Origin of the sequence: Geobacillus sp. LEMMY01, assembly GCF_002042905.1 — a bacterium.
Classification (GTDB): Bacteria; Bacillota; Bacilli; order Bacillales; family Anoxybacillaceae; genus Geobacillus; species Geobacillus proteiniphilus.
In genome coordinates, this window is record NZ_MVKA01000005.1 from 1 (window position 1) to 57,671 (window position 57,671).

43 protein-coding genes and 1 pseudogene are annotated in these 57,671 nt (G+C 53.5%); 23 read left to right on the forward strand and 21 right to left on the reverse strand.

Going from position 1 to position 57,671, the window contains the following annotated elements; all coding sequences use genetic code 11:
- On the forward strand, positions 1-222 hold a 222-nt coding region (locus B1A75_RS20105), incomplete at its 5' end, for a hypothetical protein (protein ID WP_217700888.1).
- An 11-nt stretch (positions 223-233) separates the two neighbouring features.
- On the opposite strand, the gene B1A75_RS03745 is transcribed toward B1A75_RS20105, so the two are convergent.
- From B1A75_RS03745 to B1A75_RS03785, 9 genes are all read right to left on the reverse strand, one after another.
- Entirely contained in the window at positions 234-1,298 is a 1,065-nt protein-coding gene (locus tag B1A75_RS03745) for a CRISPR-associated endonuclease Cas3'' (RefSeq protein ID WP_176202381.1), read from the reverse strand.
- A 94-nt stretch (positions 1,299-1,392) separates the two neighbouring features.
- On the reverse strand, positions 1,393-2,157 hold the full coding sequence (gene cas5, locus B1A75_RS03750; protein ID WP_074043283.1) for a CRISPR-associated protein Cas5: 765 nt from the start codon (positions 2,155-2,157) through the stop codon (positions 1,393-1,395).
- 2 nt (positions 2,158-2,159) lie between these two features.
- Positions 2,160-3,224: a CRISPR-associated protein gene (locus tag B1A75_RS03755; protein ID WP_074043284.1), complete on the reverse strand. Its 1,065-nt coding sequence runs from the start codon at positions 3,222-3,224 to the stop codon at positions 2,160-2,162.
- A gap of 22 nt (positions 3,225-3,246) precedes the next feature.
- Complete coding sequence (locus B1A75_RS03760) at positions 3,247-5,313, reverse strand: TM1802 family CRISPR-associated protein (protein ID WP_074043285.1); 2,067 nt, start codon at positions 5,311-5,313, stop codon at positions 3,247-3,249.
- Positions 5,314-5,330: 17 nt separating this feature from the next.
- Positions 5,331-6,065 carry a CRISPR-associated endoribonuclease Cas6 gene (cas6, locus tag B1A75_RS03765; protein WP_074043286.1) on the reverse strand — a complete coding sequence of 245 codons (735 nt, stop codon included), beginning with the start codon at positions 6,063-6,065 and terminating at the stop codon, positions 5,331-5,333.
- 528 nt (positions 6,066-6,593) lie between these two features.
- Positions 6,594-7,841: a TIGR02679 family protein gene (locus tag B1A75_RS03770; protein WP_074043287.1), complete on the reverse strand. Its 1,248-nt coding sequence runs from the start codon at positions 7,839-7,841 to the stop codon at positions 6,594-6,596.
- On the reverse strand, positions 7,838-11,959 hold the full coding sequence (locus tag B1A75_RS03775) for a TIGR02680 family protein (RefSeq protein ID WP_079935772.1): 4,122 nt from the start codon (positions 11,957-11,959) through the stop codon (positions 7,838-7,840). The genes B1A75_RS03770 and B1A75_RS03775 overlap by 4 nt, the downstream gene beginning before the upstream one ends.
- A 1-nt stretch (position 11,960) precedes the next feature.
- Positions 11,961-13,115: a TIGR02678 family protein gene (locus B1A75_RS03780; protein WP_074043289.1), complete on the reverse strand. Its 1,155-nt coding sequence runs from the start codon at positions 13,113-13,115 to the stop codon at positions 11,961-11,963.
- 2 nt (positions 13,116-13,117) lie between these two features.
- Positions 13,118-14,608: a TIGR02677 family protein gene (locus B1A75_RS03785; protein ID WP_079935774.1), complete on the reverse strand. Its 1,491-nt coding sequence runs from the start codon at positions 14,606-14,608 to the stop codon at positions 13,118-13,120.
- A 144-nt stretch (positions 14,609-14,752) separates the two neighbouring features.
- Between B1A75_RS03785 and B1A75_RS03790 the strand changes: the two genes are divergently transcribed.
- The 4 genes and pseudogenes from B1A75_RS03790 to B1A75_RS03805 all read left to right on the forward strand — a co-directional run bounded on the left by B1A75_RS03790 (position 14,753) and on the right by B1A75_RS03805 (position 18,799).
- Positions 14,753-15,400, forward strand: a complete 648-nt coding sequence (locus B1A75_RS03790; RefSeq protein ID WP_079935776.1) for a hypothetical protein — start codon at positions 14,753-14,755, stop codon at positions 15,398-15,400.
- Between the two features lie 470 nt (positions 15,401-15,870).
- On the forward strand, positions 15,871-16,773 hold the full coding sequence (locus tag B1A75_RS03795; RefSeq protein ID WP_079935778.1) for a glycine betaine ABC transporter substrate-binding protein: 903 nt from the start codon (positions 15,871-15,873) through the stop codon (positions 16,771-16,773).
- Positions 16,774-16,789: 16 nt separating this feature from the next.
- Positions 16,790-17,917: a betaine/proline/choline family ABC transporter ATP-binding protein gene (locus B1A75_RS03800; protein ID WP_074043293.1), complete on the forward strand. Its 1,128-nt coding sequence runs from the start codon at positions 16,790-16,792 to the stop codon at positions 17,915-17,917.
- 254 nt (positions 17,918-18,171) lie between these two features.
- Positions 18,172-18,799: pseudogene (locus tag B1A75_RS03805) on the forward strand (ABC transporter permease).
- 442 nt (positions 18,800-19,241) lie between these two features.
- Here the strand turns inward: B1A75_RS03805 and B1A75_RS03810 are convergent.
- A complete protein-coding gene (locus B1A75_RS03810; protein ID WP_079935780.1) occupies positions 19,242-20,678 on the reverse strand; it encodes a DDE-type integrase/transposase/recombinase in 1,437 nt (478 codons plus the stop codon).
- A 162-nt stretch (positions 20,679-20,840) separates the two neighbouring features.
- Between B1A75_RS03810 and lepB the strand changes: the two genes are divergently transcribed.
- The 5 genes from lepB to B1A75_RS03835 all read left to right on the forward strand — a co-directional run bounded on the left by lepB (position 20,841) and on the right by B1A75_RS03835 (position 33,415).
- Positions 20,841-21,389 carry a signal peptidase I gene (gene lepB / locus B1A75_RS03815; RefSeq protein ID WP_074043061.1) on the forward strand — a complete coding sequence of 183 codons (549 nt, stop codon included), beginning with the start codon at positions 20,841-20,843 and terminating at the stop codon, positions 21,387-21,389.
- A 254-nt stretch (positions 21,390-21,643) separates the two neighbouring features.
- Entirely contained in the window at positions 21,644-25,147 is a 3,504-nt protein-coding gene (gene addB / locus B1A75_RS03820) for a helicase-exonuclease AddAB subunit AddB (RefSeq protein WP_303048384.1), read from the forward strand.
- Positions 25,147-28,875: a helicase-exonuclease AddAB subunit AddA gene (addA, locus tag B1A75_RS03825; RefSeq protein ID WP_079935805.1), complete on the forward strand. Its 3,729-nt coding sequence runs from the start codon at positions 25,147-25,149 to the stop codon at positions 28,873-28,875. The genes addB and addA overlap by 1 nt, the downstream gene beginning before the upstream one ends.
- Before the next feature lie 20 nt (positions 28,876-28,895).
- A complete protein-coding gene (locus tag B1A75_RS03830) occupies positions 28,896-30,074 on the forward strand; it encodes an exonuclease SbcCD subunit D (protein ID WP_079935782.1) in 1,179 nt (392 codons plus the stop codon).
- A complete protein-coding gene (locus B1A75_RS03835; protein WP_079935783.1) occupies positions 30,071-33,415 on the forward strand; it encodes an SbcC/MukB-like Walker B domain-containing protein in 3,345 nt (1,114 codons plus the stop codon). The genes B1A75_RS03830 and B1A75_RS03835 overlap by 4 nt, the downstream gene beginning before the upstream one ends.
- Before the next feature lie 128 nt (positions 33,416-33,543).
- Here the strand turns inward: B1A75_RS03835 and B1A75_RS03840 are convergent, their stop codons facing one another.
- From B1A75_RS03840 to B1A75_RS03870, 7 genes are all read right to left on the reverse strand, one after another.
- Positions 33,544-33,765, reverse strand: a complete 222-nt coding sequence (locus tag B1A75_RS03840; RefSeq protein ID WP_066230380.1) for a spore germination protein — start codon at positions 33,763-33,765, stop codon at positions 33,544-33,546.
- The gene (locus tag B1A75_RS03845) at positions 33,765-34,163 is read right to left on the reverse strand and encodes a spore germination protein GerPE (RefSeq protein ID WP_079935784.1); all 399 of its coding nucleotides are present in this window, start codon (positions 34,161-34,163) and stop codon (positions 33,765-33,767) included. The genes B1A75_RS03840 and B1A75_RS03845 overlap by 1 nt, the downstream gene beginning before the upstream one ends.
- Entirely contained in the window at positions 34,160-34,351 is a 192-nt protein-coding gene (locus B1A75_RS03850; RefSeq protein WP_079935785.1) for a spore gernimation protein GerPD, read from the reverse strand. Before B1A75_RS03850 ends, B1A75_RS03845 begins: the two co-directional genes overlap by 4 nt.
- 2 nt (positions 34,352-34,353) lie before the next feature.
- A complete protein-coding gene (gene gerPC / locus B1A75_RS03855) occupies positions 34,354-34,950 on the reverse strand; it encodes a spore germination protein GerPC (protein WP_079935786.1) in 597 nt (198 codons plus the stop codon).
- 84 nt (positions 34,951-35,034) lie between these two features.
- A complete protein-coding gene (locus tag B1A75_RS03860) occupies positions 35,035-35,247 on the reverse strand; it encodes a spore germination protein GerPB (protein WP_013146201.1) in 213 nt (70 codons plus the stop codon).
- Between the two features lie 15 nt (positions 35,248-35,262).
- A complete protein-coding gene (locus B1A75_RS03865) occupies positions 35,263-35,484 on the reverse strand; it encodes a spore germination protein (protein WP_011230193.1) in 222 nt (73 codons plus the stop codon).
- A 70-nt stretch (positions 35,485-35,554) separates the two neighbouring features.
- Entirely contained in the window at positions 35,555-35,779 is a 225-nt protein-coding gene (locus B1A75_RS03870; protein ID WP_011230194.1) for a spore germination protein, read from the reverse strand.
- A 150-nt stretch (positions 35,780-35,929) separates the two neighbouring features.
- Here B1A75_RS03870 and B1A75_RS03875 point away from each other — a divergent pair, with 150 nt between their 5' ends.
- The 3 genes from B1A75_RS03875 to B1A75_RS03885 all read left to right on the forward strand — a co-directional run bounded on the left by B1A75_RS03875 (position 35,930) and on the right by B1A75_RS03885 (position 39,251).
- Positions 35,930-36,154 carry a spore germination protein gene (locus tag B1A75_RS03875; RefSeq protein ID WP_074043058.1) on the forward strand — a complete coding sequence of 75 codons (225 nt, stop codon included), beginning with the start codon at positions 35,930-35,932 and terminating at the stop codon, positions 36,152-36,154.
- A 217-nt stretch (positions 36,155-36,371) separates the two neighbouring features.
- On the forward strand, positions 36,372-37,967 hold the full coding sequence (locus B1A75_RS03880) for a fatty acid--CoA ligase (protein ID WP_079935787.1): 1,596 nt from the start codon (positions 36,372-36,374) through the stop codon (positions 37,965-37,967).
- Positions 37,968-38,084: 117 nt separating this feature from the next.
- On the forward strand, positions 38,085-39,251 hold the full coding sequence (locus B1A75_RS03885; protein ID WP_079935788.1) for a DUF418 domain-containing protein: 1,167 nt from the start codon (positions 38,085-38,087) through the stop codon (positions 39,249-39,251).
- 11 nt (positions 39,252-39,262) lie between these two features.
- On the opposite strand, the gene B1A75_RS03890 is transcribed toward B1A75_RS03885, so the two are convergent.
- Complete coding sequence (locus B1A75_RS03890) at positions 39,263-39,433, reverse strand: aspartyl-phosphate phosphatase Spo0E family protein (protein WP_254866596.1); 171 nt, start codon at positions 39,431-39,433, stop codon at positions 39,263-39,265.
- A gap of 313 nt (positions 39,434-39,746) precedes the next feature.
- On the opposite strand from B1A75_RS03890, the gene B1A75_RS03900 reads away from it, so the two are divergent.
- The 3 genes from B1A75_RS03900 to B1A75_RS03910 all read left to right on the forward strand — a co-directional run bounded on the left by B1A75_RS03900 (position 39,747) and on the right by B1A75_RS03910 (position 44,116).
- Positions 39,747-40,649 carry a fumarylacetoacetate hydrolase family protein gene (locus B1A75_RS03900; RefSeq protein WP_079935791.1) on the forward strand — a complete coding sequence of 301 codons (903 nt, stop codon included), beginning with the start codon at positions 39,747-39,749 and terminating at the stop codon, positions 40,647-40,649.
- A 144-nt stretch (positions 40,650-40,793) separates the two neighbouring features.
- A complete protein-coding gene (locus B1A75_RS03905) occupies positions 40,794-41,147 on the forward strand; it encodes a YisL family protein (RefSeq protein WP_079935806.1) in 354 nt (117 codons plus the stop codon).
- Between the two features lie 125 nt (positions 41,148-41,272).
- Positions 41,273-44,116, forward strand: coding sequence for an EAL domain-containing protein (locus B1A75_RS03910; protein WP_074043072.1), 2,844 nt, complete (start codon positions 41,273-41,275; stop codon positions 44,114-44,116).
- A gap of 154 nt (positions 44,117-44,270) precedes the next feature.
- On the opposite strand, the gene B1A75_RS03915 is transcribed toward B1A75_RS03910, so the two are convergent.
- Entirely contained in the window at positions 44,271-44,819 is a 549-nt protein-coding gene (locus B1A75_RS03915; RefSeq protein ID WP_011230202.1) for a DUF2777 domain-containing protein, read from the reverse strand.
- Between the two features lie 243 nt (positions 44,820-45,062).
- On the opposite strand from B1A75_RS03915, the gene asnB reads away from it, so the two are divergent.
- A complete protein-coding gene (gene asnB / locus B1A75_RS03925; protein ID WP_079935792.1) occupies positions 45,063-46,910 on the forward strand; it encodes an asparagine synthase (glutamine-hydrolyzing) in 1,848 nt (615 codons plus the stop codon).
- A gap of 40 nt (positions 46,911-46,950) precedes the next feature.
- Here the strand turns inward: asnB and B1A75_RS03930 are convergent, their stop codons facing one another.
- A complete protein-coding gene (locus tag B1A75_RS03930) occupies positions 46,951-48,303 on the reverse strand; it encodes an MATE family efflux transporter (protein WP_079935793.1) in 1,353 nt (450 codons plus the stop codon).
- A gap of 125 nt (positions 48,304-48,428) precedes the next feature.
- On the opposite strand from B1A75_RS03930, the gene B1A75_RS03935 reads away from it, so the two are divergent.
- Positions 48,429-49,289, forward strand: coding sequence for a helix-turn-helix transcriptional regulator (locus B1A75_RS03935; RefSeq protein WP_079935794.1), 861 nt, complete (start codon positions 48,429-48,431; stop codon positions 49,287-49,289).
- A gap of 75 nt (positions 49,290-49,364) precedes the next feature.
- Here B1A75_RS03935 and B1A75_RS03940 read toward each other — a convergent pair whose 3' ends face one another.
- A complete protein-coding gene (locus tag B1A75_RS03940) occupies positions 49,365-51,131 on the reverse strand; it encodes an alpha-glycosidase (protein ID WP_079935795.1) in 1,767 nt (588 codons plus the stop codon).
- Between the two features lie 245 nt (positions 51,132-51,376).
- On the opposite strand from B1A75_RS03940, the gene B1A75_RS03945 reads away from it, so the two are divergent.
- The 5 genes from B1A75_RS03945 to B1A75_RS03965 all read left to right on the forward strand — a co-directional run bounded on the left by B1A75_RS03945 (position 51,377) and on the right by B1A75_RS03965 (position 57,490).
- Positions 51,377-52,651: a sugar ABC transporter substrate-binding protein gene (locus B1A75_RS03945; protein ID WP_079935796.1), complete on the forward strand. Its 1,275-nt coding sequence runs from the start codon at positions 51,377-51,379 to the stop codon at positions 52,649-52,651.
- Between the two features lie 70 nt (positions 52,652-52,721).
- Positions 52,722-54,002 (forward strand): carbohydrate ABC transporter permease, encoded by a 1,281-nt coding sequence (locus B1A75_RS03950; protein ID WP_074043050.1) that lies wholly within the window; start codon positions 52,722-52,724, stop codon positions 54,000-54,002.
- Positions 54,002-54,844, forward strand: a complete 843-nt coding sequence (locus B1A75_RS03955; protein WP_074043049.1) for a sugar ABC transporter permease — start codon at positions 54,002-54,004, stop codon at positions 54,842-54,844. Before B1A75_RS03950 ends, B1A75_RS03955 begins: the two co-directional genes overlap by 1 nt.
- A 72-nt stretch (positions 54,845-54,916) precedes the next feature.
- Complete coding sequence (locus tag B1A75_RS03960; protein WP_074043048.1) at positions 54,917-56,452, forward strand: alpha-amylase family glycosyl hydrolase; 1,536 nt, start codon at positions 54,917-54,919, stop codon at positions 56,450-56,452.
- 18 nt (positions 56,453-56,470) lie between these two features.
- A complete protein-coding gene (locus B1A75_RS03965; RefSeq protein ID WP_074043047.1) occupies positions 56,471-57,490 on the forward strand; it encodes a LacI family DNA-binding transcriptional regulator in 1,020 nt (339 codons plus the stop codon).
- The last annotated feature ends 181 nt before the right edge of the window (positions 57,491-57,671 follow it).

The window sequence follows — 57,671 nt, forward strand, 5'->3', positions numbered from 1 at the left end:
CAGAACTCCTGCCGGATTCGGCGAAGCGAACCCTTGACCAACCGAACACCGCCAAAGGTAAAATTCGGTCATGGCAAGGGCGGCTTTCTTATTGCCTTCTTTTTTGTCCCCGTCGCCCTTGATGACTCTTCCGCACCTTTGGCGGGTGTTGGTCAAGGGCGAATCCGGCCCTCCGCATGCCCCACGATGCTCAATGGGATGATCTGTGTGGAGTTTTCATAGAACTTTTGACGCTACCCAGTAGAGAAGCTCAAGTCTGCGAGGCGATGGTGTGCAAGTACTTGTGCGTTCTTGCCGAACACCGCCTCATAATCTCGTCGGCTCTGCTCAATAATATTGATGAAAGGAATTGCGGTGATAATCCGTGGAACGTATCCTTCCAATTCAGCAATCCGTTGCTGCAGGTAAAGGGCGCATTCCAATGACGCAAGGGTTTTGCCGATCCCCGTAGGAGCAGTAATGGTAAAAAATTTCTCCTTTCGGATTTGCTCATCTTCTAGTCCCTTTAAGACCGACATCATCTGTTGGCTTGCTCTCTTCCTTCGCTCTGTCATGGGAGAAGCCGTCTCTCCCGCATGCTTGACACGGATATAATCCGTCACCCTTGTTGCGGAAACCGTCTTAACAGCAGAGGGCAACACACCTCCAGAATCTAATTTATCCGAATCAATGAGCAAGGAAAAGAAGTAATTCAAGGCAAAGAACCAATAATCTCTCCGTAATCTTCCTTTCATATGCTGCGGCATATGCAGGAAATGGCGGGTATCAGAACGCCATCGACCGAAATCGACGTGTTGAGGCAGCTGGAGGAAGTCGACATTCTCCTGCAGTCCAAGGTCTTTTAAAATGCAATGCCATTTTTGCTTGATGTTTACGTACTGTTGTTCCAATACCGTCCAGAGCTCATCTGAAAACAATCCCTTTAAGGTAAGGCTTCCATGGTGGAAACGAACGCAAAGGTAGGCGATAAACGCCCAAACGTGCTTCTCAAGAGATGGAATATGATCCAAACACTGTTCCGCAAGGGCTCTTGCGAAACAAGCGGAAATGTGAGCGTGACTGCTCAGCTGTGACGTTTTCCCTTCCATGAGATGGGACTGAAAATAGTCCGTGTACTTGCCAATGTCATGCAAAAACATGATAATTTTCGCTAAAACTCTCACATCCCTATTTTCCAGACTTGGGAACATTACCGTCGGCGGAATAAATTGTTGTCCATTTTGAGCAACAGTATGAAGATGTTCAGCCAATAGATGTCGCATTTCACTCGTGCGATCATAGTGAGCATAATACTTCATCCAAATTTCCTCCCTCCCAATCCCCCGACGATGTTTCATCTAATTCTTCGATAAGCAAGACCGGAACGCAGTAAGGCGTCTCCGGTCCTTAAAGTCACTGCATCCAGACAATATTGCACCCGTTGCTCAAAGCAACATAAGTGTCGACGTCCGCGTACACAGGAGAATCGGTCATGTTAATAATCACACTCGCTTTGCCCCGGGGCGTTAAGCGACGATCTTTGTCGAATTCCAGCGGCAAGTCCTCTTTCACCAATCGGTAAGAACCTTCCGACGCAGGCGGCAAGTCCACCATCTTCACGGAACGTACAGGCAATACAGATGATATCGCCACCGAGTTCCCTTCGCTTCTTTCCTCTCCCTCCCAAACGCCCCCATACTGCATCCACCCTAAGTTGTAGGCAGTGCCCAGCCCTAAGGAGATTCCTAAACTACCATAGCCTCCTAATGAAGAAACAAACATAAGCTCTTCCAATCGTTTCATAACCTTCGGGTTGCGGTGGGAGATGTACACTCGATAGTCTAGGTGCCCGTTACGAATGTCTTGAGGCAAAACCAACTCCGTCGCCGTCTGACTATGGTTTTCTTGGGACCCGTTGCAGTCATCCCATTTTTTCACCATCAACAAATTCAGTTTCTGAATAATTTTCTTGATCGGCGCATGGTTGGACACAGCAATCCGACACTCGTCCAAAGAAAAGTCTTCATAATAAGAGTCTCTCTCATATCCTAACAGCCCTGCCAAAATTCCGATGATCGTCGTGCGTGGCGGGACTGAATAAGACAATGCCGAGGAGTTGGAATAGTAACGTCGAAAATGAGCCATTTTGCCGCAGAGTCGAAGTTCCAACACTTGCACACTCACAAACCTCCAGATACAGTCAATCGCTCCCACAAATCGACCGATTCGAAATCAGGCATCCCAGTCAGCGATTCTCCATCCACGAAAGGATGAACCCACCCAATGACACGTTCTACATATTCTTTTTGCTTCATCTCTCTTAGAACTGATGCGAGGGTCGCAAAATCAACACGTATATCGGAAAGACGGCGAATTGGCCTGTCTTCATCCAACTCGACTCGCAAGAAACGACGCAAGTCACCTAAATATCCATCAAATGTTGGGGAGTACACGACTTCCAAGTAGCAAAGGGGGGTTTGCCCTTGCTTACTGTCTGTCTGGTTTGCCATCATTCCTTGCACCAGTGCTTTGCGGAAAATCTCACGATCCTGTTCACTCATTCCGGTTCGTTGGGCGTTAAACTTGTTGATCGTGCCGTAATGGGCGACACAAGCATAGTGCACCTTATACTTTTTCCCGAAAGTAGAACTGTCATCGTTCATGATCGTCGTAATCGTATTGGATTTCACCAGCTCAACCGGGTGGAGTGAATATCCCCAAGTAATCTGCACTGGTCCCGTATAAGTGCGAGACACGTTTTCCACCGCCATAGCACTTCCAAACATCCGAATATCAATAAGCGAGCGTTTGATGATTTCGGTGAGAAAGAGATTATGGAAATCGGTTAATACCTGTTTTTTCTTCTTATCCCCCTTCACTTTGTTATACAAGGCAAGGATATCATCGCCATCCGATTCTACTAGTTCATTCCAAGCCTTAGCGATCAATGGCTGTTCGGCAAGCAAATTACGAAATCGCTCCGTGTCCCGCATCCACTGCTCTCGGATATGCTCAAACATTTGTGAAACCGGCACTTTCCGATCAGCCAACGTGTCCACAAAAATGGGAAACCCCTTTTGTTTGAGGAAATCGCGACAATCCCGTTTACGGCGCGCATCGCTGACCAGGAGTGTAGATGTCTCATAATCCATGCGCGGCTTATTCTCTTGATCCGGATCTCCGTTTGGATTTGTCATGACTGCTTCAAAGAGAAACAGAAAATCGCTATTTTGCCGAATAACCATCAAACTACAACCCCTTTCCTTATCATGGTAATTGTGCAATAGCAGGGTCAGCACCAGATTCCGTTGGATCACCGTCCTGCTTCCGCCCTTTATTATGACTAGCTAAAGCTCCCACCTGATAAGCGTATCCAGACATGATATAAAAGACATTGGCATGATCGCTCAATGGCCATTCTCTTTCCTTCAATATCCCGCAATGCCGATGAAACCCTTCAATGAGCGTTTCACTGTATCGGTCAAACGCATCGTACTGGCGCAACTTATCCAACACATCATAGTACAAGCGATATACTTCCGATGCGGACATCCCTTGAAAATGAATCTTTTTGAGCACGGGTTTCGTTTTGTGACCTTTTTTATACTGTTCAACCCCCACACGGTGAATCATGCACCCAAGGTAAAATAAAGCTTTCGCTTCTGAACTGAACCCTTGGCGGTCAAGAAACTGTTCAACCGCCTCCACGGAGTCATATAATTGCATGTCCTGCTCCTCCGTTCCGAATGATGGCGTAAAAACAGGTCTGTCCAATATAGCTAACTGCTGAAAAACTTGAATCAAAGCCAAGTACTGCATAGCCATGCGTTGGATAAAAAAATCCACCTTGTCTGGATGATACTCGTCCAACCCCATGTTGCGATAGTTATCAATCTTTTCTTTGGATAATTGCAATATCCCTTTATCCAAGGCTTCAGAGGCGTAGTCAAACAAAGTTTCCGAACGGATGCGATAACCGGAGAACAAGGCTTTGTAAAGCGACAAAACACGACCTACATTCACCTGCTCCCCCTTTTTCGTTTCACGAATCGGCACCATACGGTATATGTTTCCAAGCGACATCCCTTGCAGAAATGGCTTTAGCTGTCCACTTGCTTGTCTGATCGTCTTCATAATCTGCATGAATCTCAAAGCAGGAACATCTTCGATTGTTTCCAACACAGTGAAAGAAGTGCCATCTGTCCGATAAACAATAATGTGAATAGTAAAGTAGGGATGTTGCATCCACTCTGCATCCGCCTCAACCATTTCCAGCCATTCTCCCGCCTCTTTACATTGAAATGCAAAATCCAACCGATCCTTGATTCGCCCGATGCTGTCGTAATCAAACGGCTCAAACAGCCCCTCTGGGAGAAAAAAAGCGCTTTCTCTAGCAATTGAACCTTTAAACCTCTTCTCGATCAGCGCCTCACCATTCACCAAATGTCGATAGCACTCAAGGCATATTGCATAGGCATCGTCATAACTGTAACCATCTGTCTTATACCGCGCCGAGTTGATTGTAGTGGTAGTAAATACTTTATTGATGCCAGTTCGGCTAAATTTTGTCGTATACTCACTCTTCACTGAAGGCTTCAACTGTTGACAAACATAACACACTCGCTGTTCACTCGAGTGCGAATCTTCCTCCCGCTCTTCTGGCAACTCCAAATTGTTAATTTTTCTCACCAATTTCCGATAGTCTTCATGCTGAGACAGGACAATCCGCACTCCCTGCTCAAACACAGCTGGGATCACCAACACAAACCGGTCTTTCTTATTTTCGTGCTCCAGCATTGCGTGAACAAAAGCTTCATACTTAAACTTTTGGGAGCCAATGCAAATCACTCGATTCTCTTTCTGCAAGGTGACGGATTTTCCCTCAAGAGAACCCGGGAGTTGAAAGCGGTCCAAGCACACCTTCCCTCTCCCTTTTTTGTTGCCTGTGACAAGCAATTCAGAGGCTTCCATTTCCTCAATCCATTTTGACAATCGAGAGTCTCCCATATTGTGTTTCTGGAGAGCTAGTCGCAAGTCATTCCATACACTTGTCAAAAGATAATGCAATGACTCCACTTCTCTCACAAGATAACTTTGCAATTGGGCTGCATCGTTATTCCCGAAATACCCGTATTCATATAATATGTCTTTGGAAAACGGAATCGGGTCTTCAATCCGAATGCTTTGCCTCTCCAAGTCAAACGTCAAAAAAACCGCATACGGTCTCTCTTCTGATTTAATCTTCGTCTTAAGCGATTTTACTTTCGCCTCAAGAGGGTCATGATCCGCGGGCACTAATGACCCGAGATACGCTGTCAGCTGCGGCAGATTCACGAACAGACACCTCCTGATCAACGGCTGATCGGGCGGATACAGCCGAATCCACACGAATTTTTGCCGCCAAGGCCTGCATCAACAGCGGCTTGCAACAGACGCGAATCCCCCTCAAGGATAAATCTCCCGTTATACGCTTCAATAATGGTATTTTTGTAAAGTACGATTTGTTTACGAAAATCCCCAATTGAATTGATAGAGACCGGCGCAAACGCCAGATTCGCTCCGTATATCAACTTAGCCTTCCTCACTAGGTTGTCGGAAATGATTCGTTGAAAATCTTTTTCACCTGGATAAAAGTATTTCGTGTATTTTCGTCCATCTGGCCGCAATAACGTGGAATAGGCGACCACTGGCGAAAGCGTCTCTATTTCAATGACAGATCTATCAACCTTAAAAATCTCGGTTTGAATGGATGTGACACGCAAACAATGGCTTCCGATGCGTATTCCTTCCATGAGCAACACTTGGGTGATTTCCCTTATAAACCGCTCAATCGGCGAGGACAAAATAAGTTGGACCTTATTTTGAAAAACTAACATTTTGGATGCAGGGATATAATCATGAGGTCCCATCAAACGTGAGAATGAGAAGAGGGTGAACCGCCGGCGATCTACAATATACCCTTGATTGTGGAGAAAATCAGCAAATTCCGGACTAAGATGGCGATAAATTGCAGCTTGCAAGAGATGGTTGTAATTGACCGGAATCTCCCAGGGAACGTCACTTTGCAAGGTAATTGTAATGTACATGTCTCTTCCTCCGTTTTCATCCCTCATAGGTACGATAAAAAACGATGCGCGGATCAAGGTACGTCTTGTAAATCTCACATTTCAATCCCTCATAGGTACGATAAAAACCCCAAAAAGCTGGATATATCAAGCCTTACGTCCCAAGGCTGTCTTTAGAATACCATAACCTGAAAATTCCGTCAATTCCCTTTCCTCTCGATGTCTGTAAAGTTCAAGTGCATCAAATTATTGTCGTCGATCCCCCTGCGTTTTTGCACGATTGAGGGTCGACGACAATTCGGAAGCTGTGTTGAAGAAGCGGGTTTATTCCCTCATCTGTTCGATCTTTTCCATCGACAGCCCGGTCAGTTCGTGGATCGTTTGGAAGGGAGACCCGGTCGCTTCCTCCCCTTCCTTATCTTCCCTCTAGAGGACTGGTGATTCAGTACAAAAGGTTGCCGATCCCATATGCTTTTCAATTAGAGAAACTTTGTGAGATCGTCTTTCTTTTTGGCGAAATACCGCTGATTTGCACGTGACAGCCATTTTTCACCGGCCTTCTAGCCTATGGATAAGATCGCCTTCGATGTCCTTTGCCAACCTCCCAATGATCGCCTCTTGATACCCGGCTTTTTTCTTTCGCCCGATGGCTTCTTTCACCGGCCGCAATGGTTCCGATGTGACGGATGCGAGTTTGGCGAGGCGCTCGGGTGTGAGTTCAACGACTGGGTTGGCGGCCGCATAATCGTCCAAGGAAAAGCGCCAAAGTGTGACGGCCTGTCCATACCGTTCGAGCAGCCGTTCGGCCATGGCCAATCCTTCCGGGTCGAAATCTCCGGAATAAAGCAAGCGTGCGCCAGAGGCAGCGAGCAAATCAAGCAGCTTCATCGTCGCTACATTCATTTGTCCATTCGTGCTGACAAGCGGGGCGCGGGTGTCAAGCAACGTCGAAAAAACACCGGCGTTTTCAACGATATACACCGTCTTGCCGCGGGCGGGATGGGCGCGCACAAGCGGCCACACTTCCCGAAGCGGGATGTTCAACGCCGCATTCGTTTCCGCGGCAGCGGAAAAGACAGGATGCGGGCCGCCCTCGGTTTCGGCGAGAATGTTGGCGCATGTGACAAAGTTCAAAATATCTTCGCGGAGCAGGCCGACGGACTGCAACAGTTCATTGACACTCTCTACGGACGTCACATCCCACTGGCCTGGTGTCGTCGCTTGCAAGGCGGACAACAACAATCTCCCTGGAAGAGTGGACAAATCGAACGCGTGCGGATCGCTGGCCACTTGCTGGGCAAAGAGCGGGAGGCGCATATATGAAGAGAGCGGGAGGCGGCAGAGGGCGGCGCCGACAAGGCGGACGGCGGCCTCAAGACCGTCGCGGTCGGCTTCGTACGCCGTTTGGACGAAGCGTTGGCCGCGGACGGCCGCGAACCAATGATGTTCCTCTGCAAGGCGCGCGAAAAAACGCTCCCGCTCTTCCGCCTCTGCCTGGCGCCGTTCTTTGTTCGACATAAGCGGGACGCCGAAATAATGTTCGAGCAGTTCGACGAGTCCAACACCCGCAAACTTTGTCTGTCCGAGCTGTTTCTCAAAGTCGGAGAGAAAGACGCGGGAGACGTCTTTGCCGAAAAAGGCGGCGATCGACTCCCGCTCCTCCTTGGAGAACGACTGCAACGAAACCGCGCCGCCGACGCGGCCGAGCGACTCGTACTTGCGCTTCATCTCAATAAACAGGCGATGAAACCCCGGTTCGGAGCGGAAAAAGGCGGCCGCTTCCTTGACCGCGCTCATGTTTCCATCAACTCCCATTCCTTGTCATCGATGACAAGCTGTTTGATGCGCCCGTTCCAACGATAATGAATGACGGTGACAAACGACGCATTGCGCGGGCGGACGAGTTCGCAAATGGACAGGGCGGACACCGTATCGTAGTCGCCCCAAAGCGCTTGCGAGTTCATAATGTAGTTAAAGCCGAGTTGTTCGACAAGACCGAACATGTTGCGGATGTTGTTTTCGTCGACGCCGGCGAACGCTTCATCGAGCGAGATGATGTACGGCGCGTCATCTCCCGCTTCTTGGTAGCGCGAGTACGCCGCGGCAAAGAGCGGGATGTACATCGCCATGGCCTTTTCCCCGCCGCTGAATTGGTAAAAACGGTGGTTCGTCAGCTCGCGCTTTGGCTCGTTCGCTTTTTCGTAGTAAAGAGTGAACGCAAACCATTTCCGATAGTCGAGCACTTCTTTAATGATTTGATGGAGCGTGTTGCCTTGGCCGCGCTCCTCAAGCAGTTCGCGAGCGCGGGCGATTTTCGAGCGGAAATGGTTCGTCACCCGCTGCAAATCTTCCTCTTTCAACAGCCGCGAATCGATCCGCAACAGACGGACCAACTCTTTCGTGTCAAGCTCCGCTTCAGTTTCTGCTGTTTTTGGTTTCCATTGAATGGACAGCACCAGACCCGATGACGTGTCGAGGCCTCCCATCAGTTTGTTCATATCATTCACCCACCGCTCGGCGCGCTGGATGCGGCTGCGCAAAATGCGGCCGACCGATTTTAAAATGACGTCCTCATACAGCTCGCGGTCTTGCTCCTTCATATACTCGTGCTGCAAGACGATGTCGCGTTCCACCTCGGCGAGCACGGCAAACGGCGTGGCGCGCTGGCCTTTGTAGTCGAGGAAAATGACGTGCCGCTCTTGTTTTTCCCGCCAATCGGCCGCTTTCATCGCCATTTCATCATCCGGTGCGGATGTGATCCATTCGTGATCCCCATCATCCGGCAACCGCTCGAACGTCGCCCGGTATTCGGTCAAATTGGACGACTCTTGGAAAAAGACGGTGTTCAACCGAGCGAGAAGCGAGGAGCGCGTCTCCTTGAGCGCCGCCCCGTACCGTTGTTTCGCTTCTTTCGCCTGCTCCGGAAGGGGGCGGGAGCGGTCAAGCTCCACAAGCCCGAGCGCCGCTTCGCGGACAAACGACTGCTCCCACATAGCGGCCAGCTTGCGGGCGAACGCTTCCCGTTTCTCCCCTTTTTCCCGCTCCTCGGCTAGGCGAATAAGACGTTGTTCTGTCCGCGCCCGTTCGTCAACCCGCTGCGGAATTTCGTCGCGCAGCGCGGCGAGCCGCTCCCGAACGCGGGCAATTTCCGCTCGAATGTCATCCGCTCCCATTTGTTCGAGCGTCCGTTCCATTTCCGAAATTCGCAGGGCAAGCCGTTCTTCTTCATCGAGCAGCCGATTCCGCTCGCCTTTGGCCTCATCGATCTCTTCAGAAAGCGCTTGAAGCCGTTCACGCTGCTGGGCAATCATGGCCGCGGTATGGCGCGCCTCGCGATAGTGGACTTCCAGTTCATGCAGGTGGCGGATGTACGATTTCATCGCGATTCGCGCCTGTTCGCAGCCGTGTAAGGAAAATTCTAAGTCAAGCCCCGCCGACTGTTCGCGCAGCGTCTGTTTCAATTGTTGCCACTCGCGGGCCAGGAGGGACACTTTTTCTTGTTGGCGCCGCCAGTCGCGTTCTTTGCTTTCGGCTTGGCGGCGGGCTTCTTGCCGCTCCTCAAACGCTGTGCGCACATCGCGGTCCGATGGGAAGGACGCAAACCAGTCAGCGAGCGCGGACAAGGCGGCTTCGACTGCTTCATGTTCCGTCCGCAAACGGTCGCGTTGGCGCCGCAACGCGGCGATTTCTTCTTCAAGCGACGCGATTTTCTCCATCCGCCAACGCGTTCTGGCCGTTCGGCCGATAAATATCGGGCGCTCTCTCACCGGCGCATGGCCGCGCAACAGGCCGATCGAATAGCGTCCTGTTTCATCGATCGTCATGCCGCCTTCTTGTTCCGCATCGGTGATCACGATGCTGCGGAGCACTTCGTCAATCCGCTCCGCCGACACGGGGGCATCCGCATCTGGACACAAATAATCGGCAAGCGTGTGCGCCATATGGACGGGGTTCGGGACGAGCACACGATCGCAAGCCGCATCCACATCGCGGTCCGTGATGAGCGCATCAAGCAGCCCAGCATGCGAAAGCGCCGATTCGATCCGTTCACGCACCGTTCCGGGCACATGGTCGAAAAATTCGACGGCCGCATAGAGCGGGACAAAGGACACTCCTTGCCGCTCCAGCTCCGCGCGGGAAGCGGCGGTTTGTTCATCGCGCTCCGGCTCAGGATCTCGTTCGTCTTGCCAATGGCGAAGTTCAGCTTCACGGTCGCCTAGCTCGCCATCCAACAGGCGGATCTCATGTTCGAGCCGCCATTTCTCGTCGTTTTTCTTGCCGACCGCGGCGTAATACGCTTCGGTGAACGGGCGCTTGATGTCATCGATCGAATACCGTTCGTATATGGCGCTCATTTGTTGCAAAAACGATTGAATGTCCGCTTCCGAAACATCGACTCCCCCTTGCTCCAGCCAGGCGAGCACCTCTTGTTCAAAGCGCTCTTTTTCTTGCTCGAGCAGTTCCTCCCATTTTTGGTGCTGGTGACGCCATTCGTCCACTTCCCGCTGCAATTCTCCCGCTTCTTTGCTTGCCTCTTCATAGCGCGCTTGGAGCTCGTCATGGCGGCGCCAAAGGCGGGCAAGCTCCTCGAGCCGCTCTGTATGACGATCCGCTTCCTGCTTCCAAACGGTAAACAGAAACTCGTGCTGATGGCGGCGATGGCGTAGAAAATCGCCTTCGTTCACCTCATGGCCAGAAAACGCTCCTTCTTCGGCATCGGCGCGCAGCTGTTCGAGTTCATCCTCAAGGTTCTGTTCGATCTTATCGAAAAGCGCTTCCGCCTCATCAAGCCGACGGCGGTGCTGCCGCTCAAGCCGTTCTTTTTCCTCCATCGCCCGTTCGTGCCGCTCCCGCCGTTCTTGCAGGCGCTGCCGCTCTGCTTTCAGCTGCTCATATTGATCTGCTTGCTGGAACACCTCATGACCAGCCAAGTCGACTTCGCGCGCCCGCAGCACGTCTTCTTCGCGGCGGAGGCGGGCGATGGTCTCGTCAAGCTCACCGAGCGTCTTCCGCGCCTGTTCCTCTTCGCCGCGGCGGCGCTGCTGCTCGGCGGTGAGCTCTTCGGCTTGTTTGACCGCTTTCTCGTATTCCATCGCTTTTTCCGCGATCATATATTCATTGTAATGGCGGTATTGATCGCATAAACGTTTCAACGCCCGTTCGTCGCGTTCCAGCTGTTCGAGCTGCTGTTTCGCTTGATCCATGTTTTCGATCGTCTCGGACAAATGGCGAAGTTCTTCGTCGGTCAACGCCGGAAGCGAGCTTTCCAAAATTTCATAGATCACCGTTGGCTTAAAATCTTTTGACAGCTTCGGGCTGCGCAGTTGAATGAGCAGCTCGATCAATTCTTGAAACGCCTCAAGCGATTCAAAGCGAAACACATGCTTATTGACGAGCTCCATATAGTCTTTTTGCGTCTCGACGACCGTCCCGCCCGCGCCGAGCGCTGTGGCCAGCTCCCGCTTGGTCAGCGGAATTTTTTCACCCGTTTTTTCTTGTTTATACAACTGAAGGTCATAGCCGATGCGACGGTTGTCAAAGATGACAAACCCCCAGAAGTCGAGGCTTTTTTGCCGCTTCGCGCGCAGGCCGATGCCGGTCGTCACGTATTGGTCGGACTCTTTCCGTTTATATTCCAAAAACAAATACCCGGTCCGCTCATCGCGGTCCACGACATCTTTTTCCCCAAGCAAGTAGTCTTCCATGCGCCGCGCCCGTGAGCCGAACGGATCGAGCCGATCAGGCGTCTTTTTACCGTCAAGCAGCACCGGGATCAAGCTTTGCATCGTCACCGACTTGCCCGCCCCGTTGCTTCCCCGCAATAACAGCTTCCCATTGGCAAAATGAAAATATTGCTCGTCATAATACCAAAAATTAATCAATCCGGCGCGATGAAGCACCCATGGATTCGCCATCCTATCTCCCCTCTTTCGCTTCAAAATCATCCGGATACCGCCCGCAAAGCCGCCCGAGGAGCGGGTAAAGGACGATCATTCCGGTGTCGTGCTCCGTATCGGCCATGCGCCATTCTTTGAGCGCCGAAAGCACTTCGCGGACAAGCTCAGCAGCCGACATGTCGCGGTACGTTTTCCCCCACCCAGCCCCATAGCGGAGCCGGCAATCGGCAAGCCAAGCGGAAAACTGTTCCGTCGTCAACCGAATGCGGCCGTACTCATCAGGCGGAAGCGACTCCAACCGTTCGCGGACCAAGGCGGCAAAATGAAGGATGATCTCCGACGTTCCTTTCTGATCAGGAAATACGGTGTACGGCGCCTGCCGCTCCGGCAGCGTCAACATCGCCGCATTTTTGTACAGCTCGTAGCGAAACGGCGTATGCGCTTCGATATCATCGCGCAGCCGATGGCGGAAGTTGCGCAAGTAGTAAAAATCTTGCTCGTCGCCTTCTGTCCGGTGCACCGCCGGAGATAAAAACAGCTTTCGATACAGGCGATGGCGCCGATAATCTTGCGGCGCCGCTTTCCACTCCTCGGCGAGCAATTCGTCGATCGATTCATATTGCAACAAATCTTTCGGATACGTGCGCATAAAATAACGGGCCAACACCGGCACTTCGTACAACGCCTCTTCCTCCACATGCTGGGCGAACGCCTCAATCTCCCCGTCCATCCGGCGGATGAGCCCGATTTGTTCGGCTGTTTTCAACACGCGAATGAGCGCGCGCCGGTGCGAGTAGTTCGTCCAATCAATCGGCGCATCTCCTGGATACATGGCGCGGATTTCTTCACATACGTCAGAAAGCAAAAACTTTTCTTCCACCGCTTTTCCTTCCAAATACGCCATCAAGCAACAAAACAGCGCATAGTCAAGCGGCTCTTGAAACGACTCGATGCCCATCCACGGTTCCGGTTCGGCCGGGATTTTTTCCAGTTTGGCGAAATAGCGGTGAACGATGAGCCGATAACCGAATTTCTCCTCAACGTACCTCTTTAACACATGTTCGCGCTCACGGACGAGCTGATACAGCTCCGGCTCTTTTTCGCGGACGATCCAAAACTGCTCGAACAGCGCGGCGAGCGCTTCTTTCGCTTTGTCGTCAAACGCCGTTTCCATCCTCACTCACCTCCCGAAAGCACATGAATTTCGTAGTTCGGCATCACGAGTTCCCCGTCTTCCGAACGAAGGCAAATCGTCCCTTCACGTTGAACGACTTTCAATTTCCAACCGTTTTCCGTTTTCGCCGTTTGCCCCTCGCGCCCCATCGCCTTGGCGATCCAGCCAAGCAATGTTTTCCGTACATATGGGGTCACTTCCGGCAAATGGGCGAGCACGATTTTCCCATCGGTCACAAGCTGCTTCAGCTCGTCTTCCTCGCGCGCTTTTTCTTCCAAATAGCGAAGGAGCGCTTCTTCTTTCTCTCGTTCTTTGTCTTCAATCGCCTGCGGCTTTTTCTTTTCCCCATAATGGCGGACGCGCGGTTTCGTCACCCATTCCGCTGGCGGCTCATCCCATACGTCGCGGTATATATTGTCGGTCGCCCCCGCATCGGCGACGAGATGTTTCGTATGGAAGCAGCCAAACACGACCGCCGACAGGCAGTGCGCCTCTTCGATCGATGGAAGCTGCGAGAACCAGCGCGCCAAATGCAAGTAGTCGCCCTTGCGGCTGCGAAAATGGTGATGCCGCTCGCCAAGCCGCTGCACAACGCGCGTCAAACGACGAATCGCCTCGTTCGTCTGGTATTGCAAAAACGAAAGCTCGCTCTCGCGCCCATCACGGCCTAAAAACCATTCGCATAGACTGCGCCACATCTCCCGCTTCTCCTCAATGAGCTCCGCGCGCGGCGGCAGTGCATCGGCAAAGCGCGGGATGGACCTCTCATAGTCGACGACATGCTCGATGAACCGGCCGACCCCGTCTTCCGGCAAGTCTTCAAGCAATTGCTCAATCTGCATCGACGTTTTTTGCAAGGCGACGATAAAATCGCGCAAATAAGCAGTAAACTGCTCTTTATAAACGAGAAACGACTCGGCCGTCATCCGCTCTTCTAAATTCTCACCGTGCAAATAGGCGATATAGTCGGCGGAGTTTTGGATAATTTTCTTGAAATAATCGAACGTCTCTTCCCATACTTGATGCATTTCATCCGGCTGCTCTTGAAAATCAGAAGCGATGATCGTTTCCATGCGAGAAAGAGAGGCATACAAGCGGTCAAACCGCGTTTTCTCGAGCGACCCCCCAAATGAATCCCCAAGCTGCTCGAGCGTGCGGATCATCCGTTCGATTTCGACCGTGTACGGGCTGCATTGATAGCGGAACCGCTTTTTCTTAAACTCTTCAATCGTCCGCACGTGAGAAGTCTCTTGACGGGCGATCAAGTTGTTCCATTTGACGAGCTGGTCGAGGTCTTGCTGCAGCTCTTCCTCGGTGTAATCGGCAAACTCCTCGTGCTGCTTTAAAAAGGCGTACACTTCTTCCGGAAACAAATATTGCCGCATCCGCTCGTGCTGAATGTAGAAATAGCGCAAAATCGCCCGGTAGCGGTGCGCGTTTTCCGTCGATAAATATTTTGTTTCGACAATGGGCTTCAACCACGTGGCGTCCATCTCCGTCCACCTTTGCTTCGGTTTTTTCCTATGTTTATTGTAACGATTTTCTCCGCTCTTTTTCTAGCAAAAACCGTTTTCCTATTTTTTCTCGCCATCGGCGCGCGTTTTTTGTAAAATAGAGGGGAAAAGGAGGTGAAACGAATGGAAGCGTTGCTGCGGGAAATTTTGCATGAAGTGAAAGCGACGCGCACGGCGGTCGAGTCGCTCGAGCAGCGGGTTGGCGCCTTGGAGGGACAAGTGGCCAATCTCAATGAAAGAACGGGTGCCCTTGAAGTGCTGGCGGCCAACCTTAATGAACGAACGGGCGCTCTCGAAGCGCAAATGGCCCAGCTCAATGAGCGGACGAGCGCCCTTGAGCAACAATTCACTCAACTGAACGAGCGGACAAGCAACCTCGAGCACCAAGTCGTCCAACTGAACGAACGCATGGGCACTGTCGAACACCAAGTCGCCCAACTGAACGAACGCATGGGCACCGTCGAACACCAAGTCGCCCAACTGAACGAACAGACGAACACGCTTGCACAGCGAATCGACCTGCTTGATGAGCGCACGAACGAAACGAAGGCGATCGCCGAAGCGCTCCGCCACGGGCAAGAAGTGCTGGCCGCCAAATATGAGGCGATGGCGCACGACCTCCATCATATGAAAGGCGACCTCACCCGTATCACATCCATCCTTGAAGACAAAGTGCTGCCTGCCCTCGCCGAACATGAAGCGGGACTGCACGTCTTGAACGCCCGCGTCTTCAAAACGGAAAGCGCCCTTCATCGCCTTGTTCATGCGTAACACGTTCCCCATAGAGAAACGTTCCACACTGATTCTCTTTTCACTAGGCAGCCGTGAGCTGCCTTTTTTGTTCGAGTGTTTATCGATTAGCCTTCACCTTGACCATTTGCCAAGGCACCGGCCTTCTCGCGGCAAGCGGGAGCATCACCCCGCACTCTCGATGAACGGCGCGGGTCATGCCTGGCTGGCGCATCGATGGATGAACACGAGGCTTATGCAAACATCTCGAATTCGGAGCATCTAGGAGGATTCGCAAGCATTCCCGAGCATTTTTCAGGATCAAGGAGGAGAGAACGCTCATCGCCGCGAGAGCAAGCGAGAGGCAAACATATCGACCGATACCAAATTTGCCAGCTGCACCCAAATTACGGTATCCTTTGTTTGTGACGCTTTTTCATCCCCTCCGCGTCTTGTTGCCGCCTTTTTTTCTTTCCCTCATTTGTGTGATAGTAGCCAAAAAAGGAGGAATTGTGTTGCGAAAATGGATGATGTCTTTGCTCGCTGTCGGGCTTGTGTTCGGATTGGCGGCCTGCAGCGGAACGAGTGATGCGAAAGGAAAAATCGTCATTAGCGGAAAGAAGTTTACCGAACAAGTCATTTTGACGCATTTGTTGGCGGAGTATGTGAAGGCCAACGCGGATTTGGATGTTGAAGTGAAAGACAGTTTAGGCGGCGCGTTTATGCTCCAGCAAGCCATCGAAAACGGGGATGTCGACATGTATGTCGAGTACACCGGAACCGGGTATTTGAACATTTTAAAACAGCCGTACGATCCTGCAAAGACGCCCGAACAAATTTACAACGAAACGAAGAAGTTGTATAAGGAAAAATACAACATCGCTTGGCTCAAACCACTCGGGTTTAACAACACCTACGCCTTGGCCATGCGGAGAGACCTCGCGGAAAAGCTCGGGGTGAAAACGTACTCCGATTTGGCGAAACATTCGTCTTCCCTCACATTTGGGTCAGACGCCGAGTTTTTTGAGCGAAGCGACGGCTATGACGGGCTTGTCGATACGTACGGGTTTCAGTTCAAGAAAAAAGTGACGATCGATCCGGACTTGCAGTATGAAGCGGCGAAAAACAGCGAAATTGACGTCATCACCGCCTACACGACCGATGCCCGGATAAAAAAATATGATTTGGTCGTATTGAAAGATGACAAACAGTACTTCCCGCCGTACCACGCTGTGCCGATCATCCGCCAGGAAGTGTTGGATGCCAACCCGGGTCTTGAAGAAAAACTGAACAAGTTGGCCAACATTTTGACCGATGAAAAAATGATGGAACTAAACGGCCAAGTGAACTTGGAAGGAAAACAGCCGCGTGAGGTGGCGCTTGATTTCTTAAAAGCGGAAGGACTGATCGACTAGAAAGCGAGGAATGTGGATGATTCGGTTTGAAAACGTCACGAAACAGTATGAGGACGGCTTTGTCGCCTTAAAAAATATCAATCTCGACATTCGCAAAGGAGAGCTTGTCGCCTTAATTGGGCCGAGCGGATGCGGGAAAACGACGACAATGCGGATGATCAACCGCTTGATCGAGCCGACATCAGGCAAAGTGTACATCGATGGGCAAGACATTTCCCAACTTGACCCGGTTGAGCTGCGGCGCAACATCGGCTACGTCATCCAGCAAATCGGCCTGTTTCCGCACATGACGATCGCGGAAAACATCGCGCTCGTGCCAAAGTTGAAAAAATGGGAAAAACACGCCTATGAAAAACGGGTTGACGAATTGCTCGAGCTCGTCGGATTGGATCCGGCGACGTTCAAACACCGCTACCCGTCAGAGCTCAGCGGCGGGCAGCAGCAGCGCGTCGGCGTCGTCCGCGCCTTGGCCGCCGAACCAGACATTATCTTAATGGATGAGCCGTTCAGCGCTCTCGACCCGATCAGCCGCGAGCAGCTGCAAGATGACATCGTCCGCTTGCAAGAGGAGATTCACAAAACGATTGTCTTTGTCACCCATGATATGGATGAAGCCATTAAAATCGCCGATCGGATTGCGCTCATGAAAGACGGGGAAATCGTCCAGTTTGCGACGCCGGACCAAATGCTTCGGCGGCCGGCGAACTCGTTCGTCCGTGAGTTTATCGGCGAAGACCGGCTGCGGACCCGCCAGACGGCCGTGCCGACGGCGGAGGATTTAATGTCGGCTGACGTCGCGACGATCTCGCCGCGCCGCGGCTTGGCGGAAGCGTTCCGATTGATGAAAGCGAAAAAGGTCGACAGTTTGATCGTCGTCGATAAAAAGCAGGCCTTTCTCGGCATCGTCACCTTAAAACAAATCGAACAGCGCTACCAAGAAGAACATTTATTAGTCGCCGACATCGCCGACTACGATGTGACGACGTTGGCGAAAGAAGCGGACGTCACCAACGTCGCCGCTCTGTTCCAAGACCCGGATGTGCGCATCATTCCGGTGTTGGACGGCGACCGGCTCGTCGGCGGGATCACGCGCTCGAGCATGATGCGCGCGCTCGCGGAGTGGACGTTCCAGCAACATGCCTAATGCCAACGAAGACGGGCGAATGGGGGCTTGAAAAAACGATGCCGCCCCGTTTCTTGTCATCTGGCCAGAAACTTTGCCGCGGCCGTCGGCCCGCCTGAATCACACGTCTCATTTCGAAAAGACAAGGCCGCTCCAAGCGGGCTTGCCGATGGGATTCGTTCCGCTAGTGAACCAAAACCTTGTCAAGTTTTCGGTCTCAGCCCATGACCAAGCGGCAGCCACCCGCTGCCGCTTTTCCGCCAAGGAGGGATACGATGGAATTATTGCAGACGTTTATCGAACGAAAGAACGATATTTGGATCGCCTTTCAAGAACATGTGCTCTTATCCGCCATTGCTATGGGCATCGCCATCGCGGTGGCTGTGCCGCTCGGTGTCGTGTTGACGCGATATCGCAAACTCGCCGAGCCGATCATTGGCGTGGCCGCCATCATTCAGACGATTCCAAGCTTAGCCTTGCTTGGGTTTATGCTTCCGCTTTTCGGCATCGGCAAGCTGCCTGCCATCATCGCCTTGACGCTGTATGCCTTGCTCCCGATTTTGCGCAATACGTACACTGGCATTCTTGGTGTCGACCCGGCGCTCGTTGACGCTGGCCGGGGGATGGGGATGACATCGAGGCAAATTTTATGGATGGTCGAGCTTCCCCTCTCTCCCCGTCATTATGGCTGGCGTACGCACGGCGACGGTGCTGACGATCGGCGTCGCCGCCTTAGCGACCTTCATCGGTGCTGGCGGACTTGGCGACTTGATCGACCGCGGCTTGCGCATCGCCGACAAAAACTTGATTTTAGCCGGCGCCATCCCAGCCGCCATTTTGGCGATTGTGTTTGACTGGCTGCTGCGCAAAGTGGAAAAGAAAGTGACGCCGAAAGGGCTGTGACAGGCCACCAGATGTTGACTTCTTCAATACGCTTCAGGCAACCAACAAACACAGTGGCGCTGACGCAAAACTTCCTAATGATGAAATGCGTCTTGAAGAAGGTGTCCTCCAACAAAAAATGGATACAATCCCCTTATAGTAGACAGAAAAAAGAAAGTCCACTTATTCTGTTTACTAGGTAGCGTCAAAAGTTCTATGAAAACTCCACACAGATCATCCCATTGAGCATCGTGGGGCATGCGGAGGGCCGGATTCGCCCTTGACCAACACCCGCCAAAGGTGCGGAAGAGTCATCAAGGGCGACGGGGACAAAAAAGAAGGCAATAAGAAAGCCGCCCTTGCCATGACCGAATTTTACCTTTGGCGGTGTTCGGTTGGTCAAGGGTTCGCTTCGCCGAATCCGGCAGGAGTTCTGTTCAACGGGCTCCGGAGGACAAAAAAGTCAGGCCGCCTCTTGTTGGAGAAACGCTTGTGCCATGGCGATCAGCTTCGTCCACCGGGCCGGCATATGCGGAAGATCCGCCAGTTCCGGGATGACGACCGGCACCCGGCCTTCGAGCGCGCTGTGTGGGCGCAGAAAGTTGAAATACGCCACAAACAGCGTCACAAAGGACACCGAGCCTTCTTCCGCACCAAACCCATGGGTCGGGCGGTAGTTGCCTTTAAAGGTCCGGTTGAATCGCTCGATGATCTGCTTGAGAGGGCGAAACGCTTCCGAGACCGGATCCTCATTGGTCAGCCCGATCACTTGGCGGACGTCAAATGAAATCCCGTGTTGGGCGAAGAAGTGTTGCGCCAGCAGGTAAATCGGGTTGCCATCCACGACAAACGACAAGTCGTCTGGGAGGGACGGCAGCTTCCGCAGGACATCATCGATGGCCTGAATGGCCGAGAGCGTGTCTCGATGGGGCGAGACGCGATACGACAGCACGATCTTTTTGACGGCATCAAACATAAAGAACAGGTAATGCCAGCGCCCTTTGACGCGAATATACGTCTCGTCCCCGCAAAACGAACCGGACAGCTCATACGGGAACCGGTCGACAAAGGGCTTGATCCAAAGCGCGACGCTGTTGGCGTAGTTGAGCACCGTCTGATGGGAGATCGAGACGCCATGGATGTCCTTCATGGCGGCGGCGGTCTCCCTCGAGGACATCCCAAAGTTGACGTAGTACGTCAACACGAGCCCCAACACGTGCGGCGACGCAGCCAGCCGGGACAAATCGACCTTCGGCTTGATGGGCGACGAGGAAGCCAACGGGAGAAAGTCAAACAAGAACTCTCGAAACAAATACCGCACCTTGAAGGCTTGAGGATCCTGTTGAAACTGTTGGCGCTCCTTCTTSGTCATCCGGCGAAGGTTGGCCTGGTAAAACGGGCAATCGTTGTTCTTGCACTTATAGATGTKGTATTCTTTGCGTTCCTTGATTTTTTCCAGCGTCTTTTTGCAGTGCGGGCAGCGAAAGACCGCTTGCTTGGTGAACCGRTTYCGGTGGTTGAACCGGCACTGGCACACTTTGCATTGGTATTGCCCGTTTCCGCCGTTATTGGCGTACAGGTAAGAAGAGGGAGCCTGGCAGCGAGGGCAGGTCAASGAATCYGGAACACGGKGTKTCGCCTTCGCGCGGCGCTGGATGGGCCGTAAAGGACGTCCGTGCTGGGCTTCGTAGTCCGCCAACAGCTTCCGGTAATCAAGGGTTTCCGGCACATCGATGATCGGAAGGTCATCGACCTGAAGTTTCCGGTACGGCTTTTGGATGGGTTCGTCCAAGTCCTCGAGATTCAAGGATTTTCCCAATATCACACCCATCAAATACACAATGATTTGATATTGGGTCTTGATTATTTCGAGCAAATAGGCTAATAATTGAGGTAACAAAGCTTGTCACTCCTTTGTTTTGGCTGTTGAGTGTGTGGTTACCTCAATGATGGCCGAAAACAACGGGGGTGGCAAGCTTTTTTTCTTCCAACCGTTGAAACTCAAGAGAAAACCGTGAGTGTGGAGGATAAACTTTTGACAATACCGCGAGGAGGGCGGGGAGTGACCAAGCAAAAAGAAAAACGAGGCCGCCGATGGCCATGGTTTGTTGCCGTTTGCGTTGTCGCCACGCTTCGGTTGTTCGTGTTCAGCAATTACGTGGTGGAAGGAAAATCGATGATGCCGACGCTAGAGAGCGGCAATTTGTTGATCGTCAATAAGCTTTCCTACGACATCGGGCCTATTCGCCGGTTCGACATTATCGTTTTTCACGCCAACAAAAAGGAAGATTACGTGAAGCGGGTTATCGGCCTGCCTGGCGATCAGATCGCGTACAAAAACGACATCTTGTATGTCAACGGAAAAAAAGTTGACGAACCGTATTTGCGCCCGTATAAACAAAAGCTGCTTGACGGCAGGCTGACCGGGGATTTTACGCTTGAGGAGGCGACCGGGAAAACACGGGTGCCTCCCGGCTGCATTTTCGTTCTTGGCGACAACCGGCTTAGCAGCTGGGACAGCCGCCATTTTGGGTTTGTGAAAATCAACCAAATTGTCGGCAAGGTGGACTTTCGCTACTGGCCGTTTAAACAGTTCGCCTTTCAGTTTTAACCTTAATCCTGAAAGAAGTCACTCGCTTTTAAACGAAGTGAAGATTCACAGACCAATAAATGGGTTTGGAAGCGAGGTTGTTCAGTCGTCCGACAGTCGCTGACATGTCGGCTGGCTCCACAAAAAAGAAACAAACGTTAACGTTTCAGATTGCCTCCATATAGCCCGCAGCCGGAAGGGCGTTTTTTTCTTCCCAAAAGCGAACATACGTGCTAAAATAAAACAAATAAAGGAAACGAATGGTGGTGGATACAATGTCGCTGCGGTTTTTGCTCGGGCGGTCAGGAAGTGGGAAAACGGCTGTCTGCCTCGAAGAAATTCGCCGCCAGTTGCAAGAGGATCCAAAAGGAAGGGCGATCGTCTATCTCGTTCCGGAGCAAATGACGTTTCAATGCGAATACGCGTTGATACATACCGAGGGAGTGGGCGGGATGATTCGCGCCCAAGTGTTCAGCTTCACCCGTCTCGCTTGGCGCGTGCTGCAGGAAACAGGCGGCATGACCCGGTATCACATTCATGATGTTGGCGTGCAGATGATGATCCGCAAAATTATTGAGCAACGCAAACAAGAACTGAAACTGTTTGGCCGCGCGGCGGACAAACAAGGTTTTATTGAGCAGCTGAACGAAATGATCACCGAATGCAAACGGTATTGCCTGACGCCGGGCGAACTCCGCCGACATGCCGAGGCGCTCGAGGATGGGCCAAGCCAGCCGGGCCGCCGCTTGCTCGCTGACAAGTTGAGCGATGTCGCGCTTGTGTATGAGGAACTTGAGCGGAGTCTTATCGGCCACTATCTTGATTCGGAAGATTATTTGCGCTTGCTCGCTGAGCATATTCCGCGCTCAAGTTATTTGCGGGATGCCGATATTTACATCGACGGCTTTCATCATTTCGCGCCGCAAGAATATATGATCATCGAACAGCTTCTTCGCCATTGCCGGCGCGTCACCGTTTGTTTGACGATCGACCGCCCGTATGACGACGGAATGCCGGACGAACTTCATCTCTTTTATTTGCCGGCGCAAACATACCGTCAGTTGCGCGAGTTGGCGCTAAGCAATGAGATTGCGATCGAAGAGCCGATCGTGCTTTCGGCCAACCGCCGCCATGAAGACAGGGCGCTCGTTCATCTTGAGGCGCAATTTCACCGCCGCCCGTTGCTTCCATATGGTGCAAAGACCGATGCCATCCATCTTTATGAGGCGTCCAATCGCCGAGCGGAAATCGAAGCGGTCGCACGCGAAATCATCCGCCTTGTCCGCGATGAAGGGGCGCGCTATCGCGACATTGCGCTGATCATCCGCCAGACGGAGGCGTACCGCGATCTGGTGAAAACGGTGTTTTTTGATTTTGGGATCCCGTATTTTATGGATGAAAAAGAACCGATGCACCACCACCCGCTCATTGAACTCGTGCGCGCTGCCTTAGAGACGGTCGTGACGCGTTGGCGATATGAAGCGGTGTTTCGGGCGGTGAAAACGGATTTGCTTTTTCCTGCGGATGGCGATCTGCACATGTGGCGCGAGGCGGCCGACAAGCTCGAAAACTATGTGCTTGCTTACGGAATCAAAGGGGATAAGTGGACAAACAATGAGCGCTGGACGTATCGGCGCTATCAGGCGCTTGACGGTTTGAACGTACCACAGACGGACGAAGAGCGGCAGTTTGAGGACAAGCTCAATGAATGGCGTGAGGCGTTGGCCGCTCCGCTTCGCCGGTTGGAGCGCCGTCTGCGCCGGGCGGAGGACGGACGCGGGTTTTGTATGGCATTATATCTGTTTTTGGAAGAATTGCAGATTCCAAAAAAACTAGAGAAAATGAGCGCGCAAGCGGAAGCGGACGGCCGCCTCGTTGAGGCGCGCCAGCATGAACAGGCGTGGAACGCCGTCGTCGATTTGCTTGATCAATATGTAGAAATGCTCGGAACAGAATCGCTGCCGCTCGTTGAGTTTGTCAAGATTATCGAGGCTGGGCTCGATCGGTTGGAGTTCTCCCTTGTACCGCCGGCGATGGACCAGGTGATCGTCGCTCAGCTTGACCGCTCGCGTTTAGTTGGGGTGCAATATGCGTTTGTGATCGGCGCCAACGATGGCGTTATTCCAGCGAAAGTGAAGGAAGACGGGCTGATGGCCGAAATGGAGCGCGAGCAGCTGCGCGAACTTGGGGCAGCGCTCGCTCCGGGGGGGCGGGAGCAGCTGTTTTATGATCCGTTTTTTGTTTACTTGGCGCTCGTTTGTCCAAGCCGGCGGCTGTACGTCACGTATCCGCTTGCTGATGGCGAAGGGAAGGCGCTGATGCCGTCGCCGCTCATCAAGCAGCTGGCTGAACTGTTTCCGCATGCGCCGGTGCATCTGTGCGGCAACGACCCGTTCGACGCCCCGGCAGAAAAAGCGGAGGCGTTCGTGACCGCGCCGCGGGCGACGCAAACGTATTTGATCAGCCAGCTCCGAGCGTGGAAGCGCAACTACGGCATCGCTCCGCTTTGGTGGGATGTGTATAACACGTTTATCGGCCATCCGGACTGGAAGGAGCAGGTGCGTCATGCCATCTCCGCGCTCTTTTATACAAACGGAGCGGCGCCGCTCAAAAAACAGTGGAGCCGGCGGCTGTACGGCAAAAAAATTCAGGCGAGCGTCTCACGCATGGAGCAGTTTCAAAAATGCCCGTACGCCCATTTCGCTTCGCATGGGCTGCGGCTAAAAGAGCGAAACGTCTTCCGACTTGAGGCGCCGGATGTCGGACAGTTGTTTCATGCGGCCATCAAGCAAATCGCCGACCGGCTGCGCGAACAGCATCTTGACTGGCGCGAACTGTCAAGGCCGGACTGTGAACGGCTGTCGGCCGAAGCGGTCGAACGGATCGCCCCGCTCATCCAGCAGCAAGTGCTCTCAAGCTCTCATCGCTATGAATATATGAAACGAAAATTAAAACACGTCGTTGCCCGTACAACCCATGTGTTAAGCGAGCATGCGCGGGCGAGCGGATTCGTTCCGATCGGACTTGAGCTGTCATTCGGCCCCAATGGCGACCTGCCGCCGCTTCGGTTTCGGCTTCCCGACGGAACAGTGATGGAGCTTGTTGGGCGGATCGACCGCGTCGATAAGGCGGAAAGCAGCCAAGGGGTGCTTCTTCGCATTATCGATTACAAATCGAGTGCGAAAACGCTCGATTTGACGGAAGTGTATTACGGCCTGGCGCTGCAAATGTTCACCTACTTGGACATCGTGCTGACGTATGCCGAACAGCTCGTCGGACAGCCGGCCTTGCCAGCCGGGGTGCTTTATTTTCACATCCACAATCCGATCGTTCAAGCGAAGCAATGGGTGGATGACGAGGTGGAAATGGCGAAAAAGTTGCTTGAGCCGTTTCGGATGCGCGGGCTGTTGCTCGCTGATGTTGAGGCGATCCGACTGATGGACAGCCGAACGGAAGACGGACAATGGTCGCTGATTGTGCCCGCTCAGCTTACGAAAAGCGGGTCGATCCATTCGCGTTCGTCGGTGGCGAGTCCATCCGACTTTGCCGCGCTCCGCCAGCATGTCCGCCGTTTGTTCATCGACATCGGCGGGCAAATCGCCGACGGCGTCGTGTCGATCGCCCCGTACAAGTTGAAAGATAAAACGGCGTGCGAGTTTTGCTCATTTAAACCGGTCTGCCAATTTGATGAGGCGCTCTCCGGCAACGAATACCGGAAGCTTGCCCCGCAAACGAAGGAAGCGGTCATTGAAAAACTAGCGGAAGGGAAGGAAGAATGATGAACGCCACGATTCGCCCGAAGCCGGCTGGGAGCCGATGGACGGATGAACAATGGAAGGCGATCGCCGCGGGCGGCCGGGACATTCTCGTCGCCGCGGCGGCCGGATCCGGGAAAACGGCTGTTCTTGTCGAGCGGATCATTCAAAAAGTGACGGCGGAAGAAGGAGCGGTCGATATCGACCAATTGCTTGTCGTCACATTTACCAATGCGGCAGCCGCGGAGATGAAAGCAAGAATCGGCGAGGCGCTCGAGCGGGAACTGGCCAAGCGTCCGCATTCGCTCCATTTGCGACGTCAACTCAGCCTGCTTCCCCGCGCCGCGATCTCGACGCTCCATTCCTTTTGCTTGGATGTCATTCGCAAATATTACTATTTGCTCGATTTGGATCCGTCGTTTCGCATCGCGGATGAAACGGAAATCGAGCTGTTGAAAGAGGATGTTCTTGAAGAGCTGCTTGAGGAGGAATACGGAAAGCCGGACAACGAGCGGTTTTTCGCTGTCGTGGATGCCTATACGGGCGACCGGAGCGATGCGGAGCTGCAGGAGATGATTGTCGCCCTTTATGAATTTTCCCGCTCCCATCCGGAACCGGATAAATGGTTGGCCGGTTTGGCCACGATGTATGACGTCGATGAGCAGGCGGCTGTAGAGACGCTGCCCCCAGCCCGTTATCTTGCCCAACACGCGGCAATGGAGCTGGCGGCGGCCAAACGGCTGATCCGAAGGGCGCTTGAGCTTGCTGAAGAGCCGGGCGGACCGCGTCCATACGCGGAGCGGCTGCGCGAAGATCGAGATATGATTGCTGATTTGGAAACGCGTCTTTCTGGACCGTGGGCCGAGCTGCATCGCGCGCTAAAGGCGCTGTCGTTTGGGCGGCTGCCGGCCTGCCGCGGCAAGGACTATGACGAGCGGCTGATCGACGAAGCCAAATCGCTGCGCGATCAGGCGAAAAAGAAAGTGGAGGCGCTGCGCGACAATGTGTTTTCGCTCGATCCATCCGTTTGGCTCCGCCATATGCGGGAAATGAAGCCGATCGTTGAAGCGATCGCTAACCTTGTCCGCCGTTTTGCCGTCATGTTCCAAGCGACGAAACGGGAAAAAGGAATCGTTGATTTTTCTGACTTGGAACATTATTGTTTGCATATTTTGCGGCGGCGCGATCCGGAAACGGGCGAATGGCAGCCTTCCTCCGCCGCCTTGGAATACCAGGCGCAGTTTGATGAAGTGCTTGTTGACGAGTATCAAGATACGAACCTCGTTCAAGAAGCGATTTTGCAGCTGGTGAAAAAAGGGAGCGAACGAACAGGCAATTTGTTTATGGTCGGCGACGTGAAACAGTCGATTTACCGATTCCGCCTTGCCGAGCCGATGCTGTTTTTGGACAAATACAAACGATTCACCGCCGACGGGGAAGAAGGGGGGATGAAAATCGACCTTGCGAGCAACTTCCGCAGCCGCCGCGAAGTGCTTGACGGGACGAATTTTCTGTTTGCGCAACTCATGGGGGAAACCGTCGGCGAAATGGTTTACGACGAAGCGGCGCAGTTGAAATACGGCGCCGATTACCCGGAAGGGGAGGATGCGGCGCCGGAAGTCATGATCATCAACCGGCAGCGTGCGTCGGAAGAGGACGAAGAGGAAGCGGCTGAATGGGAAGCGGCGGAGCTCGAGGCGCGGCTGATGGCGAAAAAAATCCAAGAGATCGTTTCCGCTCCGTTTTATGTATACGATCGTTCGAGCGGGCAGCCGCGGCGCGCCATGTACCGTGACATCGTCATCCTTGTCCGCTCGATGACGCATGCGCCGCAGATGATCGAGCAACTGCAGGCGCAAGGCATCCCGGCGGCCGCGGATTTGTCATCCGGCTATTTTCAGGCGACGGAAATTTCTATCATGCTCTCACTGTTAAAAGTGATCGACAACCCGCACCAAGACATTCCGCTCGCCGCGGTGCTCCGGTCGCCGCTCTTTCGTTTTGACGAGAATGAGCTCGCCATGATTCGCCTCGCCGATCCAAAAGGCACGTTTTATGAAGCGCTCTGTTCGTTTCGGCAAAAGCCGGCGGAAACGGAAGAGGAGGCCAACGCCCAAAGGAAAGCGGCGGCTTTCTTAGAGCGGCTCGAAGGCTGGCGTACGATGGCGCGCCGCCGCTCATTAGCTGATCTCATTTGGCAGCTGTACCGCGATACGCAATTTTACGATTTTGTCGGCGCACTGCCGGGCGGCAGGCAACGACAGGCGAACTTGCGCGCTTTGTACGACCGCGCACGGCAGTACGAGTCGACGTCGTTTCGCGGCTTGTTTCGCTTTCTTCGCTTCATCGAGCGGCTGCAAGAGCGCGGCGACGATTTAGGGGCGGCCCGGCCGCTCGGCGAGCAGGAAGACGTCGTGCGCATCATGACGATTCACAGCAGCAAAGGATTGGAATTTCCGATCGTGTTTCTCGCTGGGCTTGCGCGTTCGTTTCATACGCGCGATTTGCATCACCCATATTTGCTTGATAAAGAGCTGGGCTTTGCCGCCCGCTTTGTCCACCCACGGCTGCGCATCAGTTATCCGACGCTGCCGCTGTTGGCCATCCAAACGAAAAAGCGGCTTGAACTGCTCGCTGAGGAGATGCGCATTTTGTATGTCGCGCTCACAAGGGCAAAAGAAAAGCTGTATTTGCTCGCGTCGGTCAACGATGTGGACAAGGAGATCGAGAAATGGAAAAGCGCTGCTTCGGAACGCGGCTGGCTTCTCCCCGACGATGTGCGGGCTTCGGCCCGCTCCTACTTGGATTGGATCGGCCGGGCGCTCATCCGTCATCGCGATGGAGGGGCGCTTGCGGGAACGAAGGCGCCCGAAGAGGTCGCCTCCCACCCGTCTGTGTGGCGTGTCGCCATCGTGCCGGCCGCCGATTTGCGCGGCGAAGAGGCTGCGAGGGAGGAGAGGGATGGCGGCGTGCTTCTTGCCCTCGAACAAGGCCGACCCGTTCCCGTGGGAGGAGGGTGGCAGGAGGAGGCCAAACGCCGCTTGTTGTGGCGGTATTCGTATGAGAAAGAAACGGCCGTGCGCGCCAAGCAATCGGTGTCAGAACTCAAAGAACAGCGCGCGCTCTTTGGCGAGAAAGCGGACGAATGGCGGCCGCGCCAAGGGACGGCTCCGGTGTTTTCCCGGCCGCGTTTTATGCAGGAGAAAACGTTGACGCCGGCCGAAAAAGGGACGGCGCTCCATGTCGTCATGCGCCATCTCGATTTGCAAGCGCCGCTTGATGAATCGTCGATCCGCAGTCAAATCGTCCGCCTTGTCGAAAAAGAGCTGCTGTCGGCAGAACAAGCCGAGGCGGTCGATCCAGCGGCCATCGCTGCCTTTTTCGCTGCAGATCTTGGCCGCCGCCTTTGCGCCGCCCGTGAAGTGCACCGCGAAGTGCCGTTCAGCTTAGGGCTTCCGGCGGATGAACTGTACGGCGGCGAAGGGATGGAGAACGGCCGGCGCGTCCTTGTGCAAGGAGTGATCGACTGCGTGTTTGCCGACGCGCGAGGTTATGTGCTGATCGACTATAAGAGCGATGAGGTGACCCACCGATTTGCCGGGCAAAAGGAAGAAGCGGCTCGTTTTCTGCTCGGCCGCTACGGGACGCAAATGCGCTTGTACCGGCGGGCCATCGAGCAAATTTGGCGTGCGCCGGTGACGGAATGCTATTTGTATTCGTTTGACGGCGGGTTTGTTGTGGCTGTTGAGTGATGCAAGGGGGGAAAGAGAGAATGCGGATTTTGCATACCGCGGACTGGCATTTTGGGAGAACGCTCGAGGGGCGGAGTCGGATGGCCGAGCAAGAGGCATTTGTTGATGAGCTTGTGGAGATTGTCAAGAAAGAACAAATCGACGTCATCCTTGTGGCCGGCGACGTATTCGACTCCGTCAATCCGCCTGCGGTTGCGGAACAACTGTTTTATGAAAGCCTCGCCCGCCTGTCCGACAAAGGACGCCGCCCGGTGGCGGTCATCAGCGGCAACCACGACCACCCCGACCGGATCAGCGCTGCCCGGACGTTGATGTGTGCGCACAACATTTTTCTTTTCGGCCGCCCGCAAGCGGCTGTTTGCCGGATTGACGTTCCATCGTGCGGCGAAACGATGATGCTTGCTCCGTTGGCCTATCCGTCCGAATCGCGCCTCGCCGAGCTGTTGTCGTCCGACTGTGAGGAAACGACGCTGCGCGATCGGTACGATGACCGCATCCGCGCCTTATTAGCGGCGATGGCCGCCTCGTTCACGGTGGAGACCGTCAATATCGCGATGAGCCATCTTTACGTCGCCGGCGGACGTACGTCCGATTCCGAGCGGCCGATTGAAGTCGGCGGCGCTTATACGGTGGCGGCTGAGAGCTTGCCGAAAGCCGCGCAATATGTGGCGCTTGGCCATCTGCACCGGCCGCAGGATGTCAAGCGGGCAAAGACGGCGGCGCGCTATTCCGGCTCGCCGTTGGCGTACAGCTTTTCCGAAGCCGGTCAAGCCAAATCGGTCACGGTCGTTGACGTGCATCCAGGCGGGGCGGCCAAGGTGGCGGAGATACCGCTCGCTGCCGGCAAACCGCTCATCCGTTGGAAGGCGACAGAGGGGCTCGCTCAAGTATACCGCTGGTGTGAGGAAGGAAGAGACCGATCAAGCTGGATCGATTTGGAGATCCATGTGACCGAGTCGTTGACAATGGAAGAAATTGATCGGCTGCGTAAGCTTCATCCCGGATTTGTCCACATTCGCCCGGTGTTTCCCAATCGGGCGGAAGAGATGATGGAAATGAGCCGCGAGCCGCTTTCACTTGAAGAAATGTTTCACCGCTTTTACGAACGGCAGACTGGGGGACAAAGGCCGGATGAAGAGCTCGTCCGCCTCTTTTTGGAGCTGGCGGCGGAAGAAGAGAAGGAAGGGGAGGGAGAATGAAGCCGATCTTACTGACGATCGCCGGGCTTCATAGCTTTCGTGAAAAGCAGACGATCGATTTCACCGCACTGTGTGAGGGCGGTGTGTTCGGCATTTTCGGGCCGACTGGAAGCGGCAAATCAACGATTTTAGACGCCATGACGCTCGCCTTGTTCGGCAGCGTCGAGCGGGCGGCCAACCGCACGCAGGCGATCATCAACCACGCGGAGCAAGAGTTGTTTGTCTCGTTTACGTTTGAGCTGGAAAATGCGGCAGGAGCGAAACGGTATACAGTCGAACGAAGCTTAAAAAAAGTGGACGAATGGCGGACGCGCAGCGCCGTTTGCCGCCTGATCGAGCATCGGTCCGAGCCGGTCGTGCTCGCCGATAAACTATCGGAGGTGGACAAGGCGATCGAGCAATTGCTCGGCTTGACGATGGAGGATTTCACCCGGGCGGTCGTCTTGCCGCAAGGAAAATTTGCCGAGTTTTTATCGCTCAAAGGGTCGGAGCGGCGGCAAATGCTGCAGCGCCTCTTCCATCTTGAGCGGTATGGCGATCAGTTGAATAAAAAGTTGAAAGACCGGCTTGCCGCCGCTGAGCAAGAATGGGAAAAAATCGAAGCGGAAAAAGCGGGGCTCGGCGATGCTTCAAAAGCAGCGCTCGAGCAGGCAGAGGCGGACGTGCGGGAGCTCGCGGGGCTGTTTGCCAAGCGAAAAAAAGAGCTTGAGGAAGTCGAAGCAGATGTGGAACGAACAAAACAACGATGGGCGTGGCAGCAAGAAAAAGAAGCGGTCGAACAAGAGCTCGCCGCGCTGCGCCGACATGAATCCGGCATCCGCGAGCTTGAGGCGAAAAAGGAGCGCGCCGAGCAAGCAGAGCGCATCTGGCCGTATTGGGAGCAGTGCGAGCAGGCATGTCGCTTGCGGGCAGAGGCGTTTCGTCGGTATGAAGGACTGGCGCGTCGGTTAGAGGAAGCCCAATTGAGCTATGAAGAAGCGGCGCGGCGTTATGAACGGGCGCGCCAAGAAAAGGCGCAGCGCGAACCGGAATTGCTCGTCCAGATGGAACGGCTGCGGCAGGCGGCGCAGCTTGAGCAGCAAATGGAAGCGCTTGGACAGGAGCTCGCAGCTCTTAGTGAAGAGAGGAAGCGACTCATTGCCCAAGAGAAGGCAGCTGCACGCCGGTTTGAAGAGGCGTCGGTCTGGTATGAGCGCGGCGCGAAGCGGCAGCGGGAGTTGAAAGAAGAACTGAAACAGCATGAAGAGGCGCTGGCTGGAAAAGATGAGGCAGAGCGGGCGTACAGGCAGAAGCAGCATATTGAGCAAGCGGCGTCAGCCATCGCTCGCGTCGATGCCCAGCTTCAGCAAAAGGAGGCCGTTTGGCGTCGGGCGAAAGAGGAAAAGTTGGAGCGGGAACGCCGATCAGCCGCTGCCGGCTCCCGGCTTCAAGAGCTGTTCCGGCGTGTGGAGCGGACGTATCGTTTCGTCTGCTGGCGGCAGCAGGACGCTGAAAAACAATTGTATACGTTGCAGAAAACCATGGAGGCGGAGCGACAGCGAGCCGAAGAAGCGCGGACGGCGCAACTCGCCTCCGCCTTGGCTGAGCGGCTCCGTCCCGGCGAGCCGTGTCCAGTGTGCGGATCGCGCGAGCATCCGCATCCGGCCGCCGCACCGCACGATGTCCAACTTGAGCGTCTGTCCGAGCTTGAGGCAGAGCGGCAGCGGTATGAACAAGATTGGCAAATGATCATTTCGTTCAAGGCGCAGCTCGAGCAGCTTGCCGAGCTGGCGGTAGGCCATGAAGCGCCGCCTGTGTTTGCCGAAAGCCGCTCGGTGGAGGAGGCCGTCGACCTCACTGTGGAAGTGCGGGCGCTTGCGCAAGATGTCATTGAATTGAAAGAAGCGGTCTACCGGGCGCTTGCCCAATGGAATGAAGCCGAGTCAGCGCGGCGCGAAGCGGAGAAAGCGTGCCAATGGATAGCGGCGGACATCGAAGCGGTGCAAGTTGAAAAGCAGCGGCTGGAGGAAGAGCGGCGGCAACTTGAACAGCAATGGCGGCAGATGTATCCTTTCCTTTCGCTTGAGACGATCGATGCGGTGTATGAACAGCTGCGTGAACGGGAAAAAGTGCGGCGCGACGTGCAAAAACGGCTGGAGGACAGCGTGCTGTTTTTAGAGGAAAAACAGCGGGCGAAAGAGGAAGCGGCTGAAGAGCGAAGCCGGCTTGAGACGGAGCGGGTGCGTCTTGACTCGCTGATGAGCGCCAAACAGCAGCAATGGAACGAATATGAGCGGCAACGGGGCGAGAAGGCGGGCTCAGGATCAGCGGCCGTGCAGCTTCAGAAGGCGGAGGCTGAATGGCGCCAGCTGCAAAACGGCGAGCAACAGGCGTATGAGGCCTGGCAGCGCGCCCAGCGGGAATATCAAATGCTTGAAAGCGAAACAAAAGCGGCCAAGCAGGCGTGGGAAGAAGGCGTCCGCCGCGAAGAAGAGGCGCTCGCTCGCTGGCGCGGTGCGCTTTCGGACACCATGTTTGCCGATGCCGAACAAGTCAAGCAAGCGAAGGCGGAAAAAGCGCAGCGGGATGAATGGGATGAGGCAATCCGCCGCTATTGGCGCCAAATCGAGCAAGCCGAACATCGCCTCGCCCAGCTGGCCGCCGCCATCGGGGGGGCGGCGGTGAGCGCTGAACAATGGGAGACGATGCAGCGTGTATACGCCGAGTTGAAGGAGCAAGTGGAGGCGATGACGCAGCAGCTTGGGGCAGCTCAAGCGAAGGTAGAAGAGTTGAGAAAAAAACATAGCCGCTTTGTTGAACTGGAGGAGAAGCAGGCGGAGCTCAGCCGGCGCATCGAGCGGTATAAACAGCTGCAGGCGCTGCTTCGCGGCAACAGCTTTGTCGAATTTATGGCTGAAGAGCAGCTCGAGCAAGTAACCGCCATGGCTTCGGAACGGCTGCAGCGGCTGACACGGCACCGGTATTCGCTCGAATTGGATTCGCAAGGCGGGTTTCTCATCCGCGATGATGCCAATGGCGGCGTCAGACGGCCGGTATCGACGCTCTCGGGTGGGGAGACGTTTTTGACGTCGCTGTCGTTGGCGCTGGCGTTATCGGCGCAAATTCAGCTGCGCGGCGAGTATCCGCTCCGCTTTTTCTTCTTGGACGAAGGGTTTGGCACCCTCGATGCCGAGCTGCTTGAGACGGTCATTTCCGCCTTGGAAAAGCTGCATACCGAGCGACTGGCGGTCGGCGTCATCAGTCATGTTCAAGAAATTCGCAACCGTCTGCCGCGACGGCTCATCGTTGAACCGGCTGAACCGTCCGGCCGCGGCACGCGCGTCCGGCTGGAAATGATGTAAAATGGCTCGCCCGCCGAACAAAAGAAAAAGGGGCGTTTGCCCCTCTTTTTAGTTTCGGCAGCGTTCGGCTGGTAAGGTTGATGTTGGCAAATGAAAGGTGATGAATGAGGATTCGTCTTCTGCAACGTTCAGTTGTTGGCGGCCACGTTTTGGTCGAATACATCCGGATCAAACGCGTTTGTAAAGCTGATGGCGTTGTTCGTCATCACAAAATCGCCGGTGTTGAACCCGCCGGATCCGGCTTGCGTTTTCGTGGCGACTTTCGGCGCGATGTACAGACAGTCGCCCATTTGGACGACAGCTCCGCTGCCGACGCTGTTGATTTTAATCGGGCCGACAAACGAAGGCATTATGAATCCCTCCCTCTTGTTGGCGCGCTCGACTCAGAGCCGGCCAGCTGGCGGATATGTTTAATTCTTGCCTCTGCCTCCGCTGTCGAGGTCGAGCCGATATGGACGATAGCGGATGAAGAAATCGCGAGCACGCGCACAGACTGAACGGAAATGACCGGGGACTCATGGAGCGTTTGGCGTGCGGCTACCGGCGGTGGAGAAGTCCAGCGCGGGATCGGTTTCGCAAAAACAGGGAATATTTGTTCTCCTTCTGGGCCAAAAAACAGCTCATATTGCCGCTGAACGGCCAAGGTGCGCGTGCGGGCGGAAATTCGCTCTGAGTCGCCGATTTGCAGCACAGAGCTAATGATAAGCGTTTCGGCATGGAACGTTTGCACAACTGACGTTCGTTTCACGGCGCTTCCCCTCGAGCCGGCACAAGCGGGACAAACGGACCGATGATGAGCGATTCGGGCGGTGTGTCAAACGCTGATGACAAGTGGATCGCATCGACGTCGCCGATTAAAAACAGTGAGGCGCTGGCGACGGCCACGAGGCGGATGTCGCCAACATGCAGATGGCGATTGATCACTGTATAGTTCACGTCTATCCCTCCCCTGAAGGCAAATGTTTCAAAAATGCATCGAGCGATTGTTCGATATCGGCTTTCACTTTTTGAAAAATTTCATTTTCGACCGCCTCATCGCGGTCACCGGACGGAACGTAGCCATGGTTGGCTTTCTCTTGCAAGTAGAAGCGGATGCGTTCGTCCGTTTGCCGGGCGATGTCTTGCAAAATGAACTGGCGGTACGTATCGTCGAGGCGGCGGCCGTATTGCTGCTCAAGGCGTTTTAACGTTTCCGGTGCTTCCCCGTTGAGATAGGCGGCTACTTTTTCTTGAATCGGGCGCATGAGCACCGTTTCCGGCTTTGGAATCACGGTTTTCACCGGTTCGACGGCAAAGTCTTCAATCGTGCCGCCGGCTCCGGGCGGAGCGATCCCGATGTTTAGCGTTCCTTCGAGCGTTTCCACTTTGAGCTGGTCAAATTTATATTCAATTCGTTCGATCGATGTGCGCGGCTGAGCCTCCATTTCCCGAAGCCGGGCTTCGAGTGCGTCGAGACGGCGTTCCAGCGCCCGTATTTTTTTTGTTTGCCATAATAAATAGCGGTGCAGCTTGACGAAATACTCGTAAATGCTCATTGTGCACCATCATCCTCTCCAAAGAGCCCTCTTACCTTCAATATATGGACGGCCTTTCGCTCTCATCACTTTTTTCCACTGAATTTAGCGGGTGGCTGAATGGAGAGGAACGAGAGGAGCGGATGCACCGGGCGGCACGGTCGCCTGTGGGGCCGGACCGGTGAATCCGCCGGTGTTGGCGAGCGTTGAGAGCGCTTGAATGCTTCCGGCGCTGCCGATTTGCAAAACGGATGAATTGGTGACCGAGCCGATCCGCAACTGGTGGATGCAGATGCTTTGGCTGATGTAAACGTGCACCCTCCTTCTCCTCCTTCAAACGTTTCCGACGACATTTTCATCGGCGACATCGGCGTCATTCGTATTCGTATTGCTGTAATAGTTATAGATATGAAGCCCGTCGCCGGTGTTAAACGAACCGGCGCCGGCGAACGTTTTCGTCACGCTTTGCGGGGAAATCGCAAACACATCGCCAATATGGAACACGCCGCTGCTTCCGATGCTGTTCAGTTTGACGACTCCGACAAAAGCCGGCATGTGGGCATGCTCCCTTCCTTGTTTTTTTCGTTGATACTAGTGTATGGGCGCAAGCTGCGAAACGTTCGCTTTAATTGTTGGCGGCATTATTTGAGTCGAAAACATCCGGATCGCCGGTGTTTGTAAAGCTGACGAACGTATTCGTCTGCAGGAAGTCCCCGTTGTTGCCGCCGCCTGAGCCGGTATTGGATTTCAACGTGCTCTTTGGTGTGATTTGCAAGACGTCGCCGAAATTCACCGTGCCGTCGCCGCTGACATGGGTGATCTTAATCGGTCCGCTGATAAATGAAGGCATGAAGAGCTCCCTCCTTTTTCGTCGTGTCGCTATCGTTATTGTATGAAAACTGAGAAAAAACGGTTCAATGCGGGGCGAGAGTCCAAGCGAGGGGAGCAGTTCCCGCGTATGATAAAGAAAGGGAACGGGCAGAAAGGAAGGGGAAAGGGGATGCCAGCAATCGTCATTGGCGGGATCAAAGTGACGAACGTGAGCGGCAATGGCACCGTCAACATGGGGGATGTGCTGCAAATCGCTCCGAAAAGCACATCGAAGACAAACTCAGGTGCCGGCGGCAGCAATACTGGCGATTTCTTGCAAACGAATACGTTTTGCAGTGTTACGAATACGGTTGATCCCGACGTCTCCGACGCTGGGGTGAAAGGAAACAACTAGCGGTTGTCCCGAAAGGATTCGCCTAGCTTTCGTTTTTGGGCAAAAAAGAAGAAAACGGGTTCTTTTTTGGCGCAATGGAGCGGACTAGCCAAGAAAGAGGGCTGGCCTCAAAAGTCATTTTACGACCTTTTGGGACGGCCCCCCTTTTTCTTTATGCCATCTTTGTTATATAATACAATTGTTAATTTTCTAAAACATAAAACAGGGGGATGGGAGAATGAATGTACCGCTCGTGCTCCATCACTTTTTAGATCGCGCCGTGGCTCTCTATGGGGACAAGACAGCCATGATTTGTTCGGGGCGGACGGTGACGTATCGTGAGCTTGGCGAACGGGTGTCGAGACTCGCCAACGGGCTGCGAGAGCTCGGCATCCGCAAAGGCGACCGCGTGGCGTACTTGGCGCCCAACACGCTCGAGATGCTCGAAGGGTTTTACGGTGTGTTTGAAGTGGGAGGGGTGATGGTGCCGCTGAATACGCGGCTGAAACCGGATGATTACGTTTTCATTTTGAATCATAGCGAAACGAAAGTGTTGTTTGTGGATCAGGAGCTGTACGGGCTGATTGCACCAGTCAAAAACAAGCTTGAAACGGTCGAGGAGATCATTGTTCACCATAAAACAGAGTCGGTGATTGATGAAACCGCTTACGACGAATGGCTCGCCGCCCAGTCGTCAGCGCCGGTTCCGCGCCCGATGATCGATGAGAACGATGTATGCAGTTTGCTATATACGAGCGGGACGACAGGCAATCCAAAAGGAGTCATGCTGACGCATCGGAACAACTACTTGCATGCGCTTGTGACGATGCACCATTTGCGTGTGTCCGACCGCGATACGTATTTGCATGTGTTGCCGATGTTCCACGTCAACGGTTGGGGCGCCCCGTTTTATTACACCGCCAACGGGGCAACGCAAATCGGTTTGCGTAAAGTCGACCCAAAAGCCATTTTTGACCTTGTCCAAACTTACCAAGTGACGGTCATGCATATGGCTCCGACTGTGCTCAATATGTTGCTGCAATATTACGAGCAATATCAACCGGACGTCCCGGAAGGCGTGCGGGTCGTCATCGCCGGTTCTGCGCCGCCGCCGGCGTTTGTCGCGCGCGTCGAGGAGAAGCTCGGCTGGGAGTTTATCCAAGTGTACGGCATGACCGAATCGTCTCCGCTCAGCACGATTTCGCTCATTCGTCCGCAGCTTGACGGGCTGCCAGTGGAGCAAAAGCAGCGGATCAAGGCAAAGGCCGGCTATCCGATGATCGGCTGCGAAGTGAAAGTGGTCGACGAAAACGGCGACGAAGTGCCCCATAATGGCCGGGCGATCGGCGAAGTGATTGTCCGCAGCCATGGCGTCATGAAAGGATATTGGAAAAACGAAGAAGCGACCGCCGCAACGATCCGCGACGGCTGGCTGTATACCGGCGATATGGCAACCGTCGATGAATACGGGCATATTGATATCGTTGACCGGAAAAAGGATATTATTATTAGCGGAGGGGAAAATATTTCGTCGATTGAAGTCGAAGGTGCGCTTTATGAACATCCCGCTGTGCTCGAGGCAGCCGTCATTGCCGCGCCGCACGAAAAATGGGGAGAAACGCCGCATGCGTTCGTCGTTGTCCGTCCAGGGCACAACGTGACAGAGGAAGAGCTGATCGCCTTTTCACGGGAAAAACTGGCTCATTTCAAAGCCATTACGGGCGTCACGTTTGTCGATGAGCTGCCGAAAACAGCCTCCGGAAAAATTCAGAAAGTACACTTGCGCCGCCAATATTGGGATGCAGTTGGAAAATCGGGCCGCTATGTCAACTGATGGCACAGGCATGCGCCTTCGGACGAGCAGAGGAGAGCGCGTCGAATGAAATGGATAAGGCGGCGGGGCATCCCCGGCTTCGCAGGCGGCGAGGTGATAGAAAGAAGGGAGAAAGCGATGATCAGATCGCCGGAGCGAATCGCCGCGGCGGATGTGTTGCGCGGGTTCGGCTTGCTCGGCATTTTGCTTGTCAACATGCATTATTTTTCCTCGCCGGCGTTATATGATGACAGCATCAAGGACAGCGGCTTCGATCGGACTGTGGCCGCGGTCGTGGATGTGTTGTTTGAAGCGAGCGCGTATCCGCTGTTTGCCTTTTTATTCGGCTTCGGCGCCGTGATGATGTTCCGCCGGCTCAGCAGCCGCGGGGAGCGGCCGATTCCGATTCTTTTGCGCCGCTTCTTTCTTTTGCTTGGGATCGGCATTGCTCATGCGTTTGGCCTTTGGTTTGGCGATATTTTAATCCCCTACGCCCTCGCCGGGTTCATCATGCTTTTCTTTTTCGCCGCCCCGCCTCGTTGGTGGCGGACGGCGGCTGTTGCCGTCTTTTTTCTTTTTCACGGCCTCATGGCGCTGTTGTTAGCTCTCAATGTGTTGGCCGGGGAAATGGAGACAGCCGGCGGCCACGAGACCGCGGCGGCCGCCGCGGTTCGCCATTATCGAAACGGAACGTTTCACGACGTGTTTTGGCAACGGTGGAACGACTGGATGTATATCAACGGCGATGGTGGGCTGCTGCTTACCGTGCTGACCGTGCTGCCGTTTTGTTTGCTCGGCGGCTATGCCGCCGACCAACGTTGGCTTGAAGCTGACCGTCACCCGCCTGCGAAGCTGCGCCGCCTGATGGGGTGGGCGCTATGTTTTGGTTTAGCGCTAAAAACAATCCCGTATTGGGCTACGGCCAACGACTTGACAGTGTACATCCAAGACAGCTTCGGCGGTGCCGCATTGGCAGTGTTTTACGCGGCGGCTGCCGTGTTTGTCTGCGGGAAACAAAGCTGGCAGCGCGCCTGGCGGTGGTGGCAAGACGTCGGAAAAATGTCGCTCACCCATTACCTCGCCCAATCGCTCGTTTGCACGTCGCTGTTTTACGGTTATGGGCTTGGGTGGTACGGGCGCACAAGCGCATGGCAGGAGACGCTGCTCGCGTTTGCATTGTATGCGGTTGAAGTATGGGCGAGCCGCCGCTGGTTCGCGCGGTTTCGCTTCGGACCGATCGAGTGGTTGTGGAGGTGGGGGACATACGGAGCGCGGCCGCCGTTTCGCCGCCGGCCGGGGCAATAAAAACCCGCCGCTTACTGAACGGGCAGAGAAGGCGATTCAAAAATCTTGGTTTGCTGCAAGTATTGATTGATCAATTGGTCAAGCTCTTGACTGCATTCGATCGTCTCTTTGGCCGTGAATCCATAAGTGAGCGCCAATTCGATCATTTGTTGTCGTTTTTCTTCAATTTGCAACAGAACCATTTCTTTCACCATCAATTCGTTTGAAATGTTGGTTGAGGCATGCCGCGTCGATGCAAGACGTTTGTTGCATGACAAAAGTCGCAATCGACGTCCTAGTGGAAACTAAACATTATTATACATATCGCGACGAAAAAAGGAAGAGATTCGGGAAAATAAGTGATAAATTTCCTAATTTAGACAAAATTCTACAAAAACAGGACTTTTTCTCCTCGATGGCGAATATCATCCTCAACGCGCCAAAATGGCGAAGGCGGGCGGGGGAGAAGAGTCCACGAAGCGTCCGCTGCATAACGAAGAAAGGGAGAGAGACACGATGAAACTGATCACCGCACTTTTCGATGGAGAAACGTTTGTCGGAGCCGTGCCGCAAGGAGACGACCGGGCGGTTCATTTGCGCCGCGCCGAACGGACGATGGATGGGACGGAGACGATGCCGACGACTATGCTTGAGGCGATTGCCCAAGGGGAGGCGTTTTTCACCCGAGCACAAGAAGTAGTTGACTGGGCGCTGCGCCACCCGGCACCGGAGTACGTTTATCGCCTCAGCGATGTCCGTCTTTTGGCCCCGATCCCGCGGCCGGCGAAAAACATTTTTTGCATCGGCAAAAACTATGTGGATCACGCGCTGGAGCTCGGCGGCGCCGATGTGCCGGAGCATTTGATCGTCTTCACGAAAGCGCCGACAACGGTCATCGGTCATGAGGAAACGATTTTGCGCCATGCCGATGTCACCAATGAGATGGACTATGAAGGGGAGCTGGCGGCGGTCATCGGCAAACAAGGGCGGGCGATCCGCCGCGAAGACGCGCTTGATTACGTATTTGGATACACGATCATCAACGATGTGACAGCAAGAGATTTGCAGGAGCGGCACCAGCAATATTTTCTCGGCAAAAGCTTGGATACATTTTGCCCGATGGGGCCATGGATCGTGCCAAGCAAATTTGTGCCAAATCCAAACGACTTGCGCATCGAGACGCGGGTCAACGGCGAAGTGCGCCAGCAAGCGAACACGAAACAATTGATTTTTTCCATTGAATCGATCATCGAGACGATCTCAAAAGGCATTACGCTTGAGCCGGGCGACATCATCGCTACAGGAACGCCGGCTGGGGTCGGCAAAGGGATGAACCCGCCGCGCTTTTTGCAAACGGGCGATGTCATTGAGGTGACGGTGGAGGGCATCGGCACGCTGCGCAACAAAGTGGGAGAGTAAACGGCGGAAGCGAGGAAGCTCCCACTGATGTTCGAAAGGCGCCCTCTTGAAAGAAAGAGCGTCTTTCGTTTTCGTGAAGTTTGTCAACCGTCCGCTTGCCGTGCTATGATGGGGAGGAACAAGGAATGGTTGGAGGGATGGACGTTGACGCATGCCCATATTACGAGCTGGTTCATTACGATTGTTTTGTTTCTCTTTGCAGTGTCGATGCAGCGGCAAGGGGCGGGCAAGGCAAAAATCGTGCAAATGGTGTTGCGGCTGTTTTACATCTTCACAATTGTGACGGGCTTGCTTTTGCTGCATAGCATTGCTTCGATATCTGCGCTTTATTGGCTAAAGGCGCTCGCCGGGCTGTGGGTAATCGGAGCGATGGAAATGGTTTTGATGGCTGGAAAAAAAGGAAAAAGCGCGGCGGCAGGATGGACGCAATGGGTCATTGCCCTTGCAGTGACGCTGTTTCTTGGCTTGTTGCTGCCGCTTGGCTTCGACCTATTCTAAAAATGAAGCGGCAGCCTTACGTTGGTTGCCGCTTTTGTTGAAGGCGAAAATATGGTATGGTAAAAGAAATGTCATTTTTCGAATTTTCTGACCTAATTGGTCAGCGGAGGGGGCATGAATGGTTTATGCGTTGGCTCTGCTGCCGCCGCGCCGAGGAGCTGGATCATTTGCTCAGGGAGCATAGTTCTTCCTTGGACGAGCCGCTGTTTGTCCAAATTGCCGGCAACGATGAAGAAACAGTGTGCCATGCCGTTGCCGCGTTAGCCCATCGTTGGCCGCACGCCCATATGGTCGGGATGGCAGCGCCGCTGCCAATGGCTGGGGAGGCGAATCTTGCCGTTGGCATCGCATCGATGATGTCGTCGGCTGTTTCGTCGTTGGTGCTGCCGGCTGATGAGTTTGACCGCCCAGACGGACTGGCGGCGCTCATTGCAGAGACAGCCATTCATCGCGACACGGCGCTGCTTCTGGTGTTTTCCGATCACCGCTCGGCTTTGCCGCCCTTGCTCCGCCACTTGCCGCTTGCGAATGAACGAATGGCCATCGTCGGTTGCGCGCTTCCCGAGGGCAGCGTGTTATTTTCGCCCGACGGACGGATTGAGCGCGGGGGAATCGCCGTCTCTTTCAGCGGAACAGCGCTTCGCGGCCACTGTGCCGCCCCGTTTTTATGGGAGCCGATTGGTTTGGCGTTTTCCATCACGAAAAGCCGCGATCAGCAGATTGACGAGCTCAACGGGCAAAAAGCGTCGCGCTATTTGGAACGGTATTTAGGAAGAGAGTTTATCGAACGCCTTCCGTTTTCTGGGATGGAATTCCCGTTTCTTGTCGAACGGAACGGACGCGATGTCTGCCTGCCGATTGTCGCTGTCAACCAGGATGGCTCGGTTGCAGTAAGGGGCCATGTCCATAACGGAGAAAAGGTGCGATTTGCCTATATTCATGCCGCGTCCCTTTACTGGAGCGCGCGTGATGTGGCGATGCAAACGGCCAAGCAACCAGCAGAAGGAATGCTGCTTTACTACAGTGCGGCGCTGAGTGGGTATACGCGCCGGCTGTTTGACGGCGTGGCTGCGGCGTTTGGACAGGCAGCGCTGTTTCCGGCCGTCGAGGTGTTGGTGAAAGATGCGTATACGGCGGTGCGGCCGGCCGCATTTGCGGCCATTTCGCTGGCGGAAACAGCGGCCTCGGCGGAGAGCGGCCGACTGTTACCGTGGCCATCGCCGCCAGAAGGAATGATGACGTTAGCGCAGCTCATGTCAACATCGTCCCGCGATATGGAGCGGCTGCACGTCCGCCTGCAAATGTCCGAGCAACGCTACAAATCGTTGTTTGAGCATAACACGGACATTGTCTATTCCACAGATTTGCACGGCCGTTTGACAAGCGTCAACCCTGCTTTTGAGCAAGTGCTCGGTTACAAGAAAGAAGAAATTCTGTATACGAATTCGCTCAAGTACATTCATCCGAATGATATTCCCCGCGTCACCCGCTATTTTTACCGAGCGTTGCGGGGGAATATCCAAACGTATAACTTGGAAATTCCGACGAAATCGGGAGAACGGCTTTTGTTTCAAATGAAAAACATTCCCATCATTGTGGATGGCAAAAAGGTCGGCATTTACGGAATCGGACGCAACATTACCGAGCAAAAAAAGGCGGAGGAGAAAATCTCTTATTTAGCATACTACGACCCCGATACGAACTTGCCCAACCGGACAAAATGGATGGAATTGCTTTCCGAACAGCTGGACAAAGCCAAGCAGAAGCGACGAAAGATGACGGTTGCTTTGATCGATTTGGACCGATTTAAGTGGATTAACGACAGCGTCGGCCATTACGCCGGAGATGACATTTTGCGCCAGCTTGTCGAGCGCATTCGCCGCGTCTTGCCGCTTGGTGCGGAGCTTGGCCGGTTTCACGGCGACAAATTTTGCTTGCTTTTTCCGCTCAAAACAGAGGTCGAGGCGGCGACGGAAGCGGCGCTCCGCATCGTGCGCGAAGTGGCGCGGCCGATTGTGTACGACGGAAAGGAATTTTTCGTTACAGCGAGCGTTGGTCTAGCGATGTTTCCAGATGACGGAGAGGACGAACACGCGCTCCTTAGGCACGCCGATATGGCTGTCAACATGGCTAAAAAAGGCGGCGGCAACCGGGTGGAGCGCTACTGCGCGCAAATGAACGAAGAAGCAATACATCGATTGGAAATGGGCGGCCATTTGCGCAGGGCGATCGAAGAGAATGAATTATTTCTTTGCTACCAACCAATTGTCGACGTACATACGGGTGCGGTGAAGGCGACGGAGGCGCTGATCCGCTGGCGCCACCCGAAGCTTGGGCTTGTGCGGCCGGATGAATTCATCCCTTTGGCGGAAGAGACCGGGTTGATTCATGAGATTGGGCGCTGGGTGCTGAAAACCGCCTGCAGACAGACGAAACAATGGCAGGAAATGATGGGAGATAACCGACTTGCCATTTTTGTCAACGTCTCCCCTGTCCAGTTTCAACACGAGCGATTTGTAAACGATGTAAAACAAGCGCTGAAGCAATCGCGCTTGTCTCCGTCCTGTTTGCATCTCGAATTGACCGAACATTCGATGCTCCGTTATCTGTCCAGCACGCTCCGGACAATAGACGAGTTGAGGAAGCTTGGCGTCGGCATCGCCGTCGATGATTTCGGCACCGGATATTCCTCGTTCCATTATTTAAAGCGGTTGCCAGCGACAATATTGAAAATTGACCGTGCCTTTATTGAACAATTGCATGCCAACGCTTCCGATGAGGCCATCGTCAAGGCGATAATTACGATGGGGCACGGGTTGGGGCTTGAGACGATCGCTGAAGGGGTGGAAACGCCGGAACAGCTCAATCGGCTTCGCGATTTGCAATGCACGTATGCGCAAGGATATGTGATTTGTCCGCCGCTTCTCGCTGAAGAAGTGATGCCGTATGTGACGGAAAAACAAAAGTGATCCTCCGACCGCGTCGGTTGACGGCTGTCGCCCGTCGGCACTCCGCCTGAAGCAAAACGGCTGCTAGGCTTCGCTTCGGGCGGAAGGATGGCCGGTAAAAAAAACATTGACAGCTCGCCGTTGGACTTCGACGACGTGAGGATCAACAGGCGATTCAGCCGATTTGGGCGCAAATGGCTCGCTCACCGCTGTTTAATGTGATTTCAAAACGGTCGCTTGACGCCCGTCCGCGCTCGTAATAATGGTGGATGCTGCCAATTTGTTCGGTGTTGTCGTAAATGATGAAATTCACGCCAGACGATTTGGCAAACAATAGGCCGTTGTAGCAATATAAGCAGTCATACAGCGAAAATCCGAGGCTGTTCAGCCATTGAACAAACTGGAAAAAGGTTGAATCAGGAAGCGCAGCGAGCCATTGTTGATAGGCATAAGTCAGCCGTTTGCGGAAACGGATGCGATCGCCGTTTTCGAGGGGAAAGACGCCAAGATCCGTGGCGACCGCGCCCTGATCCTGCCATTGCCCGGACAGCCAATGCCCGCAGTGAAACCATTCGATGCCTTGCTCGGCAATTTCTTCTACTAAAGAGGCTTCCTCTTCTTCTTCGTCGAAGAAGATCCATTCATCGTTGACGAACTCCACTGTTCCATACACATACGCCCGCGGCTGTTCCACAATGCATTGCAGCCGTTCCTCGATGTTCAATATCTCTCATCCTCCTTGTACTCCTCTGTTTTTCCATTTTTTTGCTGATTTATTCATGCGGCGACCGACGTCGGACAATTCATCGAAATGACGGGGGGTGCATAAAATGGAATCATGCCGACGTGGAGAACCATCGTGAATCAAAGGAGCGATCGCTGGAAACGATCGTGAAAAAAGAACGGACGAAATGATGGAAACGGGTGAGAACTTGCCATCTTTGATAAAAAGAAAGGATTGGTTTGTATGTGTGGCATTACTGGCTGGGTCCATTTCGGGCGCGATTTGCGCCGCGAGCGGACGGTCATTGACAGCATGACAGAGACGCTCGCCAAACGTGGACCGGATGATACAAATACGTGGCTGGACACTCATGTCGCCTTCGGCCATAAACGGCTTGTCGTCGTGGATCCGGTTGGCGGCAAACAACCGATGGTCCGGCAAAAAAACGGACATCGTTATACGATCGTCTATAACGGCGAGCTGTATAATACGGAAGACATTCGCAAGGAACTGTTGCGCCAAGGCTATCGATTTGATGGTCATTCCGATACAGAAGTGTTGCTTGCTGCATATATGGAATGGAAGGAGAAATGCGTCGATTGGCTCAACGGCATTTTTGCCTTCGCCGTTTGGGACGAGGAGCGCGAGCTGTTATTTATGGCGCGCGACCGGCTCGGAGTAAAACCTTTGTTTTATCGAGAAGATGGCGGGGGGCTGCTGTTCGGCTCGGAAGTGAAAGCCATTTTGGCCCATCCCGATGTAAAGGCAGAAGTCAATTATGAAGGACTCGCCGAAGTGTTCGGCCTCGGACCGTCGCGCACACCGGGGCACGGCGTGTTTGACGGCATTCGAGAGCTGCGCCCGGCACATGCGCTCACGTTCTCTCGCAGCGGGCTTCGCATTTGGCGGTATTGGAATGTCGAAAGCGACGTCCACCGCGATTCGTTCGAGGAAACGGTCGAAAAGCTGCGCTTTCTATTGACGGATGCGGTCACGCGCCAACTCGTTTCCGATGTGCCGGTCTGCACATTTCTATCCGGTGGAGTCGATTCAAGCGCCATTACAGGGATTGCCGCCAATGCCTTCGCGGCAGATGGAAAAGGGCCGCTGCACACCTACTCGATCGATTATGAAGGAAACGACCAGTATTTCAAAGCCAACGATTTTCAACCAAACACGGATGCGCCATTTATCGAACAGGTGTCAAACAAATTTCAAACGGTTCATCATCGCTGCGTGATCACGCAAGAAGAACTGTTCCGCCATTTGCATGAAGCCGTCATCGTCCGCGACGTTCCGGGCATGGCCGATGTCGATTCTTCGCTTCTTTGGTTTTGCAAACAAATTCGCGAACGGTTTGTCGTCAGCTTATCAGGGGAGTGCGCCGATGAAATTTTCGGCGGCTATCCATGGTTTCATCGGCCGGACGATTTGTCTCGGAAAGGATTTCCGTGGATGCGTTCGGTCGACGCGCGCATGGGCCTATTAAAGGATGAGTGGCGGCAAAAGCTTCGCCTTGACGACTATGTGCAAATGCGTTATGAACAAACGCTTGCTGAAGTGCCGCGTCTCGAGGGGGAAAGCGCCGAGGAGGCGAAGCGGCGTGAGCTGTTTTACTTAAATATGATTTGGTTTATGACGACACTGCTTGACCGGAAAGACCGGATGAGCATGGGAGCAAGCTTGGAAGTGCGCGTGCCGTTCGCTGACCATCGCATTGTCGAATACGTTTGGAACATTCCGTGGGATATGAAAATGTACGGCGGCCGAGAAAAAGGCCTTTTGCGAAAAGCGCTCGAGGGATTGCTTCCCGAAGAGGTGCTCTACCGGAAAAAAAGCCCATATCCGAAAACGCACCATCCTCTATATACGAAACTTGTCAAGCAATGGCTTGAGCAGTTGCTCCATGACCGCTCTTCGGTTTTGCACGAGTTTTTCGACCGGGAAAAATTGCTGGCGCTCATTGAAACAGAAGGGAAGTCGTTCCAAGTGCCGTGGTTTGGGCAGCTCATGACCGGTCCGCAGCTGCTCGCTTACCTTGGCCAAGTGCACGTTTGGTTTGATCATTACGGCATTCGCATTAAAGAATGAGAGCTGCGCCTACGCGCAGCTCTTATTCGATTTGGCGGCGCTACGCCATTTTTGCTTGTGGCACCATCGTTTTTTTCATCCAGACGCGCGACCGCCAGCGCCAAAGCATCAACAGTCCGCGCAGCCATTCGTCGGCGATGAACGACAGCCAAATGCCGACGAGGCCAAATCCGAGGGCGATGCCAAATACGTAAGCAATGGTCACGCCGACGCCCCACATCGACAAAATGCCCATATAGACAGGGAATTGCACATCGCCAGCGGCACGAAGCGAGCTGATAATCACTAAATTAAATGAGCGCCCCGGTTCAAGGATGATCGTTAACAGCAACAGTTTGCGGCCAAGAACAATCATTGAGCGGTCATCGGTAAAGAGCGACAGCAACGGCTCGGCAAACCAATAGGCGGCTGCGGCCAGCAGCACTGAGATGGCGATGGCGCTGTACAAACTTTTCAAGCAGCGGGCGTAGGCTTCCTCGTATCGCCCGGCCCCGACGAAGTAGCCGACGAGAATTTGCGTTCCTTGGCTGACGGAGATGCCGAATAAAAACACAAACATCATAATGTTTTGCGTGTATACACGGACGGTCAATGCCTCAGCGCCAAGCCATGTAATGAAATACGTAATGACCATTTGCGCCGTATTGTACGAAAGATGTTCCCCGGCTGCCGGAACACCGATTTTCAGCAGTGAGCGCAAATAGTGAAACGGAAGGCGGCGAAACGCCCTTGGTGCGAGCGGAATGTTTGTTCGTTTGCGCAACAAAGCAAGAAGCGCGAGAAAGGCCATGCCACGGCTGGCGGCGGTCGATATAGCAGCCCCTTGGATGCCGAGGGCGGGCAGGCCAAACAAGCCAAAAATGAGGGCCGCGTTGCTGATGACGTGCAAAACGTTCATGCCAACCGCCACATACATCGTGTCACGGGTGAAGCCATAGCTTTTCAAAATGGCGCCGACCGTCATCATCAGCGCTTGGATGAACAAAAATCCACCGACAATCGCCAAATAATGGGTTCCTTCATCGAGCAGCTCGGCGGGCAAATCCATCATTCGCAAAATCGGCTCGCTGAATGCGGCGAGAATGGCGCTTAACAACAATCCGAACAACAAATTGGCCACGAGGGATACAAGCGATACGTCAACGGCTTCTTGCTCTCGGCGGGCGCCTAAATATTGAGCAACAAGCACTGCTGTCGCTAAAGCGACGAAGTTGAACAGCACGATCGTCAAAGCAATGATTTGGTTCGCCACCCCGACGGCAGCAACCGCGTGATCTGAATACTGGCTGAGCATCAGTGTATCGGCGTTGCCCATCACCATATAGAGCAGCGTTTCAATAAAAATTGGCCACGTCAAGGAAAACAGTGACCGCGTTTTGGCCTCACGGCGCATGTTGAGACAACTCCTTTTTCTTATTCCGACTTGAACGATATATTCAGTTTAGCTAGTTTGTTGCATAATGGAAAGAGAAAGAAGCGATTTTGCTTGCACATTTCCGACAAAAGGGGAGAAGGGCGATGGATGCAGTCATATTTTCGCTCCCACCGCTGCCGGTGTTCATCAAAGGGGCGGAAAGTGTATTTCCGGAAGGAAAGAAGCATTTCCGCCGCACATTTTCCGTCTTTGATTTGCTTTACGTGAAACGAGGCTGTTTGTATATGACAGAAAACGGGCGCGAGTTTGCGGTTGGCAGTGGCCACTATTTGTTGTTGATCCCGGGGAGGGAACATTACGGACACCGCCCATGCGAAGAACGGACGGAGCTGGTTTGGCTTCATTTTTTGCTGCCAGACTTTGCGGTCGTTTCCGATTGCGGTGTCAGCCGGCAGACCGTGATCGAAAAGGAGGCGACATACACCGAGCCGATCCAATACCGACTCTCCATACGTCAATATGGCGAAGTAAAGCAGCGCGAGCGGGTGGAACAGCTGCTAAGTCAAATCGTGGAACAAAACATTCGGCGGGATATCGATCAGCCGCTCCGGCAGCTGCTGTTGTTCATCGAATTCCTTTGGCACTTGCAAAAACAAGAGCTTTCCGTCCCGAGCGCGTCTGAACAGATCAGCGCTGCGGTGGTTGCGTATATCGAGAAACATTTCAGCGAGCCCATTACACTGGACATGCTCGCGCAGGAGCTCCGATTCCACCCGGACTACATCACCCGCTGCATGCAAAAAACGATGGGCATGGGATTTAGCCGCTACTTGGCGCATTATCGGCTGTCAAAGGCAAAGCAATGGTTGGCGGAGACGAACGAGACGATTGAGGCGATCGCCAAGCGGGTTGGCATTGACGATGGCGCCTACTTTTCGCGCCTGTTTAAAAAGATGGAAGGGATCACGCCGACCGAATATCGGCGCATGGCGCGGCGCGTATAAAACCGGTGCAGCCACCCGCTGCACCGGTCGCCTTTCCTGTATTTGCGCTCATCCATCGTTTGTCGCGGCGCCGCCTTACCAGCTTTCGACCGCGTAAAGCACAAACCCGTACGGCGGCAAGGAGACGCAAAGTGTTTCCGCCTCTGCGGCGAACCGCTCCCCTGTCAGAAGGTTGACCAGCCATTTTCCACGCGCATCGATCGGCATAGGGATTTCTGCTGCTTCGTTGCTCCGGTTGATGATGATCATGACCGTTTCATTGCCATCCGTTTTTTCATAAACAAGATGGTTCGCTTCATCATCGGCGGCGAGAAAAGCGACATCGCCGCGTCGAAGCGCCCGATATTGCTTGCGAAGAGCGATCAGTTGCTTGACATGTTCATACAGTTCTTTGTTTTGCTTCTCTGTATCCCACACCATACATTTCCGGCATTCCGGATCGTTTCCACCCGTCATGCCGATCTCATCGCCATAGTAAATACACGGCGAACCAGTGAAAGTGAGCTGGAACAAAAACAACAACTTCGCTTTGCGGACGTCGCCGCTGCAAACAGTGAGCAGCCTTGGTGTATCATGGCTGCCAAGCAAGTTGAATGCCGCTTCGTTGACCTGTTTTGGATAGGAATGAAGCACATGCATCAATCGGTCGGCAAACTCGCTGGCGCTCATGTCTTCTTTGGCGAAAAAGCGGAGCGCCGCGTCCGCCAACGGGTAGTTCATGACGGCGTCAAACTGGTCGCCGCGCAGCCAAGGCATGGCATCATGCCAAATCTCGCCGAGAATGTACACATCGGGCTTTAGCGCCTTGACCGCCTGCCGGAACTCGCGCCAAAATTGATGATCGATTTCGTTTGCCACATCGAGCCGCCAGCCGTCAATATCAAACTCGCGAATCCAGTACGTCGCGACATCAAGCAAGTAGCGCTTCACTTCCGGATGGGCGGTGTTGAGCTTGGGCATTTGCGGCACGAACGCAAACGTGTCGTAATTCGGGCGCGGCTCCGTTTGGAGCGGAAACTCGCGAATATGGAACCAATCTTTATACCTAGACGCTGCGCCGTTTTTTAACACATCTTGAAACGGGCCAAACTCATAGCCGCAATGATTGAAGACCGCATCGAGCATGACGCGGATTCCTTTTTCATGGCAGCGTTTGACAAGTGTTTTCAATGTCTCTTTGTCCCCAAAGTGCGGGTCGATTTCAAAATAATCAGCGGTGTCGTATTTATGATTCGACGGTGCGCGGAAAATCGGCGTCAAGTAAATGCCGGTAATACCGAGATCAGCCAAATAGTCAAGGTGATCGATGATTCCTTGCAAGTCGCCGCCGAAAAAGCTCGTCGGCGTCGGGTCCTCGCTTCCCCACGGCCGCGCCCCTTTCGGACTGATGGCCGGGTTGCCGTTGGCGAACCGCTCGGGGAAAATTTGATACCATACTGTGTCTTTTACCCAGTCCGGCGCTTGGAATAGGTCGACCCGATGAAGAAAGGGGAAGCAAAAGTAGTAAGCGGTGTCGTCGCTCGGAGCTTCATGGTAAAATCCTTTTTCCGTATAGACCAGTTTCTCGCCCCCAGCTCGAAGCACAAACCCATAGCGCAGCCGTCGATATGGCGGTTTGACTTCGGCGAGCCAATAGTCAAACAACCCGTCGCTTCCCGTTTTCCGCATCGGCATCGTTTGAAACTGCCAGGCGCCATCGTGCCATTCGTACGGGTCGCCAAAAAGCAGCTCGACGTGGTCGACATCATTTTTCTTTGTTTGAAGCCGGAGATGGAGCGTCTCGCTGTCATAAGCATAAGCGAAATTGTCGGTTGAGCGGTGGTGGATGGCTTCTTTCCTCATTCGCTTTTTCCTCCTTTGTTATCTGAAGCAATCGTTTGCATTAATGCTTCGCTATAATAAAAAGTACGTTAAGAGAAAAGAAAAGTCAAATTTTATAGAAAAAAGGCTTGTAAAATGAAAAATAGGCGTTATAATGGAGATGAGTGGTGCAATCGTTTTCATAGGAAGGATTAAAATTTATTTGTGCAAACGTTTGCCTTATGATTGTACCGCTAAGATTCCGTAATGATGACAGGAGGGGGATTATGAGAAAAGCGTTATCTTTATTTCTCATGGCCGTGTTGTTGATTGGCGTGCTGGGTGCCTGCGGTCCCAAGCGCGATGTCCAGCAGCCGAAAGGAAACGACCAAAAGACGGCAGAACAGGACAAAAAGCCAGAGAAACTCGTCGTGTGGGTGAACGATGATGAAAAACAAAAACAAGCGCTGAAGGATATTTTTCAAAAGTACACGGAAAAAACCGGAATCAAAATCGAAATGGTAGCCGTCAGCATGCTCGACCAAACGAAAAAACTGGCGCTCGACGGACCGGCTGGCAAAGGGCCGGACGTGTTCTATCAACCGCATGACCGCATCGGCGACATTGTGTTGCAGGGGCTGGCCGATCCGCTCGACCTTGGCGATGCAAAAGGCGAGTACAGCCCGACAGCCATCAACGCGGTAACATATGACGGGAAAACGTATGGCGTGCCGATGGTCGTCGAAACGTACGGCGTGTTCTATAATAAAAATTTAGTGCCGGAAGCGCCGAAAACGATGGATGACTTGATGAACATCGCCAAGGAAAAAACGAATGCGGCGAAAGATCAATACGGCTTTTTAATGGAAGCGACGAACTTCTATTTCGTTTATCCGTTCTTTGCCGGCTACGGCGGCTATGTGTTTAAAAATGAAAACGGCAAATACGATACGAGCGACATCGGGCTGGCTAATGATGGAGCCGTCAAAGGGGCGGAGCTCGTCCAAACGTGGTTTAAAAACGGCTACATTCCGAAAGAAATTACCGGCGATATTATGAACGGGTTGTTTACAAAAGGGAACGTGGCGGTTGCCATCACCGGACCATGGAACATCGCGTCGTATAAAGAAGCGTTGGGCGACAAATTAGCGACCGCGCCGCTGCCGGTCTTAGACAACGGCGAGCATCCGAAATCGTTCGTCGGCGTGAAAACATGGATGTTATCAGCCTATTCGCAAAACAAAGAATGGGCGGTCGATTTCATGAAATTTGTGACGAACGAAGAAAATTCGCTCCATTACTATGAAGTGGCAGGTGAAATGCCGGCGAATGAAAAAGCGTTGACAAATGAGAAAATTACGAATGATCCGTTGATCGCCGGCTTTGCGGAGCAAATCCAATACGGCGAGCCGATGCCGAACGTGCCGGAAATGTCGCAAGTGTGGGAGCCGATGGGCAATGCCTTGCAATTTATCGCTAAAGGCGACAACCCGAAAGCGGTGCTGAGTGAGGCGGTCAAAACGATTCAAGATAAAATCGCCGCCAGCGGCGCTGGAAAATAACGCGTGATGTCGTGGTGGATAGGATCAGCCCTATCCACCATTCTTATCCATACGATAGGGGGGAGTTCGGATGCCGGAAGCAAACGTCCGCCATCGGCCGGCGGTGGCGATGGCGCTGTCGCTGTTGTTTGCCGGCCTTGGGCAATTGTACAACCGCCGGTATGTCAAAGGAATTTTGTTTATCATCATTGAAGCGGCCTTTTTGATGACGTTTTATAACTTTTTGAACATCGGGCTGTGGGGACTCGTCACGCTTGGCGAAATCCCGATGCTTGATCATTCGATTTTTCTCTTGATTCAAGGATTGGTTTCTGTCATCATCATCGCTTTTGCGGTCGCGTTGCACATTGCGAACATCATTGATGCGCGCAACGATGCCCGCCGCCGGCAACGCGGCGAGCCGTTCCCATCGCTGATCGAATCGTGCCGTCATGCGTGGGATCGGGGGTTTCCGTACATCTTTGTGACGCCCGGGCTTGTGATGCTATTGTTTATCGTTGTGCTGCCGCTGTTGTTTATGGTGTCGCTCGCATTTACCGACTACAACTTGTACCACTCGCCGCCGCGCCATTTGTTGAATTGGGTTGGGTTGGAAAACTTCAAAAACTTAGTGTCGATTCCGATTTGGAAAAGCACGTTTTTTAGCGTCCTCGCGTGGACAATCGTTTGGACAGTTGTCGCGACAACGATGCAAATCGCCCTTGGACTGTTTTTGGCGTTGCTTGTCAACGATCCGCGCATCAAGTTTAAGCGGTTCATCCGCACGGTGTTGATTTTGCCGTGGGCCGTGCCAGCGTTTGTCACGATTTTGGTGTTTGCGGCGATGTTCAACGACAAATTCGGAGCCATCAACCGCGAAGTGTTGAGTTTGTTTGGGGTGTCGATCCCGTGGATGACCGATCCGTTTTGGACGAAAGTGGCGCTTATTTTGATTCAAACGTGGCTTGGCTTCCCGTTCGTATTTGCGTTATTTACCGGCGTTTTGCAAAGCATTTCCCGCGACTGGTACGAAGCGGCCGACATCGACGGAGCGACGCGCTGGCAAAAGTTTCGTTCGATCACGCTGCCGCACGTCTTGTATGCGACGGCGCCGCTGTTGATTATGCAATATGCCGGCAATTTCAACAACTTTAACATCATCTATTTGTTCAACGACGGCGGCCCGGCCGTGCGCGGGCAAAACGCCGGTGGCACCGACATTTTGATCTCTTGGGTGTACGATTTGACGTTTACGACAAACAACTACAATATGGCGGCGGCGATCTCGCTTATTATCGGTTTCATTGTCAGCGGGTTTGCCATTTACCAGTTCCGGCGCACCCGTTCCTTTAAAGAGGAGGGGAACATTTGATGAACCGCAAATGGAAATCGCACGTGGAAGTGGCGCTTATTTATTTGTTTATCGTCTTCATGTTTGTCGTCATCGCCTATCCGCTCCTTTGGGCAATCAGCATGTCGCTCAATCCAGGAACAAGCCTGTATTCGGCATCGCTCATCCCAGAGAAGTGGACGTTCGAGCATTATAAATGGTTATTTACCAGCCCGCAGAGCGATTATTTGCTTTGGTATAAAAACAGCTTGTTTGTCGCTGCGGCCAATGCGGTGTTATCAGTCTTTTTCACGGCGCTCATCGCCTATGCGTTTTCGCGCTACAAATTCGTCGGGCGGAAAACGGGGCTGTATTTGTTTTTAGTTTTGCAAATGTTTCCATCGCTCATGGCGATGGTGGCGATCTATATTTTGCTCAATATGCTCCATTTGCTCGATTCGCTTTGGGGGCTCATTCTTATTTATGTCGGCGGGCAAATTCCGTTTAACGCGTGGCTTGTCAAAGGCTACTTTGATACAATTCCGCGCGAGCTGGATGAGGCGGCGCGCATGGATGGAGCCGGCCACTTCGGCGTCTTTTTCCGCATTATGCTGCCGCTTGCCAAGCCGATTTTAGCCGTTGTCGCCTTGTTTAACTTCATGGCGCCGTTCACCGACTTTTTGCTGCCGTCGATCGTCTTGCGCGATCCGGACAAATTTACGCTGGCGGTCGGGCTGTTCAACTTTATCAGCGACCGGTTCGCGAACAACTTCACCCGCTTTGCCGCCGGCTCGATTTTGATTGCAGCCCCGATTGCCATCGTCTTTTTGTTCCTGCAGCGGTATTTGATTTCTGGCTTAACGGCTGGTGGCACAAAAGGGTAAGAACCGCTATCATATAATAGGGGGATTACCCGTTTCCGAACGAGCAAATGAATCGGGAAGGGAGGAATGGAAATGGGGAATCGGCTCTTTATGTTGTTCGTCCTTCCGTTCCTTCTTTTTTATGCCATGCCGGCTGCGGCGGCGGAGAAAGAAGAACGGACGTGGCAAGATGAAGCCATTTATTTCATTATGGTCGACCGGTTTAACAATATGGATCCGACAAACGACCAGGACGTGAATGTGAACGATCCGAAAGGGTATTTCGGCGGCGACTTGAAAGGGGTGACGGCGAAACTCGATTACATCAAGGAGATGGGATTTACCGCCATTTGGCTGACGCCGATTTTTAAAAACATGCCGGGCGGCTATCATGGCTATTGGATCGAAGATTTTTATCAAGTCGATCCGCACTTTGGCACGCTGCGCGATTTGAAAACACTCGTCAAAGAAGCGCATAAGCGCGACATGAAAGTCATTTTGGATTTTGTCGCCAACCATGTCGGTTACAATCACCCATGGTTAAATGACCCAACGAAAAAAGATTGGTTCCACCCGAAAAAAGAGATTTTCGACTGGAACGACCAAACACAGCTTGAAAACGGCTGGGTGTATGGGTTGCCTGATTTGGCGCAGGAAAATCCAGAGGTCAAAAAGTATTTAATTGACGCTGCCAAATGGTGGATTAAAGAGACCGACATTGACGGCTACCGGCTCGATACAGTGCGCCACGTGCCGAAATCGTTTTGGCAGGAGTTTGCGAAAGAAGTCAAATCGGTGAAAAAAGACTTTTTCCTTCTTGGTGAAGTGTGGAGCGACGATCCCCGCTATATTGCGGAATACGGCAAATACGGCATCGACGGATTTGTCGATTACCCGCTGTATGGCGCGGTGAAGCAGTCGCTTGCTAGGCGCGATGCGTCACTGCGCCCGCTGTATGATGTCTGGGAATACAACAAAACGTTTTACGACCGACCGTATTTGCTTGGGTCGTTTTTGGACAACCATGATACAGTGCGGTTTACGAAGCTCGCGATTGACAACCGCAACAACCCGATTTCACGCATTAAACTGGCCATGACGTATTTGTTCACCGCCCCTGGCATTCCGATCATGTATTACGGGACCGAAATCGCCATGAACGGCGGCCAAGATCCGGACAACCGCCGTCTGATGGATTTCCGCGCCGATCCAGAAATCATCGATTACTTGAAAAAAATCGGCCCGCTTCGCCAAGAGCTGCCATCATTGCGGCGCGGCGATTTTACGCTGTTGTATGAAAAAGATGGCATGGCGGTGTTTAAACGGCAATATCAAGATGAAACGACGGTCATCGCCATCAACAATACGAGCGAAACGCAGCATGTCCATCTCCCCAATGACCAGTTGCCAAAAAACAAAGAGCTGCGCGGCTTTTTATTGGACGATCTCGTCCGCGGCGATGATGACGGCTACGACCTTGTGATCGACCGCGAAACCGCGGAAGTATACAAGCTGCGGGAAAAAACGGGGATCAACATCCCGTTTATCGCCGCCATCGTATCGGTTTACGTGCTGTTTCTTTTGTTTTTATATTTGGTGAAAAAACGGGCAAAACGGATCAATGAATAAATGGAAAGGAGGGGGCTTATGACCGTTACGATTAAAGATGTGGCGAAAAGGGCCAATGTCGCGCCGTCGACCGTGTCGCGCGTCATCGCCGACAGCCCGCGCATCAGCGAGAAAACGAAGCAAAAAGTGCGCGCGGCGATGAAAGAGCTCGGCTATCATCCGAACTTTATCGCCCGCAGCCTCGCGAACCAAGCAACGCAAGTGATCGGCATCGTCATGCCGAGCTCGGCCGACCAAGCGCTGCAAAACCCGTTTTTCCCGGAAGTCATCCGCGGCATCAGCAAAGCCGCCCATGAAAAGCGGTACGCCTTGCAAATGTCGACAGGGGAAAAAGAAAGCGATATTTACGAACGGGTGGTGGAGATGCTGCAAGGGCGGCGAGTGGACGGCGTCATTTTGCTTTATTCTCGTCAAAACGATAAACTGATGAAATACTTGCAAAAGCACGACTTCCCATTCGTCGTCATCGGCAAGCCGCACCAAAAAGCGGAACAAGTGACCCATGTCGACAACGACAACGTCCAGGCGGGCAAAGATGCGACGAACTACTTGATTGCCTACGGCCATGAGCGCATCGCGTTTGTCGGCGGCAATCCGCAATATTTGGTGACCGTCGACCGCCAAAATGGCTACGCCGCCGCCTTGAGTGAAGCCGGGCTGCCGTACCGCCCGGAATATGTCGTCCATGAAGAATTTTTGCAGGAAGGCGGCCAAGAGGCGATGAAGGAGCTTCTTTCTTTGCCTGAGCCGCCGACTGGGCTCGTTGTCGCCGATGATCTCATGGCTCTTGGGATGCTGAAGACGCTTGATGAAATCGGTCTTCGCGTCCCAGAAGACGTGTCGATCGTCAGCTTCAACAACACGCTGCTCGCCGAAATGTCGCGCCCGCCGCTCACGTCGATCGACATCGGCATTTTCCAGCTCGGCTATGAAGCAGCGAAAAGTTTAATCGAAAAAATCACCAACCTGAATGAACCGATCAAGCGCATCATCATCCCGCATCGTCTCGTTGAGCGTGGGTCATGCGCTAGGCGGTAAAAGAACACAAGGCGGATGATTAGAAGGCGTCCCGTTGCTTGAAGTGACCTCTGTCAAGTAGACAGGAATAACTTTCTTTTTTCTGTCTACTATAAGGGGATCATATCAGCTGTTGGGACGCCTTTTCTATTGCCGCATATACACCTAAAAGGTCTCGCGCACGAAGAAAGCCTCCCATCGC

What these genes read in the sequence shown, in the direction of transcription:
- B1A75_RS03775 (WP_079935772.1), bottom strand. Translation starts at nt 11,959, where the DNA reads ATGGCGAATCCATGGGTGCTTCATCGCGCCGGATTGATTAATTTTTGG.
- B1A75_RS03870 (WP_011230194.1), bottom strand. Translation starts at nt 35,779, where the DNA reads ATGCCTTCATTTATCAGCGGACCGATTAAGATCACCCATGTCAGCGGC.
- cas6 (WP_074043286.1), bottom strand. Translation starts at nt 6,065, where the DNA reads ATGTACATTACAATTACCTTGCAAAGTGACGTTCCCTGGGAGATTCCG.
- B1A75_RS03935 (WP_079935794.1), top strand. Translation starts at nt 48,429, where the DNA reads ATGGATGCAGTCATATTTTCGCTCCCACCGCTGCCGGTGTTCATCAAA.
- B1A75_RS03755 (WP_074043284.1), bottom strand. Translation starts at nt 3,224, where the DNA reads ATGGTTATTCGGCAAAATAGCGATTTTCTGTTTCTCTTTGAAGCAGTC.
- B1A75_RS03945 (WP_079935796.1), top strand. Translation starts at nt 51,377, where the DNA reads ATGAGAAAAGCGTTATCTTTATTTCTCATGGCCGTGTTGTTGATTGGC.
- B1A75_RS03830 (WP_079935782.1), top strand. Translation starts at nt 28,896, where the DNA reads ATGCGGATTTTGCATACCGCGGACTGGCATTTTGGGAGAACGCTCGAG.
- B1A75_RS03940 (WP_079935795.1), bottom strand. Translation starts at nt 51,131, where the DNA reads ATGAGGAAAGAAGCCATCCACCACCGCTCAACCGACAATTTCGCTTAT.
- addB (WP_303048384.1), top strand. Translation starts at nt 21,644, where the DNA reads ATGTCGCTGCGGTTTTTGCTCGGGCGGTCAGGAAGTGGGAAAACGGCT.
- B1A75_RS03745 (WP_176202381.1), bottom strand. Translation starts at nt 1,298, where the DNA reads ATGAAGTATTATGCTCACTATGATCGCACGAGTGAAATGCGACATCTA.
- B1A75_RS03885 (WP_079935788.1), top strand. Translation starts at nt 38,085, where the DNA reads ATGATCAGATCGCCGGAGCGAATCGCCGCGGCGGATGTGTTGCGCGGG.
- B1A75_RS03880 (WP_079935787.1), top strand. Translation starts at nt 36,372, where the DNA reads ATGAATGTACCGCTCGTGCTCCATCACTTTTTAGATCGCGCCGTGGCT.
- B1A75_RS03770 (WP_074043287.1), bottom strand. Translation starts at nt 7,841, where the DNA reads ATGAGCGCGGTCAAGGAAGCGGCCGCCTTTTTCCGCTCCGAACCGGGG.
- B1A75_RS03910 (WP_074043072.1), top strand. Translation starts at nt 41,273, where the DNA reads ATGCGTTGGCTCTGCTGCCGCCGCGCCGAGGAGCTGGATCATTTGCTC.
- B1A75_RS03960 (WP_074043048.1), top strand. Translation starts at nt 54,917, where the DNA reads ATGGGGAATCGGCTCTTTATGTTGTTCGTCCTTCCGTTCCTTCTTTTT.
- B1A75_RS03800 (WP_074043293.1), top strand. Translation starts at nt 16,790, where the DNA reads ATGATTCGGTTTGAAAACGTCACGAAACAGTATGAGGACGGCTTTGTC.
- B1A75_RS03955 (WP_074043049.1), top strand. Translation starts at nt 54,002, where the DNA reads ATGAACCGCAAATGGAAATCGCACGTGGAAGTGGCGCTTATTTATTTG.
- B1A75_RS03965 (WP_074043047.1), top strand. Translation starts at nt 56,471, where the DNA reads ATGACCGTTACGATTAAAGATGTGGCGAAAAGGGCCAATGTCGCGCCG.
- B1A75_RS03865 (WP_011230193.1), bottom strand. Translation starts at nt 35,484, where the DNA reads ATGCCGGCTTTTGTCGGAGTCGTCAAACTGAACAGCATCGGAAGCAGC.
- B1A75_RS03930 (WP_079935793.1), bottom strand. Translation starts at nt 48,303, where the DNA reads ATGCGCCGTGAGGCCAAAACGCGGTCACTGTTTTCCTTGACGTGGCCA.
- B1A75_RS03900 (WP_079935791.1), top strand. Translation starts at nt 39,747, where the DNA reads ATGAAACTGATCACCGCACTTTTCGATGGAGAAACGTTTGTCGGAGCC.
- B1A75_RS03840 (WP_066230380.1), bottom strand. Translation starts at nt 33,765, where the DNA reads ATGCCTTCGTTTGTCGGCCCGATTAAAATCAACAGCGTCGGCAGCGGA.
- B1A75_RS03790 (WP_079935776.1), top strand. Translation starts at nt 14,753, where the DNA reads ATGGAAGCGTTGCTGCGGGAAATTTTGCATGAAGTGAAAGCGACGCGC.
- B1A75_RS03835 (WP_079935783.1), top strand. Translation starts at nt 30,071, where the DNA reads ATGAAGCCGATCTTACTGACGATCGCCGGGCTTCATAGCTTTCGTGAA.
- B1A75_RS03890 (WP_254866596.1), bottom strand. Translation starts at nt 39,433, where the DNA reads ATGGTTCTGTTGCAAATTGAAGAAAAACGACAACAAATGATCGAATTG.
- gerPC (WP_079935786.1), bottom strand. Translation starts at nt 34,950, where the DNA reads ATGAGCATTTACGAGTATTTCGTCAAGCTGCACCGCTATTTATTATGG.
- B1A75_RS03785 (WP_079935774.1), bottom strand. Translation starts at nt 14,608, where the DNA reads ATGGACGCCACGTGGTTGAAGCCCATTGTCGAAACAAAATATTTATCG.
- B1A75_RS03950 (WP_074043050.1), top strand. Translation starts at nt 52,722, where the DNA reads ATGCCGGAAGCAAACGTCCGCCATCGGCCGGCGGTGGCGATGGCGCTG.
- B1A75_RS03780 (WP_074043289.1), bottom strand. Translation starts at nt 13,115, where the DNA reads ATGGAAACGGCGTTTGACGACAAAGCGAAAGAAGCGCTCGCCGCGCTG.
- asnB (WP_079935792.1), top strand. Translation starts at nt 45,063, where the DNA reads ATGTGTGGCATTACTGGCTGGGTCCATTTCGGGCGCGATTTGCGCCGC.
- addA (WP_079935805.1), top strand. Translation starts at nt 25,147, where the DNA reads ATGAACGCCACGATTCGCCCGAAGCCGGCTGGGAGCCGATGGACGGAT.
- B1A75_RS03875 (WP_074043058.1), top strand. Translation starts at nt 35,930, where the DNA reads ATGCCAGCAATCGTCATTGGCGGGATCAAAGTGACGAACGTGAGCGGC.